Origin of the sequence: Polynucleobacter sp. AP-Sving-400A-A2 (genome assembly GCF_018688155.1) — a bacterium.
Classification (GTDB): Bacteria; Pseudomonadota; Gammaproteobacteria; order Burkholderiales; family Burkholderiaceae; genus Polynucleobacter.
In genome coordinates this window covers 1,426,314-1,481,841 of sequence record NZ_CP061312.1, presented here as the reverse complement: position 1 = coordinate 1,481,841, position 55,528 = coordinate 1,426,314, and the positions used below count along the sequence as shown (strand labels likewise).

The 55,528-nt window shown below is 46.5% G+C and carries 61 protein-coding genes, 2 tRNA genes and 1 pseudogene (2 of these 64 only partly in view); 40 read left to right on the top strand and 24 right to left on the bottom strand.

The window, feature by feature from the left end:
- The 6 genes in view from rnc to nagZ are tightly spaced (at most 44 nt apart) and all read left to right on the top strand, a layout consistent with a single transcriptional unit that may run on beyond the window.
- Nucleotides 1-198 carry the 3' portion of a ribonuclease III gene (rnc, locus tag C2758_RS07810; RefSeq protein WP_215327674.1) on the top strand. Its footprint begins 594 nt before the window's first position, so only the last 198 of its 792 coding nucleotides appear in the window; the start codon falls outside the window, past its left edge; the stop codon is at nt 196-198.
- A gap of 44 nt (nt 199-242) precedes the next feature.
- Nucleotides 243-1,136, top strand: a complete 894-nt coding sequence (gene era / locus C2758_RS07805) for a GTPase Era (RefSeq protein WP_251369291.1) — start codon at nt 243-245, stop codon at nt 1,134-1,136.
- Between the two features lie 6 nt (nt 1,137-1,142).
- Entirely contained in the window at nt 1,143-1,877 is a 735-nt protein-coding gene (gene recO / locus C2758_RS07800) for a DNA repair protein RecO (protein WP_215327672.1), read from the top strand.
- A gap of 12 nt (nt 1,878-1,889) precedes the next feature.
- The gene (gene pdxJ / locus C2758_RS07795; RefSeq protein WP_215327671.1) at nt 1,890-2,633 is read left to right on the top strand and encodes a pyridoxine 5'-phosphate synthase; all 744 of its coding nucleotides are present in this window, start codon (nt 1,890-1,892) and stop codon (nt 2,631-2,633) included.
- Nucleotides 2,634-2,648: 15 nt separating this feature from the next.
- A complete protein-coding gene (gene acpS / locus C2758_RS07790) occupies nt 2,649-3,041 on the top strand; it encodes a holo-ACP synthase (RefSeq protein WP_215327670.1) in 393 nt (130 codons plus the stop codon).
- Nucleotides 3,042-3,081: 40 nt separating this feature from the next.
- Nucleotides 3,082-4,170 carry a beta-N-acetylhexosaminidase gene (gene nagZ, locus C2758_RS07785; RefSeq protein WP_215327669.1) on the top strand — a complete coding sequence of 363 codons (1,089 nt, stop codon included), beginning with the start codon at nt 3,082-3,084 and terminating at the stop codon, nt 4,168-4,170.
- A gap of 49 nt (nt 4,171-4,219) precedes the next feature.
- Here the strand turns inward: nagZ and efp are convergent, their stop codons facing one another.
- Complete coding sequence (gene efp, locus C2758_RS07780; protein ID WP_215304765.1) at nt 4,220-4,780, bottom strand: elongation factor P; 561 nt, start codon at nt 4,778-4,780, stop codon at nt 4,220-4,222.
- Between the two features lie 87 nt (nt 4,781-4,867).
- Nucleotides 4,868-5,947 (bottom strand): elongation factor P maturation arginine rhamnosyltransferase EarP, encoded by a 1,080-nt coding sequence (earP, locus tag C2758_RS07775; protein WP_215327668.1) that lies wholly within the window; start codon nt 5,945-5,947, stop codon nt 4,868-4,870.
- On the opposite strand from earP, the gene uvrC reads away from it, so the two are divergent.
- The 5 genes from uvrC (at nt 5,946) to C2758_RS07750 (ending at nt 9,307) form a co-directional block, all read left to right on the top strand.
- Nucleotides 5,946-7,886, top strand: a complete 1,941-nt coding sequence (gene uvrC, locus C2758_RS07770; protein ID WP_215327667.1) for an excinuclease ABC subunit UvrC — start codon at nt 5,946-5,948, stop codon at nt 7,884-7,886. The genes earP and uvrC overlap by 2 nt on opposite strands.
- Before the next feature lie 36 nt (nt 7,887-7,922).
- Nucleotides 7,923-8,498, top strand: coding sequence for a CDP-diacylglycerol--glycerol-3-phosphate 3-phosphatidyltransferase (pgsA, locus tag C2758_RS07765; protein WP_215327666.1), 576 nt, complete (start codon nt 7,923-7,925; stop codon nt 8,496-8,498).
- 117 nt (nt 8,499-8,615) lie between these two features.
- A tRNA-Gly gene (locus C2758_RS07760) sits at nt 8,616-8,691 on the top strand.
- Between the two features lie 50 nt (nt 8,692-8,741).
- A tRNA-Cys gene (locus tag C2758_RS07755) sits at nt 8,742-8,815 on the top strand.
- 30 nt (nt 8,816-8,845) lie between these two features.
- Complete coding sequence (locus C2758_RS07750) at nt 8,846-9,307, top strand: hypothetical protein (protein WP_215327665.1); 462 nt, start codon at nt 8,846-8,848, stop codon at nt 9,305-9,307.
- 67 nt (nt 9,308-9,374) lie between these two features.
- Here the strand turns inward: C2758_RS07750 and lexA are convergent, their stop codons facing one another.
- Nucleotides 9,375-10,094 carry a transcriptional repressor LexA gene (lexA, locus tag C2758_RS07745; RefSeq protein ID WP_215327664.1) on the bottom strand — a complete coding sequence of 240 codons (720 nt, stop codon included), beginning with the start codon at nt 10,092-10,094 and terminating at the stop codon, nt 9,375-9,377.
- A 61-nt stretch (nt 10,095-10,155) separates the two neighbouring features.
- Here lexA and C2758_RS07740 point away from each other — a divergent pair, with 61 nt between their 5' ends.
- The 6 genes from C2758_RS07740 (at nt 10,156) to dnaB (ending at nt 15,379) form a co-directional block, all read left to right on the top strand.
- Complete coding sequence (locus C2758_RS07740; RefSeq protein ID WP_215327663.1) at nt 10,156-11,232, top strand: asparaginase domain-containing protein; 1,077 nt, start codon at nt 10,156-10,158, stop codon at nt 11,230-11,232.
- Between the two features lie 133 nt (nt 11,233-11,365).
- Complete coding sequence (rpsF, locus tag C2758_RS07735) at nt 11,366-11,740, top strand: 30S ribosomal protein S6 (protein ID WP_015421573.1); 375 nt, start codon at nt 11,366-11,368, stop codon at nt 11,738-11,740.
- Between the two features lie 59 nt (nt 11,741-11,799).
- Nucleotides 11,800-12,093 (top strand): primosomal replication protein N, encoded by a 294-nt coding sequence (gene priB / locus C2758_RS07730; RefSeq protein ID WP_215308021.1) that lies wholly within the window; start codon nt 11,800-11,802, stop codon nt 12,091-12,093.
- A 13-nt stretch (nt 12,094-12,106) separates the two neighbouring features.
- Nucleotides 12,107-12,379 carry a 30S ribosomal protein S18 gene (rpsR, locus tag C2758_RS07725; RefSeq protein WP_011902267.1) on the top strand — a complete coding sequence of 91 codons (273 nt, stop codon included), beginning with the start codon at nt 12,107-12,109 and terminating at the stop codon, nt 12,377-12,379.
- Nucleotides 12,380-12,392: 13 nt separating this feature from the next.
- Nucleotides 12,393-12,845 (top strand): 50S ribosomal protein L9, encoded by a 453-nt coding sequence (gene rplI, locus C2758_RS07720; protein WP_215327662.1) that lies wholly within the window; start codon nt 12,393-12,395, stop codon nt 12,843-12,845.
- A gap of 38 nt (nt 12,846-12,883) precedes the next feature.
- Nucleotides 12,884-15,379 (top strand): replicative DNA helicase, encoded by a 2,496-nt coding sequence (dnaB, locus tag C2758_RS07715; RefSeq protein ID WP_371817693.1) that lies wholly within the window; start codon nt 12,884-12,886, stop codon nt 15,377-15,379.
- Between the two features lie 94 nt (nt 15,380-15,473).
- Here the strand turns inward: dnaB and C2758_RS07710 are convergent, their stop codons facing one another.
- The 11 genes from C2758_RS07710 to C2758_RS07660 all read right to left on the bottom strand — a co-directional run bounded on the left by C2758_RS07710 (nt 15,474) and on the right by C2758_RS07660 (nt 25,957).
- The gene (locus tag C2758_RS07710; RefSeq protein ID WP_215327661.1) at nt 15,474-15,740 is read right to left on the bottom strand and encodes a hypothetical protein; all 267 of its coding nucleotides are present in this window, start codon (nt 15,738-15,740) and stop codon (nt 15,474-15,476) included.
- 113 nt (nt 15,741-15,853) lie between these two features.
- On the bottom strand, nt 15,854-16,384 hold the full coding sequence (locus tag C2758_RS07705; protein ID WP_215327660.1) for a C40 family peptidase: 531 nt from the start codon (nt 16,382-16,384) through the stop codon (nt 15,854-15,856).
- Nucleotides 16,365-18,041 (bottom strand): PhoH family protein, encoded by a 1,677-nt coding sequence (locus C2758_RS07700; protein ID WP_215327659.1) that lies wholly within the window; start codon nt 18,039-18,041, stop codon nt 16,365-16,367. Before C2758_RS07700 ends, C2758_RS07705 begins: the two co-directional genes overlap by 20 nt.
- 234 nt (nt 18,042-18,275) lie before the next feature.
- Nucleotides 18,276-18,743 (bottom strand): peroxiredoxin, encoded by a 468-nt coding sequence (locus tag C2758_RS07695; protein ID WP_215327658.1) that lies wholly within the window; start codon nt 18,741-18,743, stop codon nt 18,276-18,278.
- Between the two features lie 48 nt (nt 18,744-18,791).
- On the bottom strand, nt 18,792-19,709 hold the full coding sequence (locus tag C2758_RS07690; protein WP_215327657.1) for a polysaccharide deacetylase family protein: 918 nt from the start codon (nt 19,707-19,709) through the stop codon (nt 18,792-18,794).
- A gap of 22 nt (nt 19,710-19,731) precedes the next feature.
- Nucleotides 19,732-20,778, bottom strand: a complete 1,047-nt coding sequence (locus C2758_RS07685; RefSeq protein WP_215327656.1) for a bifunctional UDP-4-keto-pentose/UDP-xylose synthase — start codon at nt 20,776-20,778, stop codon at nt 19,732-19,734.
- 45 nt (nt 20,779-20,823) lie between these two features.
- Nucleotides 20,824-21,693 carry a formyltransferase gene (locus tag C2758_RS07680; protein ID WP_215327655.1) on the bottom strand — a complete coding sequence of 290 codons (870 nt, stop codon included), beginning with the start codon at nt 21,691-21,693 and terminating at the stop codon, nt 20,824-20,826.
- On the bottom strand, nt 21,694-22,665 hold the full coding sequence (locus tag C2758_RS07675; protein ID WP_215327654.1) for a glycosyltransferase: 972 nt from the start codon (nt 22,663-22,665) through the stop codon (nt 21,694-21,696).
- A gap of 31 nt (nt 22,666-22,696) precedes the next feature.
- Entirely contained in the window at nt 22,697-23,869 is a 1,173-nt protein-coding gene (locus tag C2758_RS07670; protein WP_215327653.1) for a DegT/DnrJ/EryC1/StrS aminotransferase family protein, read from the bottom strand.
- A gap of 16 nt (nt 23,870-23,885) precedes the next feature.
- Complete coding sequence (locus tag C2758_RS07665) at nt 23,886-25,580, bottom strand: glycosyltransferase family 39 protein (RefSeq protein WP_215327652.1); 1,695 nt, start codon at nt 25,578-25,580, stop codon at nt 23,886-23,888.
- Nucleotides 25,580-25,957: an Mth938-like domain-containing protein gene (locus tag C2758_RS07660; protein ID WP_215327651.1), complete on the bottom strand. Its 378-nt coding sequence runs from the start codon at nt 25,955-25,957 to the stop codon at nt 25,580-25,582. Before C2758_RS07660 ends, C2758_RS07665 begins: the two co-directional genes overlap by 1 nt.
- A gap of 79 nt (nt 25,958-26,036) precedes the next feature.
- Here C2758_RS07660 and C2758_RS07655 point away from each other — a divergent pair, with 79 nt between their 5' ends.
- The 6 genes from C2758_RS07655 to moaE are packed head-to-tail and all read left to right on the top strand — an operon-like array spanning nt 26,037 to nt 32,062.
- A complete protein-coding gene (locus C2758_RS07655) occupies nt 26,037-27,305 on the top strand; it encodes a pyridoxal phosphate-dependent aminotransferase (RefSeq protein ID WP_215327650.1) in 1,269 nt (422 codons plus the stop codon).
- Nucleotides 27,302-28,612, top strand: coding sequence for a homoserine dehydrogenase (locus tag C2758_RS07650; protein WP_215327649.1), 1,311 nt, complete (start codon nt 27,302-27,304; stop codon nt 28,610-28,612). The genes C2758_RS07655 and C2758_RS07650 overlap by 4 nt, the downstream gene beginning before the upstream one ends.
- A 9-nt stretch (nt 28,613-28,621) precedes the next feature.
- Nucleotides 28,622-30,064, top strand: a complete 1,443-nt coding sequence (gene thrC / locus C2758_RS07645; RefSeq protein WP_215327648.1) for a threonine synthase — start codon at nt 28,622-28,624, stop codon at nt 30,062-30,064.
- A 32-nt stretch (nt 30,065-30,096) separates the two neighbouring features.
- Nucleotides 30,097-31,326, top strand: a complete 1,230-nt coding sequence (gene glp, locus C2758_RS07640) for a gephyrin-like molybdotransferase Glp (protein ID WP_215330198.1) — start codon at nt 30,097-30,099, stop codon at nt 31,324-31,326.
- An 18-nt stretch (nt 31,327-31,344) separates the two neighbouring features.
- Nucleotides 31,345-31,602, top strand: coding sequence for a molybdopterin converting factor subunit 1 (gene moaD / locus C2758_RS07635; protein ID WP_215327647.1), 258 nt, complete (start codon nt 31,345-31,347; stop codon nt 31,600-31,602).
- A gap of 1 nt (nt 31,603) precedes the next feature.
- Nucleotides 31,604-32,062, top strand: coding sequence for a molybdopterin synthase catalytic subunit MoaE (gene moaE, locus C2758_RS07630; RefSeq protein WP_215327646.1), 459 nt, complete (start codon nt 31,604-31,606; stop codon nt 32,060-32,062).
- Nucleotides 32,063-32,069: 7 nt separating this feature from the next.
- Here moaE and C2758_RS07625 read toward each other — a convergent pair whose 3' ends face one another.
- Both C2758_RS07625 and C2758_RS07620 read right to left on the bottom strand, forming a co-directional pair.
- The gene (locus C2758_RS07625; RefSeq protein WP_215327645.1) at nt 32,070-33,059 is read right to left on the bottom strand and encodes an NAD(P)/FAD-dependent oxidoreductase; all 990 of its coding nucleotides are present in this window, start codon (nt 33,057-33,059) and stop codon (nt 32,070-32,072) included.
- Complete coding sequence (locus C2758_RS07620; RefSeq protein ID WP_215327644.1) at nt 33,056-33,679, bottom strand: alpha-ketoglutarate-dependent dioxygenase AlkB; 624 nt, start codon at nt 33,677-33,679, stop codon at nt 33,056-33,058. Before C2758_RS07620 ends, C2758_RS07625 begins: the two co-directional genes overlap by 4 nt.
- A 91-nt stretch (nt 33,680-33,770) precedes the next feature.
- On the opposite strand from C2758_RS07620, the gene C2758_RS07615 reads away from it, so the two are divergent.
- Nucleotides 33,771-33,959 (top strand): hypothetical protein, encoded by a 189-nt coding sequence (locus C2758_RS07615; RefSeq protein WP_215327643.1) that lies wholly within the window; start codon nt 33,771-33,773, stop codon nt 33,957-33,959.
- On the opposite strand, the gene C2758_RS07610 is transcribed toward C2758_RS07615, so the two are convergent.
- Together C2758_RS07610 and C2758_RS07605 are read right to left on the bottom strand one after the other, a co-directional pair.
- Nucleotides 33,952-34,821, bottom strand: a complete 870-nt coding sequence (locus C2758_RS07610; RefSeq protein ID WP_215327642.1) for an oxygenase MpaB family protein — start codon at nt 34,819-34,821, stop codon at nt 33,952-33,954. The two genes, C2758_RS07615 and C2758_RS07610, sit on opposite strands and share 8 nt — an antisense overlap.
- 4 nt (nt 34,822-34,825) lie before the next feature.
- The gene (locus C2758_RS07605; RefSeq protein WP_215327641.1) at nt 34,826-35,473 is read right to left on the bottom strand and encodes an LON peptidase substrate-binding domain-containing protein; all 648 of its coding nucleotides are present in this window, start codon (nt 35,471-35,473) and stop codon (nt 34,826-34,828) included.
- Between the two features lie 112 nt (nt 35,474-35,585).
- Here C2758_RS07605 and C2758_RS07600 point away from each other — a divergent pair, with 112 nt between their 5' ends.
- The 5 genes from C2758_RS07600 (at nt 35,586) to C2758_RS07580 (ending at nt 38,771) form a co-directional block, all read left to right on the top strand.
- Nucleotides 35,586-35,738 (top strand): hypothetical protein, encoded by a 153-nt coding sequence (locus C2758_RS07600; RefSeq protein ID WP_215304710.1) that lies wholly within the window; start codon nt 35,586-35,588, stop codon nt 35,736-35,738.
- Nucleotides 35,739-35,779: 41 nt separating this feature from the next.
- Nucleotides 35,780-36,193, top strand: coding sequence for a DUF2244 domain-containing protein (locus tag C2758_RS07595; protein ID WP_251369174.1), 414 nt, complete (start codon nt 35,780-35,782; stop codon nt 36,191-36,193).
- Between the two features lie 99 nt (nt 36,194-36,292).
- On the top strand, nt 36,293-36,877 hold the full coding sequence (locus C2758_RS07590) for an Rrf2 family transcriptional regulator (protein WP_215327639.1): 585 nt from the start codon (nt 36,293-36,295) through the stop codon (nt 36,875-36,877).
- Nucleotides 36,874-37,347, top strand: a complete 474-nt coding sequence (locus C2758_RS07585; RefSeq protein WP_215327638.1) for a tetratricopeptide repeat protein — start codon at nt 36,874-36,876, stop codon at nt 37,345-37,347. Before C2758_RS07590 ends, C2758_RS07585 begins: the two co-directional genes overlap by 4 nt.
- A 14-nt stretch (nt 37,348-37,361) precedes the next feature.
- Nucleotides 37,362-38,771: an exonuclease domain-containing protein gene (locus C2758_RS07580; RefSeq protein WP_215327637.1), complete on the top strand. Its 1,410-nt coding sequence runs from the start codon at nt 37,362-37,364 to the stop codon at nt 38,769-38,771.
- Between the two features lie 15 nt (nt 38,772-38,786).
- On the opposite strand, the gene C2758_RS07575 is transcribed toward C2758_RS07580, so the two are convergent.
- The gene (locus tag C2758_RS07575) at nt 38,787-39,029 is read right to left on the bottom strand and encodes a GIY-YIG nuclease family protein (RefSeq protein ID WP_215307100.1); all 243 of its coding nucleotides are present in this window, start codon (nt 39,027-39,029) and stop codon (nt 38,787-38,789) included.
- A 116-nt stretch (nt 39,030-39,145) separates the two neighbouring features.
- Here C2758_RS07575 and clpB point away from each other — a divergent pair, with 116 nt between their 5' ends.
- The 5 genes from clpB to C2758_RS07550 all read left to right on the top strand — a co-directional run bounded on the left by clpB (nt 39,146) and on the right by C2758_RS07550 (nt 46,076).
- Nucleotides 39,146-41,740 (top strand): ATP-dependent chaperone ClpB, encoded by a 2,595-nt coding sequence (gene clpB, locus C2758_RS07570; protein WP_215327636.1) that lies wholly within the window; start codon nt 39,146-39,148, stop codon nt 41,738-41,740.
- Nucleotides 41,741-41,789: 49 nt separating this feature from the next.
- Nucleotides 41,790-43,028, top strand: coding sequence for an MFS transporter (locus C2758_RS07565; protein WP_215327635.1), 1,239 nt, complete (start codon nt 41,790-41,792; stop codon nt 43,026-43,028).
- A 282-nt stretch (nt 43,029-43,310) separates the two neighbouring features.
- Nucleotides 43,311-44,609 carry an isocitrate lyase gene (aceA, locus tag C2758_RS07560; protein WP_215327634.1) on the top strand — a complete coding sequence of 433 codons (1,299 nt, stop codon included), beginning with the start codon at nt 43,311-43,313 and terminating at the stop codon, nt 44,607-44,609.
- Nucleotides 44,610-44,722: 113 nt separating this feature from the next.
- Nucleotides 44,723-45,163: an HIT family protein gene (locus C2758_RS07555; RefSeq protein WP_215327633.1), complete on the top strand. Its 441-nt coding sequence runs from the start codon at nt 44,723-44,725 to the stop codon at nt 45,161-45,163.
- Nucleotides 45,164-45,200: 37 nt separating this feature from the next.
- Entirely contained in the window at nt 45,201-46,076 is an 876-nt protein-coding gene (locus C2758_RS07550) for a DMT family transporter (protein WP_215327632.1), read from the top strand.
- Here the strand turns inward: C2758_RS07550 and C2758_RS07545 are convergent.
- The 5 genes and pseudogenes from C2758_RS07545 to C2758_RS07525 all read right to left on the bottom strand — a co-directional run bounded on the left by C2758_RS07545 (nt 46,073) and on the right by C2758_RS07525 (nt 50,434).
- Nucleotides 46,073-46,498, bottom strand: coding sequence for a DUF1841 family protein (locus C2758_RS07545; RefSeq protein ID WP_215330197.1), 426 nt, complete (start codon nt 46,496-46,498; stop codon nt 46,073-46,075). The genes C2758_RS07550 and C2758_RS07545 overlap by 4 nt on opposite strands.
- Nucleotides 46,491-47,147, bottom strand: a complete 657-nt coding sequence (gene nth, locus C2758_RS07540) for an endonuclease III (RefSeq protein WP_215330196.1) — start codon at nt 47,145-47,147, stop codon at nt 46,491-46,493. Before nth ends, C2758_RS07545 begins: the two co-directional genes overlap by 8 nt.
- 2 nt (nt 47,148-47,149) lie before the next feature.
- Nucleotides 47,150-47,833, bottom strand: a pseudogene (gene rsxB / locus C2758_RS07535) (electron transport complex subunit RsxB); the annotation flags it as partial.
- Nucleotides 47,834-47,893: 60 nt separating this feature from the next.
- Entirely contained in the window at nt 47,894-49,192 is a 1,299-nt protein-coding gene (locus C2758_RS07530) for a polyhydroxyalkanoate depolymerase (RefSeq protein WP_215327631.1), read from the bottom strand.
- Between the two features lie 42 nt (nt 49,193-49,234).
- Nucleotides 49,235-50,434: an amino acid aminotransferase gene (locus C2758_RS07525; protein WP_215327630.1), complete on the bottom strand. Its 1,200-nt coding sequence runs from the start codon at nt 50,432-50,434 to the stop codon at nt 49,235-49,237.
- A 149-nt stretch (nt 50,435-50,583) separates the two neighbouring features.
- On the opposite strand from C2758_RS07525, the gene uvrB reads away from it, so the two are divergent.
- From uvrB to hscB, 6 genes are all read left to right on the top strand, one after another.
- The gene (gene uvrB / locus C2758_RS07520) at nt 50,584-52,737 is read left to right on the top strand and encodes an excinuclease ABC subunit UvrB (RefSeq protein ID WP_371817718.1); all 2,154 of its coding nucleotides are present in this window, start codon (nt 50,584-50,586) and stop codon (nt 52,735-52,737) included.
- A 117-nt stretch (nt 52,738-52,854) separates the two neighbouring features.
- Nucleotides 52,855-53,424, top strand: a complete 570-nt coding sequence (locus C2758_RS07515; protein ID WP_215327629.1) for a Fe-S cluster assembly transcription factor — start codon at nt 52,855-52,857, stop codon at nt 53,422-53,424.
- 43 nt (nt 53,425-53,467) lie between these two features.
- Nucleotides 53,468-54,727 (top strand): IscS subfamily cysteine desulfurase, encoded by a 1,260-nt coding sequence (locus C2758_RS07510; RefSeq protein ID WP_371817692.1) that lies wholly within the window; start codon nt 53,468-53,470, stop codon nt 54,725-54,727.
- A 64-nt stretch (nt 54,728-54,791) separates the two neighbouring features.
- Entirely contained in the window at nt 54,792-55,178 is a 387-nt protein-coding gene (gene iscU / locus C2758_RS07505) for a Fe-S cluster assembly scaffold IscU (RefSeq protein ID WP_215304672.1), read from the top strand.
- A 19-nt stretch (nt 55,179-55,197) separates the two neighbouring features.
- Entirely contained in the window at nt 55,198-55,521 is a 324-nt protein-coding gene (gene iscA, locus C2758_RS07500; RefSeq protein WP_046330505.1) for an iron-sulfur cluster assembly protein IscA, read from the top strand.
- Nucleotides 55,487-55,528 carry the beginning of a Fe-S protein assembly co-chaperone HscB gene (hscB, locus tag C2758_RS07495; RefSeq protein ID WP_215327628.1) on the top strand. It continues 498 nt past the right edge of the window, so 42 of the gene's 540 nt are visible here — the first part of the coding sequence; it begins with the start codon at nt 55,487-55,489; the stop codon falls past the right edge of the window. Before iscA ends, hscB begins: the two co-directional genes overlap by 35 nt.

Below are 55,528 nucleotides of genomic sequence, written 5' to 3'. Positions count from 1 at the left end.
AACCTGAAGGTTGCTGTGAAAGGTGAAGGTGCCTCACGACGCGCAGCAGAGCAAGCAGCAGCAAAGCTAGCACTCATCGCAGCACTGAAGGCCTTGCCGCAGGCGCTGGGTAAACCCAAAAAGACTCGGTCGGCTAAAAAGAAGGCAGCAAAAAAAGTGGCCACTGAAGAGCAGTTAAATCTTAAGCTGAAGGGCTAATCGTGTTTAGATGTGGCACCATTGCCATCGTTGGCCGTCCCAATATGGGCAAATCGACTCTCTTGAATGCTTTGGTTGGGCAGAAGATCAGCATTACCTCGCGTAAAGCACAAACTACACGCCATCGTATTTTAGGTGTTCAGAATCGCGAAGAAGCTCAATTCATTTTTATCGATACACCGGGCTTTCAGACTCGTCTGATGAATACTCTCAATAAGGCGCTAAATCGTACTGTAACAACGGCTTTACAAGATGTGAATGTGGCTTGCTTTGTAGTCGAAGCTGGCTATTTTGGCGAGGATGATAAGAAGGTTTTGAAATTACTGCCTACTGACTTACCCGTTGTCCTTGTTTTAAATAAATTAGATCTATTTAATAGTCGCTTTCAGACTCCCTCTGAGCGTGATCAGGCCTTACTTAATTTCATGAAAGAAATGAGCCAGCCTTGGTATGAGTTAGGTGGTCATGAAGATCAGAAGTGTGAGTTTGCTGAAATCGTCCCGATGAGCGCCAAGAGCCCAGGGGATATTGAAAGATTATTAGACGTACTGGAGGGTTACTTACCTGAAGCTCCCGCAGTTTACGATGGCGACACTATTACCGATCGCAGTGAGCGCTTCTTGGCTGCTGAGATCCTGCGTGAGAAGGTTTTCCGCTTCACTGGTGAGGAGTTGCCTTATACCAGCACTGTAGTCATTGATCAGTTCAAGATGGATGGCAAGATGCGCCGTATCGCAGCAACGATTTTGGTTGATCGCGATAGCCATAAGGCGATGATTATTGGCGCCAAGGGCGAGCGACTCAAGAAGATCTCCACCGATGCACGCATTGATATGGAAAAGCTCTTTGATGGCAAAGTCTTCCTAGAGACTTGGGTTAAGGTCAAACGTGGCTGGGCAGATGATCGTGCTGAATTACGGGCTCAGGGACTAGAGTAAGTAGCTATGGCCTCCATTCGTGTTGCTGACGAACCTGCTTTTGTATTACACAGCATTCCTTATAAGGAAACTAGCTTAATTCTGGATGTGTTTACTCGGCAATATGGCCGTATGGCACTGATTGCCAAAGGTGCTAAGCGTCCACATTCGGTATTACGACCAGTCTTACAGCGTTTTCAACCGCTATTGGTTTCTTGGAGCGGCAAGTCCGAGCTGCGTACTTTAACGAAGTCAGAGTGGGTCGGTGGCACGCCATCCTTAGTGGGCGATGCCTTGCTCTGTGGCTTCTATCTCAATGAGTTACTAGTCAAGTTTCTGGCTCGTGAAGACGACTATGAAAGACTCTACGACCATTACACCGATACGATCTCCGCTTTATCAAATCTTGAATTTCAATCCAAGGGCTTAGAGGAAATCTTGCGCCCATTTGAGTTAACGCTCTTGCAAGAGACCGGCTATGCAGCAGCGCTAGACCGCTGTGTTGAAACCAATAGTGCCCCCATCTCAAATGAGCAGTACGTCTATCAGCCAGAACGTGGTGTCAGGCCTGCTCAAGGAGATGACCCAGGTCACTGGCCTGTCTTGAGCGGTAAATCCCTGCTAGCTATCGCAGCGGGAGACTTTTCTGATTCAGAAACGCTTTCTGAGAGTAAGCAGTTAATGCGCTTTTTATTGGGCTTACATCTCCAAGATCAAGTACTGACCACTCGTCAGATTTTGATTGATCTAAAGAAAATCTAGTAACCTACCAGTATGAGTAATCCCAATACCCTTGAGTTAGGCATTAATATCGATCACGTCGCTACTCTACGTAATGCACGTGGCACGGTCTACCCCGATCCATTAAAGGCTGCCCGCTTGGCCGAAGAGGCTGGCGCTGATTTAATTACCTTACACTTACGCGAAGATCGCCGCCATATTAAAGATGCCGATTTGATGGCGCTTCGCCCTTTGATTCAGACGCGTATGAACCTAGAGTGCGCCGTTACTCCCGAGATGATTAATATCGCCTGTCAGGTTCAGCCACAGGATGTTTGTCTTGTTCCTGAAAAGCGTGAGGAGGTTACTACTGAAGGCGGTTTAGATGTCATAGGTCACTTTGAGGTGGTGAAGGCGGCAACTACACAATTAAAAGCTGCCGGCATACGGGTTTCACTTTTCATTGATCCTGAAGAGCGGCAAATCCAGGCGGCTAAAGATGTAGGTGCCACAGTAGTCGAATTGCATACTGGTCGTTACGCAGATCTGGCTGGTGATCAACAGAAGCAAGAGCTCGAGCGCATCAGAAAAGCAGCCCAGTTTGGAAAAAGCATTGGTATGCGAGTCAATGCAGGCCATGGTTTGCACGAGGGCAATGTAATTCCAGTTGCTGCTATTGCCGAGCTCTCTGAGCTCAATATTGGACACGCCATTGTTGCTGAAGCGCTCTTTAAGGGTTGGCAAAAAGCAATTACGGACATGAAAGCTCTGATGGCTCAGGGCAGGGCTAAGGCTTAAAAGATTCAATATCAAATGATCATTGGCATCGGCACAGACATCTTGCAAATCGAGCGGCTTCAAGCTGCTTACGATCGCACCAATGGTCGTCTGGCTGAAAAGATCCTAGGGCCAGATGAGATGCTGGTTTTTAAACATCGCTTAGCCAGAAATCACAAACGGGGTATTGCTTTTTTGGCAACACGCTTTGCTGCAAAAGAAGCATTCTCCAAAGCCATTGGCCTAGGTATGAGAATGCCAATGACCTGGAGATCTCTACAAACCCTGAATGAGCCTAGCGGCAAACCAGTGACATCGTATTTGGGTGCACTCGCACTATTTATGCAGGATAAAAACTGGGAAGCTCAGGTCACCGTTAGTGATGAGCAAGACATGGCCATTGCCCACGTTATCGTAGTTCAAAAATAAAAACACTCTCAAAAGTACATAAAAAAATTTCGAGGAATGCATGACTAAGTCGACTATGAAACCAGGCCCAGTTACTTTAGATGTTGTTGGTTTCGAGTTAAATGGAGAGGATCGTCGTCGCATCTTGCACCCCCTTACCGGTGGTGTGATTTTATTTGGCAGAAACTTTGCTGATCGCAAGCAGCTCACGAAGCTGACTTCAGAAATTAAAAAGATTCGCTCCGATGTATTGATCTCAATTGATCATGAGGGTGGACGTGTACAGCGCTGCAGGACCGATGGCTTTACTCATTTGCCTGCTATGCGCAAGCTTGGTGAGCTTTGGGGAGCTAAAAATAAATCAACAGTTAAATCAAAACATGCTGCTGAATCAGCTGCCATCGCTATGGCTGCAACTACCGCCTGTGGATATATCCTGGCTGCCGAGTTAAGAGCTTGCGGCGTGGACTTTAGTTTTACTCCTGTTCTGGATTTAGACTTTGGTCGCAGTAGTGTAATCGGCGATCGTGCCTTTAGTCGTGATCCACAAATTACCTTTGCATTGGCTAAGAGTTTGAACGAAGGTCTACGACTAGCGGGTATGGCGAATTGCGGAAAGCATTTTCCGGGTCATGGCTGGGCAGAGGCGGATTCTCATGTGGCCATTCCGGTTGATGAGCGTCCACTTGAGAACATTCTGAATGACGATGCTAAGCCTTATGAGTGGTTGGATCTGAGCTTGACTGCAGTAATGCCGGCGCATGTGATTTATCCAAAAGTAGATAAAAATCCAGCAGGATTCTCTAAGGTTTGGCTGCATTCCATTTTGCGTCAAGAGTTGGGCTTTGAAGGTGTGATCTTTAGCGATGACCTTTCAATGGAGGGCGCTAGTGTCGCTGGTTCTGTGGTGAAGGGCGCCGATATGGCGCTTGAAGCAGGCTGCGATGCAGTGTTGATTTGTAATCGTCCCGACCTTGCAGATCAATTGCTCAGTCAGTTGAAAGTTTCTAAAACAAAACAAGCTGAATCTGCAACCCGTTTAAATCGCTTGATGCCAACTGCCATAGCTCCTACCTGGGATGAATTGCAAGGCGAAGCGCAATACCATCATGCCAAAGGCTTGCTGCAGCAGTTAAAGCTCATTGCCTAGGTAATAAAAAAGCCCGGCGTACCGGGCTTTTACTTATCGAGCGATCTAATTAGTTAGCGCGGCTACGATATTCACCAGTACGAGTATCGATCTCGATCTTGTCGCCAGTGTTACAGAACAATGGCACTTGCAATTCATAGCCAGTAGCCAATTTTGCATTCTTCAATACTTTGCCTGAGCTGGTATCGCCTTTAACTGCTGGCTCTGTATAAATGATTTCACGAACCAAAGAGTTTGGCATAGCTACTGAGAGTGCTTTGCCTTCGTAGAACACCACTTCACAAGGCATGCTTTCTTCTAGGTAATGCAATGCATCGCCCATGAATTCGGCTTCCACTTCATATTGGTTGTACTCGGTATCCATAAACACATACATTGGATCTGCGAAGTAAGAATAGGTGCAATCTTTTTTATCCAAGATCACCACATCAAACTTGTCATCTGCTTTAAATACGCCTTCATTAGGCGCACCAGTTAACAAGTTCTTGAATTTCATTTTCACAACAGAGGAGTTTCGGCCTGAGCGGCTGTATTCTGCTTTTAAAACGACCATGGCATCAGTGCCGATCATTACTACGTTACCAACGCGGAGTTCTTGTGCTGTTTTCATCTTGCTATTCCTGGGTGCAGAGCTGATTTTCTGCGGTTTTTATCAAAAACAAGATTGTAACCGCCCGCTGGCGTATTTAGCCCAAGATCAGGCTACAAAGCTCATTAGACGGGCGGCTAGGCCACCATCGGCTTGTTTTTCAAGTAAATCTGCTCGCCAAGCCTTGGAATGGATGTTCCAGTCGTCAATGGAATGATGCCACTTGCTAGGCATTGCCCAAGTCATTGCGGCAATGACGGCTTGTTTAAGCTCTTGCGATGCGTCTTCAAGATAGAGATCTAAAAATGCAGCCAACTTGGTTTCGTGCGCGCGATCTTGTTGCGGGTAAATATGCCAAATGAAGGGTTTGCCAGCCAACTGTGCTCGGACAAAAGAATCCTCACCACGAACAATATTGAAGTCGCATTGAGAGAGGACCCAATCGTATTCATCTTGAGAAACAAAGGGGATGGAGATGGGTTGAATGGATTCAGGGAGAACAAGTGCTTTGCTTGGATGACCTGAGCTGAACTGCAATTGCTCAAGTTGGCCATGAGTCAGCACAATGTCGAAGTTCTCATCCAATGTTGCTAGATCTTCTAACCATTTGAGGAGCGGCACACCTGAGTAGCAAAAAACACTGATACGTTTTGCATTAGGTCGTAATAATTTCCAGTTTTTCCTGAGGCTCCCGGGAATCAATTGCTTAGTTAGCAATGACTCCTGAGGAATTGGATCCGTCAAAATACCGCCCGCATTTGTCTGGAAGCCAGGAAAGAAAAAGTATTTCGGAATACCGTGCGCCTGCGGGGATGCTTTCTGATGAAAGTCCACAATCCAGGGCTCTGCAGTTAAATACTCCAGATTAATGATGATGGGTTTTTTGGAGGCAATCAGTAAACCAGCAAGATAACGCTCTGGAAGATCGCACCCAAATGCCTCAATCACCACATCTGGAGTCTCAACTGGGTGACGGCTATTGTGATGACTTGCTTCCCAGGGTTGGACGTCGATAAGACGCTTGATTTCTGGGTCAACCCCAGAAGCGAGTAAATTAAGGGTTGGTAGATCGTCACAGAAAATGCGCACGTCTTGGCCATGAAGACTTGTTAAGCTTCTTGCTAGGCGCCAGCAAACACCGGCATCACCATAGTTGTCTACGATTTGACAGAAAATATCCCAACGCATGAGCAATTCGCTTTTTGAAACCCTTCAGCAGGATGTTAAACGGCTACCCGGATTGCCGGGGGTGTATCGCTTCTTTGATGAGGCGGGACATATTTTGTATGTCGGAAAAGCGCGCAACCTCAAAAAGCGGGTATCTAGTTACTTCCAGCGAACTCAGCTTTCACCACGGATAGAGCTGATGGTGGGAAAAATCGCCCGCTACGAAACTACAGTAACACGCTCAGAAACCGAAGCCTTAATTTTAGAGAACAATTTAATTAAGGAGTTAGCTCCGCCATTTAATATTCTCTTCCGAGATGATAAGTCCTATCCCTATGTGATGTTGACGGGACACCAGTTTCCACGCCTAGCCTCTTATCGAGGAAAAACGGATAAGCGCAATCACTACTTTGGACCATTTCCTAATTCATGGGCAGTACGTAATAGCGTGCAGATTTTGCAGAAAGTCTTCCGTCTGAGAACCTGTGAAGACTCTGTTTTTAAAAACCGGAGCCGTCCTTGTTTATTGCATCAAATTCATCGCTGCAGCGCCCCTTGTGTTCGTCGTCTGAACGCAGATCAATATGGGCAGGACGTAGCCCAGGCTACCCGGTTTTTAGAGGGTGACCATAGTCGCGTGCTCTCTGAGCTTGAAAAAAAGATGCATGCTTACAGTGATGCTATGGAATTTGAAATGGCTGCAGTACTAAGGGATCGCATTGCCGATCTTTCTAGTGTCTTGCAACAGCAGTCCATGGATACTGTTGCCGATGGTGAGGGTGATGTCGACGTCATCGCTGTCGCTCAAATGGAGGGTGTAGTTTGTGTCAATTTGGCAATGATTCGGGGTGGTCGCCATTTAGGTGATCGGGCCTATTTCCCGAAAGGCTTGCGCTCAACGTCTGGAGAACTTCCTCCACCCGCTGAAATTCTGGAGGCCTTCATTGCCCAGCATTACTTGGAGGAGAAGTCAGGCGATGGCGAGGCGACGACTAATTTAATTCCACCCGTACTGATTCTGAATCACTCCTTGAGAAAGTTGGTGGATGATATCGCGGTATCAGAAGAAAGTACTGAAGATGGTGTCGAGCAAGAAATTCCAGAAGGTTTGCATGATTTACTCAATGCTCAGGCTGGTAAGCGCATTACTTTCCTTCACCAACCACAAGGTCAGAGACGACATTGGTTGGCGATGGCTGAGGGTAATGCCAAGATTGCGATAGCGAAGCGTTTGGTCGAGACTGGTGGACAACTAGCGAGAGCAAGAGCACTGGCTGATGTTTTGGTTTTGGAATTAGAGAGTCTTGAGCAGTTGCGTATTGAGTGTTTTGACATTAGCCATACCTCTGGTGAGGCTACGCAAGCATCTTGTGTGGTGTACTCCAAAAATGCGATGCAGCCTAGTGAATATCGCCGTTTTAATATTAATGACATTACACCGGGTGATGATTACGCGGCAATGCGTCAGGTCTTACAGCGCCGCTATGCAAACTTCCAAGAACTTCCTGTCGAGAAGATGCCGCAAGTGATTTTGATTGACGGTGGCAAAGGTCAGGTTGAGATGGCAAGACAAGTTCTCTCTGAATTTGGTATGGATATCAGCTTGATTGTTGGTGTTGCTAAAGGGGAAGGGCGTAAGGTAGGTCTTGAGACGCTCATTTTTGCGGACGGACGGAAATCGCTTGAACTCGGCATCGATAGTGCAGCTTTGTTATTGGTAGCGCAAATTCGGGATGAGGCGCATCGCTTTGCCATTACGGGCATGCGCGCAAAGCGTGCAAAAGCAAGGACAGTTTCTCAGTTGGAAGAGATTGAGGGTATAGGGGCGAAACGCCGTCAAAAATTACTAGCCCGTTTTGGGGGTTTGCGTGGTGTTTCTAATGCCACTATCGAAGAGCTCTCCAGTGTTGAGGGAATATCCACTGCATTGGCAGAGCAAATCTATAGGCAGCTCCATTGATTGCCCAGCACGCTCGCATTAGTTTATGCTTGAGCTATGCCATTTAATTTACCCATTGCCCTGACCTGGTTGCGTGTTGCCGCCATTCCGCTGGTCGTTGCAGTGTTCTATTTGCCTGATAGCTGGCTAACTCCTTTTGAAAAGAATCTCACTGCCACAGTAATTTTTATTTTTGCAGCAGTTACTGACTGGTTGGATGGTTACTTAGCTCGCAAAATGAAACAAGAGTCGGCGTTCGGTCAATTCTTAGACCCGGTAGCAGATAAGTTGATTGTTGCTGCTGCATTGTTGGTTCTCCTCAGTATGGACCGTGTACAGGTTTGGGTTGCCCTCATCATTATTGGGCGTGAAATTACTATCTCAGCACTAAGAGAGTGGATGGCGCTCTTGGGTGCCGGGAAAAGTGTTGCTGTGCATATGGTCGGCAAACTCAAGACCACAGCCCAACTTGTAGCGATTCCATTTTTATTGTTGAACGACACCATATTTGGTTGGCTCAATTGTGCACAAGTTGGTACTTGGTTAATCTGGATTGCATCCTTTTTGACACTTTGGTCCATGTTCTATTACATGAAAAAGGCTTTGCCTCAGCTAGTTGATAAAGTCGAGTAATATCCACAAACCTATGGCTGATAAGGGTCTGCTGTAAGCATCAGCCCCGTGAGCAGATAGTCTTCTTGGTAATTAATGCGCTCCCTCCAATTGTTTGCTAAACTGTTGCCCTGTTACGCGGGAATAGCTCAGCTGGTAGAGCGATACCTTGCCAAGGTATAGGTCGGGAGTTCGAACCTCCTTTCCCGCTCCAAGTTCGATGGGAAGCCCTAAAAAAGCTTCCCATTTTTGATTCAAGCATATGGCGCGTTGGCCGAGTGGTTAGGCAGGAGCCTGCAAAGCTTCGTACGGGGGTTCGATTCCCTCACGCGCCTCCAGTAATGTAGATTGATTACCAGGGCAAGAAGATGATCCAACTTAAAAAAGTTCAGCAACTTTCATTAGCTTTTTCGCTATCTATGCTGCTAGCAGCCTGCGCCTCTTCTGGCGACTCTCCAACAGGTACGCCTAGTGAAGTTCAGGAAATTCAATCGCAACTTTTAGGTGATATGCCATTGCCTGCAGCATCAAAAATTATTGGCTCTGATTCACTGATTATTGGTCGCGGCGATAACTGGGTAGGGCGTGTAGTTTTATCTGGCGTGCAAACTCCAACGGATATTTATGCATTCTTCCAAGCTGAATATCCAAGGGCTGGTTGGACCACTGTGAGTGCCGTGAAATCAAAAACCAGTATTTTGGTTTTCACCAAAGGTGATCGCACCTCAACAGTAGAGTTAAATGATGGTCCATTCACGGGGCCAAAAACGATCATTACCATTACTGCATCTCCGAAGAACGCAAACGTAGTTGCGCCAACTAAGAAATAAAAATAGCTACATCGGCGATCAATAGCAAAAGGCCTCTAACGAGGCCTTTTGCTTAAGAGGTCGGGGCTTATAGTCCGCCAGCCCTAATGAGCCCAACTGCTTGTCCTTCAACTGCAAAGTTTGGTTGATGTTTATCTACCAAAATATTTTTGAAGTCTGGGTTCTCGGCTTGTAACTCAATCACCATGCCATCCGCAGTTTTCTTTTGGTTCCAACGTTTTACTGTAACTTCATCATCCAAGCGCGCAACTACGATATCGCCGTTACGAACCTCAGAAGTTTTTCGTACCGCAAGATAGTCACCATCCAGAATGCCAGCATCGCGCATGCTCATACCAACCACCTTTAGTAAGTAGTCGGCACCTTTGCTAAACAAGCTGGGATCAATTGGTACTTGTTTTTCAATGTGCTCAACAGCCATGATTGGAGAGCCTGCAGCAACACGACCAATGAGTGGCAGTGTGAGTTGCTGAAGCGCGCCAGAAGGCAATGACATCTGACGATATTTATTGGGATTGTGTGTTTGATTAAATCGTTGCGGAATACGAATGCCGCGGGACGTTCCCGGTGTCAGTTCGATATACCCTTTTTTTGCTAATGCGCGTAAGTGCTCTTCAGCAGCATTGGCAGAAGCAAAGCCCAGTTGCGTCGCAATTTCAGCGCGCGTAGGAGGCGAACCACTTTCATCGATGGCCTTGGTAATCAATTCCAAAATCTCACTTTGACGTGAGGTGAGTTTGGGGAGGGCAGTCAGCTCCTCTGGAAAATCGACTGTATTTATATCCATACTGGGATTGTATACAGCACTTTTTTAATATTCAAGTAATTTGGAGGCGGATAATAGAGAAATGAGCTCAAACCACAGCATTTCTGAAAATACTCCCCATCTTCTAGTTTTGGGGATGGGTGGCACTATTGCTGGCCTCGCTCCCAATCCAAAAGAAACACCCCTTCAATACGAAGCTGGCCAAGTTGGGGTGGACGTTTTAGTGGCACAGGTTCAGTCAGTGGTGCCTAAGGGCATCAAGCTGGTTTCACGCCAGCTAGCCAACATCAATAGCCGCAACCTGACGGATGCCCACCTCACTAGCTTGGGGCTTGCTGTCAGAGAGGCCCTATTAGATGTTGCTGTAAGTGGAATTGTGATTACCCACGGCACTGATACGATTGAGGAAACGGGCTTATTTCTGCAGGTAACGTGTGGAAAGTTAGCACAGACTCAGTCTAAGAGAGTTATTTTGACTGGGGCCATGCTCCCGAGTAATGCACCTGGAGCAGATGGACCCTCTAATCTCTTGGATGCCTTGCGCTGGGCTTCCACACCCATTGATAACTGTCCTGGTGGTATTTACGCAGTGATGGACGGGCGTGGATGTATGGCAATTGATTTGGCGAAGCGCCACGCTACAGCCCTTAATGCACCATTACAGAATTCCCCATCAAGTTCAGTGAGCCTAATTAATCCCTCTTGGCTATCTGGGGTGAGGGCTATTCAAGCAGCCTGGAATGAAGATTTACCTATTCCCCAGGAGGGCGAGTGGCCTTGGGTGGAAATCCTGACTAGTCATGCGGGGGCTCGTTCTGAGACTATCACGCATTGGCTTGGTAGCGCCGTCCAGGGCTTTGTACTTGCTGGTTCGGGGCAGGGCGGCTTTCATGATGACTGGGTTAAACCTTTGGATCAGGCGATGGTTCAGGGTATTGCTTTGGTCAGGACGACTAGAACGGGTGCCGGGGCTACTTTGCACAACATTCCCGAGGCAGACGCGCCCGGATGCTGTGCTTCGGGGGCCCTGACTGCACCTAGAGCCAGAATTGCCCTTCAATTGGCTCTAAATGCCGCAAAGCAGGCAAATAAGGCAGGTAAACCCCTGACTTGGCAGGATTTTTTTGCTAGAATAGCGAACTTACCTGAAATTCAGTGAGGACTTAAAAGCTGTAAATATGTGTAGTTAGTTTTACCTACAATTTGTTACTACCTTGTCACACTGGCGCTAACTTTAAAACCATCGGAAGTTAGCAAGACGCCCAGGTGACTTTATCCTTAAGGAGTGTTAGATGCGTCATTATGAAATCGTCTTTATCGTCCACCCGGACCAAAGCGAGCAAGTGCCTGCGATGATCGATCGCTACAAAGCGACATTAGCTGCTGCTGGCGGCAAAATTCATCGTATGGAAGATTGGGGTCGTCGTCAGATGGCTTATATGATCGACAAACTTGCTAAAGCCCATTACGTTTGCATGAATATTGAGTGCGACCAGAAAACTCTGGACGAGCTCGAGCACGCATTCAAATTTAACGATGCTGTTTTGCGTCACCTCATCATCAAGACGAAGAAAGCTGAAACTGAGCCTTCCATCATGATGAAAGAAGTGCAACGTGAAGAAGCGCGCAAATCAGCTCAATCCGACGCTCCTGTAGCAGCGGCTTAAGTTAGTAATTTGAAGAGGAATACACAGACTAGAAAACGTATCAGAGTGACGGAGCGGCGTTGAATCATTTCACCCTAACTGCATTCTTGGTATCTAAAGACGCGATTCGATTTACACCAGCAGGAATACCGGTGATGCATTGTCAGCTAGAACATAGCGGCGAAGTAAATGAGGTAGGAGTGGCCAGGAAAATTCAGATGAGTGTTGAAGCCATAGCAATTGGTCCGATACAAAAGGGCTTAGAGCAAATGGATTTAGGAGCCGAGGCAGTGTTTGAGGGATTCTTAGCACCCAAGACTCTACGTAATCAAAGACTTGTTTTCCATATCACCCATATTCAATTGAAAAATTAAAGAGGAAATCATCATGGCGTTTGGAAAGAAACCCGATTTCAAAAAGAAACCAGCTCAGAACCCATTGTTCAAGCGTAAGCGTTATTGCCGTTTCACTGTTGCTGGCGTAGAGCAGATTGACTACAAAGACGTAGATACATTGAAGGACTTTATTGGCGAAAACGCTAAGATCACTCCTGCACGTTTGACAGGCACAAAAGCGAAGTATCAGCGTCAGTTAGACACTGCTATCAAGCGTGCTCGTTACTTGGCTTTGTTGCCATTCTCCGATCAACACAAGAAATAATTGGGAGCCCTCAATGCAAATCATTCTTTTAGAAAAAGTAATTAACCTGGGCAACCTCGGTGACATCGTTCGTGTTAAAGACGGTTACGCTCGTAATTTCCTAATCCCACAACGCAAAGCTCGTCGTGCAACTGAAACAGCCATCGCTGACTTTGAAGTACGTCGCGCTGAGTTGGAGAAGTTGGCTGCTGAGAAGTTGGCTGCCGCTGAAGCGGTTGGCGCAAAGCTCAAGGACTTGGTTCTTGAAATCGGTCAAAAAGCAGGCGTTGACGGTCGTTTGTTTGGTTCTGTAACAAACCATGACATTGCTGATGCTTTGAAAGGCAAGGGCTTTGTAATTGAAAAAGCTTCTGTACGTATGCCTACTGGTCCGTTAAAGATGGTTGGTGATCACCCTGTAGCGGTTGCTGTTCATACCGATGTAGTGGCTGACATCACTATCCGTGTAGTTGGCGAGCAAGCGTAAGTTTTAGATCTTCGGTTTTTTATTAAATCGCTAGCCTCATGGCTGAATCCCGCTCACGTTCCCTTATGTCGAATCCCGGCATGATGGGTTCTGGGGATGCAGCTTTGCAGGCTTTAAAAGTACCACCGCATTCTGTAGAAGCCGAGCAATCTTTGCTCGGCGGTTTACTGATCGATAACACAGCCTGGGATCGCCTGGGTGGCGTGTTAACTGATAAAGACTTCTATCGTCCTGAACATGCTCTGATTTATAAGGTCATTCAGCGTTTAGTTGGCGACAATCATCCTGCTGACGTCATTACTGTTCATGAGGCTGTTAAGTCCGAACAGGGTGGTGACTTAGTTGGGATTGATTACCTTAATTCATTAGCGCAAAGCACTCCAAGTGCAGCGAACATTAAAGGCTATGCCGACATTGTTCGTGATCGCAGCATTCTGCGTCGCTTAATTGAAGTCTCTGACAATATTGTGAACTCTGCATTTGTTCCAGAAGGTCGTTCTGTAAGAACGCTCTTGGATGAGGCAGAGTCACGCATTCTACAAATTGGTGAAGAAGGTAGTCGCAAAGCCGATTACCTCGAGATCGAACCATTACTGAAAACCGTTGTCGCTCGTATTGATGAGCTTTATAACCGTCAAGGTGGCAGTGACATCACCGGAATTGCAACTGGCTTCATTGATCTAGATAAACAAACCAGCGGCCTACAAAAAGGCGACTTGGTGATTGTTGCTGGAAGACCTTCGATGGGTAAAGCGCAGCCACTGGATGCTAAAGTAAAAACAGTTGACGGATGGAAATTGATGGGCGACTTACGTTTTGGTGATCGCCTTGCTTCTGTGGATGGTCAACATTCCATGGTAACCGGAGTCTATCCGCAAGGCACTAAACAGATTTACAAAGTCACATTCTCTGATGGTCGTGAAGCTGAGTGCTGTGATGAGCATCTGTGGCGTGTCATGTATCGCGATTGGGGTGCGCCCAAAGTCATTAATACTGTGCGTTTAATGGAAATGCTTTCTTGTGTTCGCTACAAGAACCGGCTGTGGATAGATCCTGTTTCTGGAGATTTCGGCCACTCAAATACATTGCCAATAAACCCTTGGGTTTTAGGTGCTTTGCTTGGTGACGGAACTTTAGCCCTATCTCATAAGAGCGTTTCATTCTCGACTAAGTCTCCCGAGCTGATTGAGCGCATGAATGCCTTAGCTGGCTATGAGATGGAGTTGGTTCATGCCAGCGCATATGACTGGAGATTGGTCTCCAAATCTAGAATCGCCGCTAATGGCCAACGTCAGTCTGTGCCAACAAATTACTTCCGCTCTGCCCTGCAAGATATAGGCGTTCTCGGTTGCAGAAGTTTTGATAAATACATTCCCGCTACCTATCTTGAAGCCAACAAGACTTCCCGTCTCGCGCTGTTTCAGGGTTTGATGGACACGAATGGTTGGATTGAGAAGTGGGGCTCTATTCGTTTTTGTACTGCAAGTAAGCAACTATCAGAAGATGTAGCTTCTTTGGCTAGATCATTAGGCGGCTTTTGCTCAATCGCTCAAAAACAGTCAAGCTACACTTACAAAGGCCAGAAGAAGCAGGGTCGTTTGGCTTACGTTTTAAATATGAGTTTTGCTCCTGGCTTCCAGGCATTTACTTTGCCTGAAAAGAAGGAAAGACTCAGATCAACGTGGGATCGCCAACGAAGACTTACCTTTAAAAGTATCGAGCCATCCAGAGTGACTGAGGCTCAATGCATCTCGGTTAGTCACCCAGACAGAACCTATGTAACTAATGATTACGTAGTGACCCACAATACTGCATTTGCGCTCAATATCGCCGAGAACGTTGCATTGGCTGAGGGCTTGCCAGTCGTTATCTTCTCAATGGAGATGTCGGGTGAGCAATTAGCAGCTCGTTTGCTGGGTTCAGTAGGACGCGTTGACCAAAGTCGTATGCGTACCGGTAAGCTGCAAGATGACGAGTGGCCACGTGTTACTGATGCCATTGCCCGCCTTAGTAATACCCAAATTTTGATTGATGAGACAGGTGCCTTATCAAGCTTGGAGCTACGTGCCCGTGCGCGTCGTATTGCCCGTAATTTTGGTGGAACACTTGGCCTCGTTGTGATTGATTACTTGCAGTTAATGAGTGGCTCTGGTTCTGAGAATCGTGCGACTGAGATTTCAGAGATCTCACGTTCTCTCAAATCGCTCGCAAAAGAATTGCAGTGCCCAGTGGTTGCCCTATCACAGTTAAATCGTGGCCTTGAGCAACGCCCTAACAAGCGCCCAATCATGTCAGACTTGCGAGAGTCAGGCGCGATCGAGCAAGATGCCGACTTAATTATGTTTATCTACCGTGATGAGGTATATCACCCAGATACGACCCAAGACAAAGGCATGGCAGAGATCATTATCGGCAAACAGCGTAACGGGCCAATCGGTACTGTGCGCTTAAGCTGGCAAGGTCCTTATACCAAGTTTGATAACTTGGCGATGGGATCAGTTGGCTACTCCTCTGGTGGGTATGAGCCGTTCTAATTCTTAAGAAAAAAACTGAAGCCAATAAGTAATAACAGATAAGAATAAAAAAAGCCTCGCATTGCGAGGCTTCTTAACTTGATCCGAAAGGTATTTATTTACCGCCTTCACACTTCTTAATGGATGCAGTTTTAGCAGCGCCATATAGCGGCTTGCCGTCTTTGCTTACTGCTTTAGCTTCGCAATCATTGGGCTTGGCATCACCCATACATTTCTTAATAGATGCGTCTTTAGCTGCGCCGTAGAGTGGCTTACCTTCTTTGCTGACTGCTTTGGCTTCACAGGCTGCTTGATCTGCAAAAGCAAAAGATGGAATTGCAAAGCTGAATGCAATGCTTAAAGCGATGATGATTTTCTTCATACGAGCCACTCCCAAATGAGTAATCTAAAGAACCAATTGTTCTGCTTGCTAATGTAAACAATATTTAGGATTTTGGGAATACGGTGTGATGCTATCAGCTGCAAGGCTAATGATTAAGGTGTTAATCTTCTAGCCTCAGTAAACCTTGCTGCCCAATAGGGAGCAGTAATGTACTCTAAGCGTACAGTTCCACCAGCGCTTGGGGCATGCACAAATCTGCCTTGACCGACATAAATGCCTGCATGCGAGTACTTTGTGCCAGTAGTATTGAAGAACACCAGGTCGCCAGGTGCAGGTGGGCCATTATCTACACTTTGACCTCGATTGCTCATCTCCTGAACAGTCCTTGGTAGCTTGATGTTCGCAGACTTGTTGTAGACATAAGCAATTAAGCCACTGCAATCAAACCCCCCGTTGGGATTATTGCCACCATAGCGATAGGGTACGCCCACCAAACCTATTGCGGCAATCGAGATATCTTCAGTACCCACGCTAGTATCTTGTTTGAATTGGGTAACTTTAGCCGCATTATTCTTTGAGCCAAAACTGCTGCAACCCGACAGTATTGCTAGGGTGCAAATAAAAATGCCGCACCCTATCAGAGTGCGGCATGAGAGAGTTTGATTAGAGTGCGTCAGCAGCATGATCCGCAAGACGGGAGCGCTCACCGCGAGCCAGGGTCACATGTCCACCATGACGCCAGCCTTTGAAGCGATCCACCACATAAGTTAGGCCTGAAGAGCCTTCAGTTAAGTAAGGTGTGTCGATCTGAGCAATATTACCTAAACAAATAATCTTGGTTCCTGGGCCTGCACGAGTCACCAAGGTTTTCATTTGCTTTGGAGTTAAATTCTGCGCTTCATCAATAATCACAAACTTGCTGACAAAAGTTCTGCCGCGCATGAAGTTCATACTCTTTACTTTAATGCGTGAACGAATCAATTCTTGTGTGGCAGCACGACCCCATTCACCAGCGCTGCCGTCTTCGTTACGTTGTAGCACCTCAAGGTTGTCGTCAAATGCACCCATCCAAGGCTGCATCTTCTCTTCTTCAGTACCCGGTAAAAAGCCAATATCTTCACCTACAGGAACAGTAGCTCGGGTGATGATGATCTCGTTATAGCGCTTACTATCTAGCACTTGCTCCAGGCCGGCAGCTAAGGCCAGCAAGGTTTTACCGGTACCCGCTTGACCTAATAATGTTACAAAATCTACGTCAGGATTCATGAGCAGATTCATGGCAAAGTTCTGCTCGCGATTGCGTGCGGTCACACTCCATACATTATTTTTCTGATGAGAGAAGTCTCTCAGGGTTTGTAGGAGGGCGGTCTTGCCGTTGATCTCTTTGACTTGTGCGTAGAAGGGTGTTGAGCCATCGGGGTTTTCTTGATAGACAAACTGATTTACTAACATGCCGAGAACTGAAGGGCCGGTTACGCGATAAAACATTGTTCCAGATTTACCGTCAGCCCAGCTCTCCATGTCTTTGCCATGCTTTGGCCAAAAGTCTGCTGGTAATGCCATGACTCCGGAATACATTAAGTCGCGATCTTCTAAGACCTGGTCGTTGAAGTAATCTTCAGCAGGCAAACCCAGAGCGCGCGCCTTAATGCGCATATTGATATCTTTAGATACCAGAACAACTTCCTGACCTTTACGTGTCTTTTGTAGCTCGCTTACTACTGCCAAGATGAGGTTATCGCCCTTACCTTCAGGCAAGCCCTCTGGTAGTGCTTGGGTAGTGAGCTTTGTCTGGAAAAAAAGTCGACCAGATACGTCTTGATTGCCAAGCTTACTAAGGGGAATACCATCGTCTAATGTGCCGCTGGTACCGGCTACTAATTGATCTAAGGAGCGGCTTACTGTACGGGCGTTACGAGCAACCTCCGTCATGCCCTTCTTATGGTTATCCAGCTCCTCAAGAGTAGTCATCGGCAAGAAGAGATCATGCTCGGAGAAGCGAAACAGAGAGCTTGGATCATGCATCAATACATTGGTATCTAAGACGAATAGACTCGGAGGACCCGTACGATTAATGCGCTTTGGTTTTTCGGGAACATTCGCTATCTTGTTATCACTACGCCCACTACGCACAACTACTGGAGTGTGATCACTTTTGATTTTCTCGAGCACTACTTCAGCATCAGAAAGATCTTCCTCTACATCTGCTGCCCAATCTGGCGCATGGCTTTCCATCACAACAGTTTTTGCTGGCGCAGGACGTTTCTTTAAATCCGGGGTGTCCTTACTATTAACTTTTACTTGGCCAGCAATTTGAGTTGGGATTGGGGGCAATGGCATGCAGACTCTCCTAAAAGAAAAAACCGTCAAGCGGGTTGCATTGACGGCTCATAACGAAACTGGGTGTAAAGCAAACTGTAAAACAGCGGGGGTTGTTTACCAAGCCTGCTCTTAAGTATTCAGGCTGATGAGTCAAACGGATTGTGAGACTTTCCCGTCGTTTACGGTGCATAAGAGCTACTTTACCCCAAATTTACGGCTTTGCAAGTGCCCCAGATTAAATTAATTTAAAAATTATTTGGTTGCTTGAGCTGCTTGTAATACCTCTGTCACATGTCCGGGAATCTTAAGGCCACGCCACTCTTTAACTAGCTTGCCCGAAGAGTCAAACAGGAAGGTGCTGCGTTCGACGCCACGAACTTGCTTGCCATACATGTTCTTCATTTTCATGACGCCAAAAAGCTGACATAGGGTTTCTTCGGTGTCGGCAACGAGTTCGAATGGCAGCTCTAGTTTGCTTCGGAAATTATCGTGAGATTTGAGGCTATCTCGAGATACACCAACGATCAAAGTATTGGCTTTGGTGAAGGCATCAATGTTGTCCCGAAACTCACCAGACTCGGCGGTGCAACCCGGAGTCATATCTTTTGGATAAAAGTAGACAACCAATTTTTTGCCTTTGGCTGAGTCTGGGGTAAAGGTCAATCCTGATGTTGCCGGGATTGCACATTGGGGCATTGATTTACCAATTTCTACTGTCATGATAGGACTCTCTTATTGAACTTGATGTATTACGTATTCTGACGCTACTTAAACTGCTTGCAAAATGAGTTCGCCACTTCGGTTGGGGATTTCCCCCCAGGAGACTGGCTGTACAGCTATTTTATCCAGTTGCTTGGTGGCTGCCCAGGATTGATGCAGCTCCCCCATAGTAACTAGGTCGTGACCTTGGTTTAGCCACCCAATTAGCAATTGCTCAAAGGCGGGTAAAAGCTTTTGACCTTCTAGCTCTGCATGCAGAGTAAATACCTGGTCATTTGGATTGCTTTGGGTGATCTCTAGGAGCTTCTTTACAGCAGCAAATTCATCGGCATCATCAATTCCAATCAGCTCATCAAAAGTTGGTAAGGTAGTTGGATATTGAACATGTTTTGCTTTGCCAGAAGGCAAGTCAAAACGATAAGGCATCAAGTTAGGTTCAGCCCTGCCATCGGAAGAATATTGAATACCCCATTGGTCAAGTTGCTCAAAGGCTGCCTCATTCATTTGCCAGCCAGCAGCGCCATAAGTGACTGGTGAGTGACCAAAGATCTCTACAAAACGATCCCAGCTTTTTTGCATCTGTGCTTTAGTCCATTGGGCATCGCGATGACGCACAGCATCTTGCCAAGCTACGTGATCCCAAGTGTGAATGCCAGTCTCATGACCAGCCGCATCTATGGCGCGCATTTCAGCGGCAGCTTGTTTGCCAATATCCGGACCAGGAAGAAGAACACCGTAGAGCAAAGTCTTAATTCCGTAGTGTTCAACAACGGAGGTGCGACTCACTTTCTTAAGAAAGCCTGGCCTAAAGACCCGCTTGAGTGCCCAGCCAGTGTGGTCAGGGCCTAGGCTAAATAGGAAGGTGGCTTTCAGGCCAAAGCGCTCAAGCGTACGCGCTAGGTTGGGGACGCCTTCTTTGGTCCCGCGCAGAGTATCAACATCTACCTTGAGTGCAATCTTGGCCATGAAGCTCTAAATGTACTTTCGCTTATTCTTTGTCAACTAAATGACGTGCGTTTTCTACATCATGGCGATAGGCTTCGAAAATATTCTTCAGCGCATCACTCATATTAATAGTCGGCTTCCAGCCTAATTCAGTCATCGTGTTATCAATTGCAGGTACACGGTTCTGAACATCCTGATAGCCTTCGCCGTAGTAAGCGCCAGAAGTAGTTTCTACAATCTTTACTTCATTCGCCATCTTTGCATATTCTGGAATGCTACGGGCGATATCCAGCATCTGATTGGCGAGCTCACGAATAGAGTGATTATTCTTTGGATTACCAATGTTGTAGATCTTGCCGTCAGCAATGCCATCTTTATTGTCGATGATGCGCATCAAGGCGTCGATACCATCATCAATATAAGTAAAGGCACGTTTTTGCGCGCCACCATCAACTACGTTGATGGGTTCGCCGCGAACGATATGACCTAAGAACTGAGTAACTACACGGGAAGAGCCTTCTTTTGGTGTGTAGATACTATCAAGTCCAGGGCCAATCCAGTTAAATGGACGAAAGAGGGTGAAGCGCAAACCTTCCATGCCATAACCCCAGATTACGCGATCCATCAATTGTTTAGAGCAGGCATAGATCCAGCGTGGCTTGTTGATTGGGCCGTAAACCATATTGGATTTGGCCGGATCAAACTCACTATCTTCACACATGCCATAAACCTCGGATGTGGATGGGAAGACCAAATGCTTTTTGTATTTAACTGCTGAGCGCACGATTGGTAAGTTAGCTTCGAAGTCGAGCTCAAATACTTTTAATGGCTGCTGAACATATGTTGCTGGCGTCGCAATCGCTACTAAGGGTAGGATGACATCACATTTACGGATATGGTATTCAACCCATTCTTTATTAATGGTGATGTCACCTTCAAAAAAATGCATGCGAGGATGACTCACTAAATCACCAAGACGATCATTTTGCATATCCATGCCATAGACATGCCAATCAGTTGTCTCTAGGATGCGCTTTGAAAGGTGATGGCCAATAAAGCCATTTACGCCAAGAATGAGTACTTTTTTCATCTTTACTGCCTCGTTTTTAATCTAAAGAGTGCTACTTGTAATTTGTTAGCTATTTGCTGGGAACCAGTCCAGTATCGCTACCGCTTTTTGGTCACCACAAACGCCGAATACCTGATTATCAACCACTTGGATGCCGGGAGCCTGAAGATCTAGCTCTCTCGGAAATGGGCCTTCTAGGCTGGTCCGAGCCACAATTCTGCGCTGACCTTGCCAGTCTGTAAAAGCGCCTGGATAAGGGGGTGCAACGGCTCTGACGAGGTTATGAACCTGCTGAGCAGTCTGATGCCACAGAATTTGTCCATCGGCAGGCTTGCGGCCCCCAAAATAGCTTCCCTGAGCCAGATTATTGGGTTTTCTAGGGATGCGGCCTTGAATAAGCTCGGGTAGAGCCTGGTTGATTACCGTGATGGCTGCCCGGCTGACTTTGCCAAAGACATCGGTGGCAGTTTCGTTGGGTCCAATCGAAACGGCTGACTGTCCCACAATGTCACCCGCATCCGGCTTAACTTCCATCATGTGCAATGTTGCGCCTGTTTCTGTTGCACCCTGCAAGATAGCCCAATTAACAGGTGCCCGCCCACGGAACTTTGGCAGCAATGAGCCGTGCATATTCAAGGCACCAATCTTGGCGCAGGCCAAGAGTTCTGCCGGAATCATGTGGCGGTAGTAAAAGGAAAAAAGGTAATCAGGTGTTAGTTTTTGAAGTTGCGGTATGAGCTCCATCAGCTGATTCGCATTTGGAGTGATGTAAGGAATCTGTTGATCCTCACACAGTTTCGAAACGCTCCCGAACCAAATATTCTCATTGGGATCATCTTGATGGGTAACTACTAGATCAATCTGAATGCCTGCACCCAGTAATGCCTTAAGGCAGTTAACGCCAACATCATGATAAGCAAAGACGACTGCGTGCAATTATTTTTTCTCTAAGACAGTTTGCACAACATAGCGTGGACGCTCGCGAACTTGTTGGTAGATGCGGCCGATGTACTCACCGAGTAGACCAAGACCAAATAGCATCACGCCAATCAGGAAGAAGGTGAGAGCGAAGAGGGTGAACACCCCTTCAACCTCAGCGCCGAGCACAAAGCGGCGAACCAGAAGGTAGATAAACAGACTGCCCGCAGCCATTGCCAGCAACATGCCCAGGATCGAGAAAATCTGCAAAGGCATGACGGAAAAGCCGGTCACTAAGTCAAAGTTCAAGCGAATGAGTTGATAGAGGCTGTATTTTGACTCACCAGCAAAACGCTCTTCATGTTTGACGGTAATTTCAGTTGGGTTGGATGCGAATGTATAAGCCAGTGCCGGAATAAAGGTGTTGCTTTCATCGCACTGACGTACGAGATCAACAATACGTCGGCTATAGCCACGCAGCATGCATCCTTGATCAGTCATCGTAATACGAGTAATTTTTTGGCGCAAATGATTCATTGCACGTGAAGCAAATTTTCTGAAGAAGCTATCGCGACGATTGGCGCGAATAGTGCCAACGTAGTCATGACCTTTTAGTAATTCATTTACCAATGCATCGATTTCTTCCGGGGGATTCTGCAAGTCAGCATCGAGGGTGATGATGTATTCGCCGCGGGAGTATTCAAAGCCAGCCATGATCGCCATATGCTGACCAAAGTTGCTATGAAATAACACCGCACGTGTGACATCAGGGCGCAGTTCAACTTGCTTTGCCAAGATGCCGGCGGATCGATCCTTGCTGCCATCATTCACAAACACCACTTCATAAGCAATGTTGCGCTTACTGGCCATGACATCTAGCGCAGGATAAAGGCGATCAAAGAGGGCTTGCAGGCCGTCTTCCTCGTTATAAACGGGAATGACAATGCTGAGCGTTGGATTGCAGGCTTGGGTAGCTAAATTTGCAGTCATGCTGCAATTTTGCCTGATTCCGTTCTCTGCCCTAGTTTTTACGATGTTTCTTCAGAATTCCAGTCAAACCCTTGGCTATACGGCCAATATCTTCATCTGCCATGCCTGGAAAAAGGGGGAGAGTCAAAATAGAGCGGCCAATACGCCTTGCCACGGGAGTCGCTTCTACTTGATACCCCAGCTTTTGATAAAGCGTAAATCCAGTAATCAAAGGGTAGTGAACGCCAGTACCAATACCCAGATCTTTGAGTTCAGACATCACCTGCGCGCGATCCACATTTAATTGCTCAAGCGGCAGCACAACTTGAAACATGTGCCAGTTACTGTCGGTGAAGTTCTCCACGGGCAGTTCTAGATTGAGATTTTCTAAGCCGTGAGATTTCATTTCACTTCGAATCGCATCAAAGTACATTCTGGCCAAAGCACCTCTGCGCGCCTGAAACGCTGGCAACTGCTTGAGTTGATGCAGACCAATGACTGCATTCACATCAGTCAAATTATCTTTGCCACCCAGTACATCCACATCCATTCCATCCATGCCTTGGCGTGTGAGACCTTGAAGGCGAAACTTCTCTGCGAGCTTTGCTTCATCAGTATTGTTAAAAACAAGACAGCCGCCTTCAACAGTGGATAAGTTTTTGTTTGCCTGAAAACTAAAACTCACAAGGTCACCAATACTCCCAATCTTTTGACCTTTCCACTGCGACCCAAATGCTTGCGCTGCATCTTCAATCACACGTAGCTTGTATTGCTTAGCCAAGCCATATAGTTGATCCATATTTACAGGTAGCCCAGCTAAATAGACTGGCATGATGGCTCGAGTCTTTGGCGTAATGGCTGCAGCTATTTGGTTTAAATCAATGTTACGTGTAATGGGGTCAATATCTACAAATACGGGTGTTGCACCCACACTCAGAATCACATTCGAAGTGGCCACCCAAGAAATCGGTGTAGTGATGACTTCATCGCCAGGACCAATATCAGCAACCTGCAGGGCTATTTTCATTGTGGCTGTGCCGTTAGCAAAGCAACGTACAGGGCGACCGCCAAAATAGTCACTCAAGGTGGCCTCGAACTCAGCTAACTTGGGACCTGAGGTAACCCAACCAGAACGCAAAACCTCGGCAACCGCATCAATTGTTTCTTGATTGAAGTGTGGGCGCGTAAAAGGAATGAAGGGAGGGGTGTTTTCAGTAGTTGACATGGCGAACCTTAAAAACTTATTGGGCGGAGCTACTTTGTGAATCTGGGTGTTTAACTATCACGCGCCGAGAATCTCTGCCCACTTCTTGCATGGGGACATTGAGTTTCTGCAGCTCGATGTATTGCTCTGGAACCATCAAGGCATAAGCAGTTTGATCTTCTTTCCAGCGTTCGATAAACGCATCTAAGGTAGGTAGCCACAACTCAGGTTCTTGCTGGGCGCCAAACTTCAACTCATCTAAAAATTCCACCATTGTCATAGTTCTGCCGAGATAGAACGGCACTGTGTGATCTAGAATTCTGACGGAATAAAAGTTCACTTTTTCCGGAATGCCTAGTTTCACTTTCTCGACTAGATCAATACCTGATACAGCACGTCCCAGAGTTTCATGGCCCGTTCCGGCAATGATCGCGCAGAGAAAAAAGCCGCAAGCAAAGCTGGTAATGCTACTTAGGCCATTACGTTTGCTTTGCAGGAGCGTCAGGAGGCTAAATGTAATTAGGGCAATCAGCGCGGCAATTATCCAATAGAGGTATTGCGCATAAGACTCGATTTCATCAGGCCTGGCTTGTTTGTCGACTTCGCCTAAAAAGAAAAAGCCAATACCACCCAAGATTGCAAAAAAGAGCGCTTGTAATTTCCAAGGCAATGCGAGTGAGTTGCTTAAACCCAGATTGCGATCTAAGCGGTGACCAACAAGCAATGCTAGCGCTGGAAAGACGGGGATGATGTATCCGGGTAATTTCGATTGGGATACGCTAAAAAATCCCATGATGACTGCAAACCAACAGGTAAGTAACCATCCGCTAGAGAACTCTCGATTACGCTCTCGCCAGGCCTGAGCAAGCGCTTCAGGAGTTTGCGCAATCCATGGCAAAAAGCCAATTAGTAAAAGTGGTATGAAGTAATAAATCGGACCAGTGCGGCTATGGGCTGTTTGCGTAAATCGTTGTAGGTGTTCATGAATAAAAAAGAACTCCAGAAACTCAGGATTGCGTTGGGCCACCAGGACAAACCATGGCGCAGTGATCGCTAAAAATAAAATTGTGCCGCTAATGATGTGCAGTCGTTTCCAGATTTTCCAGTCCCACGCAGTAATCGAATAAACAGCAAATACCATGCCGGGGATCGCAAGCCCAATAACACCTTTGGATAGGGTCGCTAAGGCCATGAAGGCCCAGCAGGCCCACATCCACCCTCTGGTATCACTCGAGTTACGAGAGGTTTGTGCCAACAAAAGACTACATAGTGCTGCAACCAAAAATGCCGACAATCCCATGTCGAGTGAGTTGATGTGTCCACCAATCACCCACATTGGGCTCGAGGCTAAAGCGATGGCAGCTAAGCAGCCTGCTCGCGGGCTGTAGATGCGTGCACCAGTGAATCCAATAAATACGATTGTTAGAAATCCAGTAAGCGCAGTCCATAAGCGCGCTTGCCAATCACCAATGCCAAAAAGACTAAAGGCCGTAGCGGTAGCCCAAATTTGTAAAGGGGGTTTTTCAAAATACTTATAACCGTTGTAGCGTGGGGTTACCCAATCTCCGGTGACGAGCATTTCACGGGCAATCTCGGCATAACGTCCCTCATCTGATGGAATGAGGTGACGGTAATTTAAGGTGCCAAACCAAAGCAAGGCATAGATCAAGACCAGAACCAAAATAGTTGCTGGGTTGAGGGCGCTTGACTGCCGAATTTGGCCAAACTGCATTAGACGGCTTCCACAATCAGGGCGAGCAGGACTTGACGGCCCTCGCCCACAAGAATGTTGTAGGTGCGACAAGCCGCCTGAGAATCCATTACTTCAAAGCCGATCTTGGCCTCTATAAGGGTCTTTAGTAACTCAGGCTTTGGGAAGCGCTGGCGTTTGCCGGTGCCAATAATGATTAATTCAGGCTTAAGGGAAGCCATTTGAGCGAAATCTGATGAACTCAGCTCTTCAAAGGACTTGATTGCCCATTCCAAGATTTCACCGTCAGAACTCAGTAAAACCGCGTGACTGTAAGGGATCTTATTGATCTCGATGTAGCCATCGCCGTAACCGGTGATTGTATTGGCTCCGGAATGGGGGTCAGATTGAAGCTTCACATGGACTCTCTGTCATAATTGTGATGATTATAGCTAGCTGTTTTTTCCTAGATTTCAAGAACTTATCCTTTAATTTATTGTGAAACCGATCCTAAAGTCCGAAAAACTCAATCACGTCTGTTATGACATTCGTGGACCCGTGCTGGAACTCGCGCAGCGCATGGAGGAAGAGGGCCACAAAATCATCAAACTCAACATCGGCAATGTGGGTGTTTTTGGCTTTGATCCTCCAGAAGAGATTCAGTTGGACATGATCCGTAATTTGGGTAATGCCTCAGCGTACTCCGATTCCAAAGGAATTTTTGCCGCTCGTAAAGCCATCATGCAATATTGCCAGGAAAAGGGTATCCAGGGAGTTAGTTTGGATGACATCTATACCGGTAATGGGGTTTCTGAATTAATTGTTCTTGCAATGAATGCATTGCTTAACAACGGTGATGAAGTATTGGTACCAGCCCCAGATTACCCCTTATGGACTGCTGCAGTGAGTCTATCTGGCGGCACCCCAATTCATTACTTGTGTGATGAGTCTAAAGAGTGGGCGCCAGATTTGGCCGATCTGCGTAAAAAGATTACACCGCGCACTAAAGCGATTGTAGTAATCAACCCGAATAATCCAACAGGCGCTATTTATTCCAAAGAAGTGTTGACAGAGTTAACTTCAATTGCGCGTGAGCATGACTTAATTTTGTTCGCTGACGAGATTTACGACAAGATGCTATACGACCAAGAGAAGCATGTCTCTTTGGCATCCCTGTCAACTGATGTAGTTACTATCACCTTCAATGGTTTATCCAAAAACTATCGCTCTTGCGGCTACCGTGCTGGCTGGATGGTAGTTTCTGGGGATAAAGAGATGATTCGCGATTACATCGAGGGTCTCAATATGTTGTCCTCAATGCGCCTGTGCGCCAACGTGCCAGGCCAGTATGCTATTCAGACAGCTCTGGGCGGCTATCAAAGTATTAATGACCTGGTGGCTGAAGGTGGCCGCTTGGCGAAACAGCGCGACCTCGCCTGGAAACTCATTACTGAAATCCCAGGTGTGACTTGCGTGAAGCCAAAATCTGCTTTGTACTTATTTCCAAAACTCGATTCCGAGATGTACCCGATTGAAGATGATCAGCAATTTGTTGCCGACCTTCTCAAGGAAGAAAAAGTATTGTTGGTACAAGGCTCTGGTTTTAATTGGATCAAGTCAGATCACTTCCGCGTAGTGTTCCTACCTCATGAAGATGTGCTGAAAGAGGCTATTGGTCGTCTTGCACGCTTCCTAGAGCGTTATCGTCAAAAACATAGTCGTAAAGTAAATAATTCGACTAATTCAATAGCAGCAAAGGCATCATGAAACCGATTCAAGTTGGTCTATTAGGTATTGGCACTGTAGGTGGTGGTGTATTTACTGTTCTCGAACGCAACCAAGATGAAATTACCCGTCGTGCTGGTCGCGGTATTCGTATTAATACGGTTGCCGATCTCAATGTAGAGCGTGCTAAAGAGCTAGTAAAAGACCGTGCACAAGTTGTGAGTGATGCACGTGCTGTGATTAACAACCCTGAGATTGATATCGTTGTTGAATTGATCGGTGGTTACGGCATTGCTAAAGATTTAGTGCTCGAGGCCATTGCTGCTGGTAAACATGTAGTTACAGCCAATAAGGCTTTGATCGCGGTGCATGGCAATGAGATTTTTAAAGCTGCCCACGAAAAGGGTGTGATGGTCGCCTTTGAAGCGGCTGTTGCTGGCGGCATTCCAATTATTAAAGCGCTGCGTGAAGGTTTAACTGCAAACCGCATCGAATGGATCGCTGGCATCATCAACGGCACAACCAATTTTATTCTTTCTGAGATGCGCGACAAAGGCTTAGACTTTGCGACGGTCTTGAAAGAAGCCCAGCGTTTGGGCTATGCAGAGGCAGATCCGACATTTGATATTGAAGGTGTAGATGCCGCCCATAAAGCAACCATCATGAGCGCAATTGCATTTGGTATTCCAATGCAGTTTGACAAGGCGCACATTGAAGGCATTACTAAGTTAGATGCTATCGACATTAAATATGCCGAGCAGTTGGGTTATCGCATCAAGTTGCTCGGTATTGCTAAGAAGACAAGTACTGGCGTTGAGTTGCGTGTGCACCCAACCTTGATTCCGACTAAGCGTTTAATTGCAAACGTGGAAGGCGCCATGAATGCCGTTCAGGTATTTGGTGATGCTGTAGGTACTACGCTGTACTACGGTAAAGGGGCAGGCTCAGAGCCAACTGCCTCTGCTGTGATTGCAGACTTAGTAGACATCACACGTTTATTGGGTGCAAGCCCAGAGAGCCGGGTTCCTTACTTAGCGTTTCAGCCAGATGCAGTGCGTGACATCACTGTATTACCCATGGGTGAAATTACCACCAGTTACTACTTACGTTTGCGCGTAGCGGATCAAGCTGGAGTGTTAGCAGATATTACTAAGATCTTGGCAGCTCACAGCATCTCGATCGATGCTCTCTTGCAAAAAGAAGCTGACGAAGGCGAAAGTCAAACCGACTTGGTCGCGCTCACCCATGAGACCAAAGAAAAGCATATGCTCGCAGCAATTGGGGAAATTCAGAATCTGAAAACTGTTGCTGGTGAAGTAGTGAAGATCCGCTTAGAAAATCTGTCCTAATACAAATACATGCGTTACCAATCCACCCGGGGTAATAGCCCACAGCAATCCTTTTTAGAAATTCTGCTTGGCGGATTAGCGCCAGACGGCGGCTTATATCTGCCGACAGAGTACCCGCAAGTCACTAAAGCGCAGTTAGACGCTTGGCGTGGCCTGCCCTATGCCGATCTCGCTTATGAGGTCTTAAGTCTTTATTGCGACGACATTCCTGAGGTAGATCTGCGTACTCTATTGCGTAAGACTTACACGGAGCAGGTCTACTGCAATGGCCGCAAGGAAGATAACGCTAAAGACATCACGCCATTGCATTGGTTGGGTGAAGAGCAAGGCACACGTATTGGTTTGCTTAGTTTGTCTAATGGACCCACATTGGCATTTAAAGATATGGCGATGCAGTTCCTAGGCAATCTCTTTGAATACGCCTTAAAAAAGAATGGTCAAAAACTCAATATTTTGGGCGCGACATCCGGAGATACTGGAAGTGCTGCTGAATACGCAATGCGTGGCAAAGAAGGTGTAAAGGTATTTATGCTTTCACCACGCGGCAAGATGAGCTCGTTCCAGTCTGCCCAAATGTATTCTCTGCAAGATCCTAATATCTTTAACTTAGCAGTTGCTGGTGTGTTTGACGATTGCCAAGATATTGTTAAAGCGGTGAGTAACGACCATAGGTTTAAAGCGAATCACCAAATTGGTACCGTCAACTCCATCAACTGGGGTCGTGTTGTTGCTCAGGTGGTCTATTACTTCCAGGGTTATTTGCTGGCTACAAAATCTAGCGATGAAAAAGTGTCATTCACTGTGCCCTCCGGCAACTTTGGCAATATCTGTGCTGGCCATATTGCCCGCATGATGGGTTTGCCAATTGCGCATTTGATTGCTGCCACGAATGAGAATGATGTTCTCGACGAGTTCTTCCGCACCGGCGTCTATCGGGCACGTAAGTCTGCTGAAACTCTGCATACCTCTAGTCCGTCTATGGATATTTCTAAGGCGAGCAACTTTGAGCGCTTTGTATTTGATTTCATGGGCAAGGACGGCAAAGCTACTGCAGCTATGTTCAAACAAGTTGATCAAGCTGGTGGCTTTGATATTTCTAAAGACGCTGTCTTTAAAGACCTTGCGCAGTACGGATTTCAATCTGGCCGCAGTAACCATGACAATCGCCTAGAAACGATTCGTAATGTTGATGCGCAGTATGGCGTGATGATTGATACACATACAGCAGATGGTGTGAAGGTTGCACGCGAACACTTGCAGGCAGGCATTCCAATGATTGTGTTGGAAACTGCTTTGCCTATTAAGTTTGAAGAAACGATTGAAATAGCATTGGGGCGTCCAGCAGAATGCCCACCAGCATTTAAAGACATCAAGTCAAAGCCACAGCGCGTTGAAAATATCGATGCCGATGTCGATCAAGTCAAAAACTTCATTACTGCCCACACCAACTAAATCAGAAATCAATTGCCATGACTAAGCCTCCGATGTTGACTGCTCAGCAGGCTTTAGATCACTTACTTTCTCACGCAATACCCGTGCACGAAACTGAAACACTTGCGATGCAAGTTGCTCTAGGCCGTGTACTTGCAGAGAATGTTAAGAGTCTCGTAGATGTACCTCCACTCGATAACACCTCAATGGATGGTTATGCAGTGCGCACAGCGGATACCAGCTCTCCAGGTCAAACACTCACAATTGCACAACGCATTCCGGCGGGATCCATGGGAACTCAGCTTGAGCCAGGCACTGCTGCCAGAATCTTTACTGGTGCCCCAGTCCCTCCAGGCGCTGATGCCGTTGTCATGCAAGAGGATTGCTCTATTTCAGAGGGGGCAAGTAAGCAAGTCCAAGTCAATATCGCACCAACATCAGGTCAATGGATTCGTCGCAGAGGTGAAGATCTGACTGCTGGCAAAGTAGCGCTTACGGCAGGCACTTATCTCCGACCTCAGGAGCTTGGAGTTGCAGCCTCTGCTGGCTTAACGCATTTGACTGTAAAGCGTAAAGTGAGAGTTGCTGCATTTTTCACTGGTGATGAGTTGTCCCTGCCAGGTGAGCCACTCAAGCCGGGTGGCATCTATAACTCTAATCGCGACACACTATTAGCGTGCATTAAATCTTTAGGCTGCGATGCCACAGACTTTGGAATTGTTCCTGATAGTCTTGAGGCCACGAAGGAAACTCTTCGTAAGGCTAGCAAAGACCATGACTTAATCATTACATCAGGCGGCGTCTCCGTTGGCGAGGAAGACCACATTAAACCCGCAGTAACTGCTGAAGGTAGATTAGACCTTTGGCAGATTGCGATGAAGCCTGGCAAGCCATTAGCTTTTGGCGCTGTGCGCAAATCAGATAGTTCAAAAGGTAATGCGGAAACCTGGTTTATTGGTTTACCTGGCAACCCAGTATCGAGTTTTGTGACTTTCCTATTATTTGTTCGCCCATTTATTCTTAAGTTACAAGGGCGAGATGCAGGCTTGCCGCAGTCTTACCCTATGCGCGCTGACTTTGATTGGCTTAAGGCCGATCGTCGTAACGAGTTTCTGAGGGTCAAGATCAATACGCAGGGTGGATTGGATCTATTCTCCAATCAAAGCTCTGGGGTACTTACTAGCGCCTCTTGGGGGGATGGCTTAGTAGATTGTCCGCCGGGCCAAGCATTAAAAGCTGGCGATATGGTGAAGTACATTCCATTTAGTGCACTTCTTTCCTAGTCGTATTACGATTCTGTTATGAAACTCGAATTACGATTCTTTGCTTCTTTAAGGGAGGGTCTTGGACTTTCTGGCGAGAGTATTAATGCTCCATCAGAAGTAAAAACCATTGCCGACTTAAGAGGCCACCTTGTTCAGCGAGGTAATCCTTGGGCTGAAGTATTGGCAAGCGGCAAAGTGATTCGTTGCGCCTTAAATCAAGAGATGGTAAATGACTCCACTCCTCTAGTTGAGGGGGCCGAGGTGGCTTTCTTTCCTCCGGTTACTGGCGGCTAAGATGCAGAATGATTTCATCCGCATTCAAGAGGCTGACTTCGATCTAACAACCGAGGTGAAGGCTCTGCGTAAGAATGACCCTCGAGTGGGTGCAGTGGTGACTTTTCTAGGCACAGTCCGAGATATGAATGACGGTAGTCAAGTTCAGGGTATGACTCTGGAGCACTATCCTGGCATGACAGAAAAATCCCTAGAAGAAATCATCATACAAGCGAGAAGCCGCTGGGATCTTTATAAGACCCTAGTGATTCATCGAGTAGGACCACTGTTACCTGAGGATCAAATTGTTCTAGTGGCAGTTACCAGTGCCCATAGAGGTGAAGCATTTGCTGCTTGTGAGTTCATCATGGACTATCTAAAAACAGCGGCACCATTTTGGAAAAAAGAAGAAACGCCCGAAGGTAGCAAATGGGTGGACGCTCGCGTGACTGACGATACTGCAATGGCACGCTGGAATTAATTTAGTTTTATATCTGCTTGAGTGCTAAAGCTAGATTAAAGCCGCTGAGCCAGGCGCCCTCGACTCTGCCGCCATTGAGCCAGTCTCCACAAAGCCCTAAGCCAACATTAGGCAGTGATAAAAATCCAATGCTATTTTCTAGACCCCCACTGGCATAGCGCCAGCGGTGCATGCTGATTTCAGCATCCTCGCAGTTAAAACCATGTGCTGTCAGGCACTGCAGCATTTGGTCTTGAGCATCCTCTTTACTTAACTCAACATTTTCCTGGCTCCAGTCAGGTTTGCCATGGATCGTCCACGTACTTCCCTGACGCATTGGCTTTGATTCATTTTGACAAATCCAGCTAATGATTTCCTCATTAATGAAAGCGGCATCAAAATCTACATTGAGCTGATGCGGAAAATTTGCCATCATGGTCCAGCATGCCTTCATCTGTGCTGAGTCAGCGATATCAGCGGCTTCACTATTCAGATGCTTAAGTAGGGCGCTTGCCTGAGGAGCGGGTATAGCCAACACAACATAATCGTAGAGCGTGGTAATTTCATTTGCTTCACTGCATTGCAGATGCCATTTGCCATCCATTCGTTCCAGCTGGGAAATGGTTCTTTCATATTGAATGGAGAGATCCTTAGCAAGATGCTTACCTGGTGAATTCATATAAGGAGTGCCAACATAGCGAATATCTTGTGAGTGACTTACACGCCATGCCTTGGCTTCGTAAACTCTGAGTTTGGGCTTCCAGATCGCAGCTGTGCCGGCCTGCATCCAACTTTGTACCTCCTCAATAAAACGAGGATCTCTAGCAGTAAAGTACTGTGCGCCATGATCGGCAGACCATTCTTGTGTGCGCCGCGTACTCATGCGCCCGCTAGGACCACGACTCTTTTCAAAAACATCTATGGATATACCGTGCGACTGAAGCTCTCTTGCACAAGCAAGGCCTGCAATTCCTGCTCCAATGACCGCTACCTGATTAATTGCTTTACTGCTGCTCATATTCTAGGAAGTATTTTTCGAAAGGTGAGATTAATTCGAGGATTCGTGACTGCCTTAGTTTTGAGAAGACTGTGATGCCAGTAATCTTGAACAGGGGCGTGCATGATGAGAAGGCTACCGTGCTCAAGAAAGACGGGTACTGTCGTTTTATCCTGCTTGTGACGAAATGCAAATTTACGTCGAGCCCCCAGGCTGATTGATGCGATAGGGCTTGTGCCATCCAACTCTTTTTCATTATCACTATGCCAGCCCATACCTTCATTGCCATTGTGATACAGATTGAGTAAGCAAGAGTTATAGCTAAAGCCGGTCACGGCTTCAAGTTGATGCTTGATTTGAAGTAACTCTTCCGTCCAGGCCTGAGGAATTTTTTCGATACCCGAGTAGGTATAACGGCATTCGGGATCCCCCACCCAGGCAACTTTTCTCGCGGTTGTTACTAACTTACCAAACATATTGATCTGATCTGTTTTCCAAATAAGGGAGTGCAGCAGGCTTTCAAAAAAATGATCAGATTCATCTGCTTTGTAAAAATGACTGAAGTATTCAGCTCGACCATCCCTTTCCAATAGGCAGATTGGGTCAGGCGATTCTGGGGGGTCGAATAAGGGACTTTGCATTTTTTACTTATAAAGCTAGGGTTGCACGTTATTTCAATAAAAACCCTAGAATAGACTGCATTATGAATTGTTCAGGACTAAGAGGTTGATTATGAAAGCACCCGATAAACGTTGCTGCGGCTCAGGGGTTTGCATTATTAATGAAGCAGGAGAATGCTGGTGTGGCCAAGTATGGGATGGCGAGAAAATGAGTGCGCCACCGCTGATGGCAGCAAAAAGCCAGCCCACCGATTCTGAGTCTACAGGTTCTAAACCTGAATCCCAGGACCCGCTTATTTAGTTGATCCGTAAACTCTACGGAGCGAGTGAGCCGCTACACCATCTTTTAGCGCCTCCCTTACAGGAATTGCCATTACTCGAATAGCTGATTGCACTGCCATGCGCTCTAGTCGGCTTGGCAGAGGTCGTTGAATAATCGGATATGCCCAATCGGGCAAATTCAGAAAGCCAGCCCGACTGATCATTCTTACGAAAGGTTTAGCGCTGAGGTTACTGGGAAAGTTATCCAGCATTCCAATGATGCTTTTAGCCCTTTCCCCATAGTGAAGTTGGGGGATATATTGTCTGATGACTTGTTCCGTACCAGCATAGGTGTCTGGTAGATCGATCGCTCCCAATCTTTCCCCGAGCATTTTCATTTCTGTAAAGTACTGATCTTTTTGCTTTGTGCTCAAAGCTTCACTGCGGTATGGCTCGTAGGAGCACATAAAACTGCGAGTTTCTGTTAAGTGAACCCATGCGAGTAGTTCGGGATCATCCGCCCTATAGGGTTGATTGAATTCATCAAACCCAGTGACCTTTTGATGAATTTGATTAACGCGATTGATAGCCTTATCCGCCATGTCCTGCGAGCCATAGGTAGTTGCGGCAATGAAGAACGCCGTTCTTCCTAGCCTGCCTTTCAAGTCTTGTCTAAAGCTGGAATGATCCCACACGCCAGCGAGCGCTTTTGGGTGAAGAGCTTGCAGTACTAGCGAGCTAATGCCACCGATCATCATAGAAATGAAATCCGCATGCACCTTCCATGCGATAGACTCCGGGCCAAACAAACCTCTATCACCAGCGGGTTCCAGAAATGCGACAGGTGGACCGCCACCGCCCACCATTTCTCGAATTGACCGACGAATGAGCTCCTCAATCATTTGCTTAATGAATCACGATATTGCTTAAACCATCATCCTCAATGATTTCGGAAATTAAATCGAGTCGGATTCTGGGATTGCTTTGAGCGAGTAAGTGGTTCTTCTGAGCCGGGGGGAGTGGTAAGAGCTCAGCCAATCGGTTGGATACCCAGCCACAATCATCCTGGTTCATCGGCATTTTGAACGCATCTTCACCCAGCAAATCCTCCCTTTTGATGACAGAAATAATCTCATTCAAAAGCGTGGCTACCTTTTCATGTTCTTTTGCTAGTGGTATCTCTGGGTCGGCATCGATCAGCTCAACTTGACCCATCCAGAGGCCATCAGTCTCTTGTTTGATATTTAGAACTTTAAAACGTTGCGTTCCATAGGACTTAGTCATGTAAAGCGCAGGCTGAATCGCATCAAACTCTTCTAATTTCGCCAGTGTGCCAATATTTGAAAAGTTGGCCACTGCGTCGGCATTCGATTCAATTGGCTTGTTATCGAGAATGCTGATAACCCCAAAAGGCGTATCTTCACGTAGGCAACGCTTCATCATATCTAGGTAGCGCGCTTCAAAGATTTTGAGAGCAATTACTCCGCCTGGAAAGAGAGTAGTGCCCAAGGGGAAAAGTGGGATCCAGCGGGCCGTCAAAGAGGATGTTGTCATGCGCTTAATTTAAAGGATTTATGTTTAGTTTGCTGAGTAGTCAAAATGGCGCCGTGTTCAGCAGTAAACCTGAATTTCGGCCAAAATAGGTGGTATTCACAGGAGAGTAAACATGATTCAAAAATTACGGGTTAAGCTCGCACGCTGGATTTTGGGTAAGCATTGTCCTTGCTACCAAATGGGTTACCACTCCATGGTTGATTTTCAGCAGCGCAGTGCGGATCAGCTGGAAAAGGCTAAACAAGCGCAATCTACTAAGCACTAGTCAGCAAGCCTTACCCCTATTCGATAATGAAAATCTGGAAGATGAGGCGAAATTGTGCATTGACTCCCAGTCAATTGCTCAAGTTCTATATCGCTCTAGTTTGCCTTTCCTTAACTGTAGCCACTGGTTTTTTATTGGTTGGCGTAAAAGTTATTCTCATCTTCACTACAATAGAGTTGACTGCGGTTACCGTCGGTTTTTTGGTTTACTGTCGGCATGCCTTAGATTTTGAGGAAATAGAAATCAGCGGTACCCGTTTGTTGGTCAGGAAATTCATTGCCTACAAAGAGTCAGTAACTGAATTTAATACACACTGGGTCAGACTCTCGCACCCAGAGGGGCAACAAAAGGTATTTTTTATTGAGCAGACGGATCAGCGGGTTGAGGTTGGCCAGTTTCTGAGGCGTGAGCAATTTCAAGGTCTGATCGCTGAGCTACGACCTTACCTAGGTTGACTACAACCATAAGTTCAAAAGGGTTAAAGATTGGCACTCTGCAGAAATATGGATTCAACTCGATACTTTATCTAATTCAACATATTTGCTAAATCCCCCATGAACGTTAATACAGCAGTAAAAGCCGCTCTCAATACCTTGGTTGATATTGCATCCCACTCCAATGGCGTTCAGCCGGTTACTGGCTTAGAGCTGGCTCAGCGCCAAAAATTGTCGGTGAGCAGAATAGAGCTCTTACTGAGCGCATTGCGCGCAGCGGGAATCGTGAAGGGTACTAAGGGCCGCAACGGGGGTTACACGCTGTTGCAGGATCCCCGCATGATCACTATCAAAGATGTGGTCCTAGCGATGAATTACATTAAAAAGCGCAAAGTTGAGGCCTGCGATATTGCCAGTGAGCTATATCAGTCTTTGGAGGCTTACATGCTCAGCTGCATGGCTAATGTGAACCTCTCTGATGCCATCAAGGATTATGTGCCGCGATTTAGCGAAGCTAAAACCGCTCCCGAGCGTCAGGCTTTTGTTTACCCCGATTTCAGAGTTGAGAAGCCCTCCAAAGGTGAAGTACAGAGAGTAATCAAGGCACCATTTAAGAAGGTGGAGGATGTACCTCTGGGGCCAAACTCCATTTTTAGTTTTGGTGACTACCTTCACAAAGCAGGGCAACAACAAGGATCTTTATGAGGCAGTTATTGGGATCGAATTTCGCTAGCAAACTATTGGCATCTATCTTGTTGGCATCAGCACCATGGGTAGTTTCCTTGGCTGCTGATAGCGCCCCAACAAAAGCTGACCCAGTTTGGCTAACGGATACACGCGCTAGCATCAAATCCAATAATTATGAGCAAGCATTAAAGCAATTGCAGTCTGCAAATGAAGTTAACTCTGCAGACTGGAATAACCTGATGGGATATAGCTTGCGTAAAAAGCAGCCGCCAGATTTGGCTGCATCTGAAAAGTATTACCAGGCAGCATTGAAGATCGATCCAAGCCATAGATCAGCTTTGGAGTACTACGGCGAGCTGCTTTTGATGAAGAAAGACTTGCCTGGAGCAGAGGCGATGTTGGCAAGACTTGATAAGGCCTGCCGCTTTGGTTGCGAAGAGTACAGTGACCTCAAAGAGAGTATTGCTAAGTATCAAGGTAAAAAGTAATTCCTCATTCCCTCATGTCATCAAGTGCTTATGAGTATCCTCCATTAGCATTTGTTGATATTGAGACTACGGGCTCAAATTTCGAGCGCGATCGTATTACGGAAGTTGGCATCAAATCGCTGATTCATGATCAGATAGAGATTTGGGAAAGCCTGATTAATCCCCAGACATTTATTCCGCAGAATATCCAAAGTTTGACGGGCATTAGACCTGAGATGGTTCGTCAGCAGCCCGCCTTTGAGGGCTTGGCGACTGAGATCGCTGGTGAGCTCGAGGGTAAGATTTTTGTAGCCCACAATGCCCGTTTTGATTATGGATTTTTGAAGGCATCGTTTAAGCGGGTGGGTATCGACTTTAAGCCTAAAGTTCTTTGTACCGTAAAGCTCTCCCGTTTACTCTTTCCCGATCAGGCAAGGCACAATCTTGACACCATCATTAGTGCCCATCGCCTTAAAATTAGCGCACGGCACCGTGCATTGGGTGACGCTGATTTGTTGCTTCAGTTTTGGCGCGTTTGTGAAGAAAAGCTGGGGCGTGAAGCGCTTCTCAAGGCGGTCAATCAACTGATTGGCAATCCAAGTTTGCCGCCCAATATTGATAAAGCACTGATAGATTCGATTCCGGAAAAGCCGGGTTGCTATATTTTTTATGGTGAGAATCAAATCCCACTGTATATCGGCAAAAGTATTTCTCTACGCAGTAGGGTGATGGGTCATTTTCAAGGGGCGCTCACTCAGCGTAAGGAAATGAAGCTCTCGATGCAAGTCAGGGATATCGATTGGATTGAGACTAGCGGAGAGTTGGGCGCATTAATTTTAGAATCCCGACTCATTAAAGAGCGCATGCCCAGCATGAATATTAAATTGCGCCGCTCAAAGGATCTCTGTGCCTGGAAATTGGAGCTTGCTGAGGATGGTGTACTCACTCCGCATCTAGTAGGTCATCGCGAATTAGATCCTGGCATTCAAGAAAACTTGTTTGGCTTGTTTTATAGCAAGCGAGAGGCTAATGCTTATCTCAAAGCAATTGCGAAAAAATATCGTCTCTGTGAGGCGCTGCTCGGTCTGGAAAAACGGATTGAAGGCAAGGCATGCTTTGGTTATCAAGTAAAGCAATGCGGTGGTGCCTGTATTGGTGGTTCTCCTATCGACTTGCATAATCTTCAACTCAAAACTGCTCTGGAATTATTTCAGGTGCAAGTCTGGCCATATCCTGGGCCGGTGGCAGTAAAAGAGGCGGGCCACATGCACGTAGTGGATCGTTGGCGTTATTTAGGTACGGCGATTAACGAAGAAGAGCTTTATGAGTTGGCTGACTCAGGAGAAGCTGAGTTTGATCTGGATATTTATAAGATCTTGAAAAAGGCGCTGGCTGGAAGCTTTAAGAGTCAGGTGATCCCTTTGGCAATCAAAGATACTGCCTAAATGGCCACTAAAAGCCTAGGCTTTAAAAAATCCCAGCTTTTCTGATCTTGCTAGCTTCTTCAATCTAGCCTCAGCTTTAGACGCCTCAGATCGATCCGGGTGCTCTTGGCTTGCTAAAAGGACGACTGGTCTGCGAGCCCTTGTATAACGAGCTCCTTCCCCTGAATTATGGGCTGCTAAACGATGTTCTAGGCGGTTGGTAATGCCAGCGTAATAGCTGCCATCAGAGCATTCTAAGAGGTAAACAAGCCAGGTCAAAATAGGGATTAATTCGCTTAAAAAGAGGTCTAACGGACTTGAAATTATCAATAATGCCCCTATATTCTATAGATAGATATATGTAAAAAATAGCTGTAGTAAATAGGAATTAAAAAATGAGAATAGATAAATTAACTACGAAGTTTCAAGAAGCGCTCAGTGAGGCGCAAAGTCTTGCTTTGGCAAAAGATAATCAATATATCGAGCCTGCCCATTTACTGCTAGCGATGCTACGCGACTCAGATGGTAGTGCTAAGAGTTTATTAACACGCGCTGGCGTGAACGTACCGGGTCTTGAAAAGGCAACTGAGAAACTCATCGCCAACCTCCCAGAAGTGCAGGGCACCAGTGGTGAGGTTCAGGTGGGCCGCGATTTAAGTAATTGGCTCAACTTATGTGAAAAAGAAGCCAATAAGCGCAATGATCAATTTATTGCTGGTGAATTATTTTTGTTAGTGGTGGCCGATGATAAAGGTGAGCTCGGTAAGATGGCTCGTGAGAATGGTTTAAATCGTAAATCGTTAGAAGCGGCTATTGATTTAGTGCGCGGAGGAGAGTCAGTGAATAGTGCGGATGCTGAAGGTCAACGTGAGGCCTTAAAGAAATACACCATTGATTTGACGGAGCGTGCTCGTATGGGCAAGCTCGATCCTGTGATTGGTCGTGATGATGAGATTCGTCGCACCATTCAGATTTTGCAACGTCGCGGTAAGAACAACCCGGTCCTCATTGGTGAGCCAGGTGTTGGTAAGACGGCGATTGTTGAGGGTTTGGCCCAGCGTATCGTCAATGGAGAAGTTCCTGAAACCCTCAAGAACAAGCGCGTCCTCGTATTGGATATGGCTTTGTTATTAGCAGGTGCTAAGTATCGTGGTGAATTCGAAGAGCGACTCAAGGCTGTTCTGAGTGATGTGGCCAAGGACGAAGGTCAAACCATCATCTTCATTGATGAGATACATACGATGGTGGGTGCAGGTAAGGGTGATGGCGCAATGGATGCTGGCAATATGCTTAAGCCTGCTCTGGCGCGTGGTGAGTTACATTGCATCGGCGCAACCACTCTAGATGAATACCGCAAGTATATTGAGAAGGATGCTGCACTCGAGCGCCGCTTTCAAAAAGTGATGGTGGAAGAACCTAGCGTAGAGGCGACTATTGCTATCTTGCGCGGTTTGCAAGAACGTTACGAGCTGCACCATGGTATTGAGATCACTGACCCAGCCATCGTGGCGGCAGCAGAGTTATCGCATCGCTATATTACCGATCGTTTCTTGCCAGATAAAGCTATCGACCTCATTGATGAGGCCGGCTCACGCATTCGGATGGAAATTGATTCCAAGCCAGAGGTCATGGATAAGCTAGAGCGTCGTCTGATTCAGCTCAAGATTGAGCGTGAAGCGGTTAAGAAAGAAAAAGATGAAGCATCGCAAAAACGTCTTGGCTTGATTGAGGATGAGATCAAGCGCTTGGGTGCTGAGTATGCTGATCTTGAGGAAATCTGGAAAGCGGAAAAGGGTGCCGTATTAGGTGCAGCTCATCTCAAAGAGGAGATCGAAAAAGTTCGCGCAGATATCAATAAGTTACAGCGTGAGGGAAAGCTAGAGCAAGTTGCAGAATTGCAATATGGCAAATTACCTGAGCTTGAAGCCAAACTCAAATCCGCTGCCGCTGCTGAAGCAAAGGGTGATAAAGATGGCGTAGTCAAGAACAAACTCTTACGTACCCAAGTTGGAGCAGAAGAAATCGCTGAAGTAGTTTCTCGTGCTACAGGCATTCCAGTATCGAAGATGATGCAGGGTGAACGCGATAAGTTACTCAAGATGGAGGAGTTGTTACATCAGCGCGTAGTTGGCCAAGAGGAGGCTATTCGTGCGGTATCTGATGCTATTCGTCGCTCCCGCGCAGGTCTTTCTGAAGAGAATCGCCCTTATGGCTCATTCTTATTCTTAGGGCCTACTGGTGTGGGTAAGACTGAGCTTTGTAAAGCCTTGGCTGGTTTCTTATTTGATAGTGAAGAGCACCTCATTCGTATTGATATGAGCGAGTTTATGGAGAAGCATAGTGTTGCCCGTTTAATCGGTGCGCCTCCGGGCTATGTAGGCTACGAAGAGGGTGGTTACCTTACTGAGCAAGTGCGTCGTCATCCATATAGCGTCATCTTGTTTGATGAGATTGAAAAAGCGCATCCGGATGTCTTCAATGTGCTCTTGCAAGTATTGGACGATGGCCGCTTAACGGATGGTCAAGGTCGTACCGTAGACTTTAAGAACACCGTGATTGTGATGACAAGCAATATTGGCTCACATCTCATTCAGTCGATGGTGGGTAAGAAGCAGTTAGAGATTAAAGAGGCGGTATTTGAAGAGTTAAAGAGTCATTTCCGCCCTGAGTTCTTAAACCGGATTGATGAGATCGTAGTTTTCCATGGTTTAGATAAAGGCAATATCGCCAATATCGCAAAGATCTTACTCAAGAACTTGTCAGATCGTTTGGCCAAGATCGATATGCAGATGGACGTGAGTGATGCTGCTTTAAGCAAGATTGCGGAAGTCGGTTTTGATCCTGTATTTGGAGCGAGACCTTTAAAGCGTGCAATTCAGCAATATATCGAGAATCCAGTTTCCAAGATGATCTTGGAAGGCAAGTTTGGCCCTAAGGACACTGTTCCAGTGGGCGTTGATAAGAACGGCGATTTCAGCTTTAGCAAGTAATCCCATCAAAAAATCTGCAGGAATAGGCTTGCACCAGTAAACTCGGTACATGATTGACGCTCTAAAAAATAGGCGCGCCAGTGATGTCCGGGTTGTTGGTCTCATTAGCCTCGCTCACGGTAGCTCCCATTTCTTTCATTTAATTCTGCCACCCATGTTCCCATGGTTGAAAGCGGAGTTCGGCTTTAACTATGCTGAACTGGGCTTGCTCATGACTATTTTCTTTGTAGTCTCTTGCATTGTTCAGGCGGCATCTGGATTTTTAGTAGACCGTATTGGGTCTCGCCCTGTCTTATTTGCTGGCGTCGCTTTACTTGCGTTGGCTGCACTCACTTACTCACAAAGTAATGGCTACGCTATGTTAGTTCTAGGTGCGGTGATTGCGGGATGTGGCAATGGCGTTTTCCATCCAGTGGATTACACGCTGATTAATCACAAAATTTCACCACCAAATTTGCCTTACGCTTATTCCATTCATGGGGTAACGGGCTATATCGGCTGGGCTGCTGCTCCAGCATTCATGGTGGCTATAACCACTATTGCAGATTGGCGTATTGCGTTTTTTTCTGCCGCAGTACTAGAGGTACTTATTCTGTTAACTCTCTGGGTCAGTCGCGCTCGTTTAGTAGATGATGTCCAGGCCAGGCGGGATGAATCAGAGGCTAGTCATATTGCGAACAATCCCGGTGGCGCACCCATGAGCACTTTTGGTTTCCTGAAGCTGCCTGTTGTTTGGCTTTGCTGGATTTTCTTTTTCTTTAGCATGGCTGCCACTACCGGCTTGCAATCATTTGCCCCAACTGCGCTTTTTAAAATCTATGACATTGCCGTGAGTTCTGGTAATTATTATTTAACACTCATGTCCTTGGGTGGCGCTGGGGGAATGTTACTAGGTGGCTATTTGGCCACCAAATTAAAAGTGCCTGAGCGCATCATTACGATTTGCTTCACTGTGAACATCGTCATGGGCCTTCTAATGGCTACGGGTTTGGTGCCTGTAGAGTTAATCATCATTGCTTTCATTGTGATTGGGCTTGGCTTAGGAATAGCGGCACCATCCCGTGACTTGATGATTCGCTCTGCAACACCCTCTAGCTCATCGGGTAGGGTGTACGGTATTGTTTATTCAGGTATTGATTTGGGCGCCGCCCTAAGCCCTCTAATCTTTGGAATCTTCTTGGATGTGGGCTTGCCAAAGCTCTTATTTATTGGCGTGGCCCTTCTCCAACTCATGATTATTTTGACTGGGTTTAAGGTTGCGAGCATCAGCACTCCCAAAGCTAGCTGATAGACTCATTGCTTTTCACAATGTGAAAAGTCATTCCCATACGCAAAATGCAGTGCAATATTTCAAGTTGGGCATTATTTCGTTGCCTGAATTTATATTTCATAATATAAAAAATTAGTTTTAAGTAATTGAATTTATTGAACTAATTATTTTCAATCATTACTGAAATAGTGCTTGCATGCTTTCTCAAGGTACTTAAACTCTTATATAAGACATAAGACTTCATTGTCTGTACTGAGTGTCTCAATATTCGATGTATTCGTTTAACTAAGGGAGAAAAACATGGCAGATCGCAAAGCAGAAATCGCAGCTCTACAAAAAGACTGGGATACCAATCCACGCTGGCAAGGCATTACTCGTGGTTACACGGCTGAAGACGTTGTCCGTCTTCGTGGCTCATTAAAGATTGAGCACACTTTAGCTAAGCATGGCGCAGAGCGTCTCTGGGAGCTGGTGAATAACGAAGCGTACGTTAACTGTTTAGGTGCTCTGACTGGTGGTCAGGCAATGCAACAGGTTAAGGCTGGTGTGCAAGCAATTTACTTATCAGGTTGGCAAGTTGCTGCTGACGGTAACTCTTCTGCAGCGATGTATCCAGACCAATCCTTATATCCAGTAGATTCAGTTCCGAAGATGGTTGAGCGTATTAATAACTCATTCCAACGTGCTGATGAAATCCAAACATCTAAGGGCATTAATAAAGGCGATGCGGGTTATGTCGAGTATTTCGCTCCCATCGTTGCTGATGCTGAAGCAGGCTTCGGCGGTGTATTGAATGCATTCGAACTTAGTAAAGCACTGATCAAGCAGGGTGCAGCTGGCGTTCACTTCGAAGATCAATTATCTTCCGTTAAGAAGTGCGGTCACCTGGGAGGCAAAGTGTTATTGCCTACGGCTGAGTCAGTACAGAAATTGATTTCTGCCCGTTTGGCTGCTGACGTAATGGGGGTTTCAACCATCATCTTGGCTCGTACTGATGCTGAAGCTGCCGATCTGTTGACATCGGATTACGATGCAAATGACAAACCATTCTTGACAGGTGAGCGCACTCCAGAAGGCTTTTACAAAACACGTAAGGGCTTGGATCAAGCGATCTCCCGTGGTTTGGCATATGCCGCTTACGCTGATATGGTGTGGTGTGAAACCGGTACACCAGACTTAGATTTTGCTCGTAAGTTTGCCGAAGCAATTCGTGCGAAGTTCCCAGGCAAGATGTTGGCCTACAACTGCTCACCCTCTTTCAATTGGAAGAAGAACTTGGATGACGCAACGATTGCGAAGTTCCAGCGTGAATTAGGTGCAATGGGTTACAAGTATCAATTTATTACCCTCGCTGGCATTCATTCGATGTGGTACAACATGTTCGACTTAGCTCAGGACTACATGAAGCGTGGCATGACTGCCTACATTGAGAAGGTACAAGAGCCAGAATTCGCTGCTCGTGATCGTGGTTACACATTCGTATCGCATCAGCAGGAAGTAGGTACTGGTTACTTCGATGATGTTACTACTGTGATTCAAGGAGGTAAGTCTTCAGTAACTGCATTGACCGGCTCTACGGAAGAAGAGCAGTTCCACTAAGCAATCTCTAAGTAATTAGTAATAGGGCAGTAAAAGAATCCACCCTTACTGTCGCGGCATCTAAATTACCCCACAAAGGTGACTTAGATGCCGTTTTCGTTTACATTCTTCCCATGACTAATTGCGCACTCTGTAAAGAAGAGCTTAAGCCTGAAGAGGGCCAGTTGATTTGGCGTGGGGATGATTGCCGAGCCATCCTGGTGAATGATCCTGATTTGCCTGGTTTTTGCCGTGTGATCTGGAATCACCATGTCGCTGAAATGACAGATCTGACCCCTGGTGAGCGCGAGCATCTCATGACCTTAGTGTTTGCTGTAGAAGAGGCGATAAGGCATGTGATGTGTCCAGATAAGGTCAATATTGCAGCCTTAGGCAATATGGTTCCCCACATACATTGGCATGTCATCCCGAGGTATCAAGACGATGCTTTCTTTCCAGGCTCTGTGTGGTCAAAAAGGGTGCAAGAATTACCTCTCACTACACTAGTGGAACGTCAGCAGCTTGCCAGTCAATTACCCGCAGCAATTAAAGCTGCCATCGCCACACTGTCTTAAAAATTGTTCAGTAGCGTTTTTTCTCCCAAGGGTGATAGTGAATAAAGAAACTAAGGGAATGCTCATTGGCTTTATTGGCATTCTTGTTTTTAGCCTAACCTTGCCGGTAAGCAAAATTACCGTTCAAAGCTTCAATCCTTACTTCATTGCATTTGGTAGGGCTTCTTTAGCCGGCTTAGTTGCTTTAAGCTATCTTTTGTATAAGCAAGTGCCACTCCCCAGTAAAACTGACTTAGTAAAGTTTGCTGTGATTGCACTGGGTGTAGTTTTTGGATTTCCAATTTTTACTACCTTAGCCATGAAAGAGGGATCATCCTCTCATGGTGCCGTCATTTTGGGGATGATGCCCTTAGCGACTACAGTGATCGGAGTTATCCGCTTTAAGGAGCGTCCTTCTATCGGTTTTTGGCTTGTATCCATCTTGGGCGCTGCACTGGTAATGATGTACGCTCTACTTAAAAGTTCTGGAAGCTTTACCTATGTAGATATTTTGTTGGTACTGGGTGGCATATGTGCTTGCGTAGGGTATGTAGAGGGCGGGGAGTTATCCCGAAAGATGAATCCGCGGGTAGTAATTTCTTGGGCGCTAGTGATTTCATTGCCGATTAATATCGTGGCAACGTACTTCACATTTTCTTCATCATATTGGGGTGCTGACGTAGTAGCTTGGACAAGCTTTGTGTACCTCAGTATATTTCCGATGTACTTAGGCTTTTTCTTTTGGTACGAAGGTCTAGCTATCGGTGGAATCGCTAGGGTCAGTCAAGTGCAATTGATTCAGCCTTTTTGTACGCTGTTGGCCTCCAGTTTTTTCTTAGATGATCGCATTACCTTAATGAACATGGTCTTTGCTTTTTTGGTTGTCTCTACCGTAATCCTGAGCAAGCGAATGCTCGTGAAGCGCAGTCACTAGATCAGTTTTTGTAGTGCCTCAAGATATTTCTCGGGGCTCAGTGCTTGCCCCTCACGTTGCGCTTCCCACATGACTTGTCCCAAGCACTCCATCATGGCGTGCTGAGCGTCATGTGCAGAACCTTTTTTCTTTGCTAGCTTTTCGGAGACCTCTTTAATGCCTGGCGGTTGATCAATCGAGATTTGCTCGCTAATTGATAGATGCATTGAGAGGTGCAAGAAGGGATTAGTCTCGCCACGTTCAGGTGTGTAGTCTTGGGTAATCGCACCTTCTGGATCTGCCAGGAGGGCATGATATTCCGGGTGCTCCACCATCCAGTCACCAGCAATCGTTTCCATTGGCGTCAGAATATGATCTCCAGTTTTCTTCTCCCAGGTATCACAAAAAAAACGCCTTACTTCTTCGCGGGTGGGATTAAATATTGCCACGAACTTTTCCTTTGCCAGTTTTTTGTTTAAAGCTGCAGAGAGGCTCAACAATACATTGTTCGCATTCAGGCGCTCGGGCTTTGCAGGTATATCTGCCATGCAGGATAAGCCAATGATGCGCATCCATTAAAAACTCTTTGGGGATGCGTTTGAGTAATTGCTCTTCAACTTTCACAACATCTTTGCCAGGTGCCAAACCAGTGCGGTTTGAGACTCTAAAGATATGGGTATCGACGGCCATAGTAGGCTGACCAAAGGCGGTATTGAGAATCACGTTTGCAGTCTTTCTGCCAACGCCTGGTAGTAACTCTAGCTCTTCGCGATTTTGAGGCACTTCGCCACCATGCTTTTCCAGCAGCAGTCGACAAGTCTCTTGAATGTGTTTGCCTTTGGAGTTGAATAAGCCAATGTGCTGAATGAAAGGCTTCACACCTTGCTCACCTAAATCCAGAAGAGCTTGAGGCGTGTTGGCAATCTTAAATAGCTGGCGTGTACCTTTGTTTACTGAAATATCGGTTGCTTGTGCCGATAGTAATACGGCAATGAGCAGCTCAAACGGAGAGCTGTATTCCAATTCAGTTTCTGGATGGGGATTGTTTTCCCTGAGTAGCTCAAAGAAAGCTTGGCGCTTTTGCAGATTCATCATTTCTGTTGCTGAGCTCGCGCGATCGCAGCGGCGATGATGGCCCGCTTTCTTTCTTGCTCTTTTAGGGCAGCTTCAGAATCAGGAATTTCTGCATTCACGGCAACGAGTTTGGTGGCAGCCTTCTTTGTTAGCCGCTCATCATTGTCACGTTGCTCGCGATCCAATCGAACATCACGAGCTGCATATCTCGCACGCGCCGCATCCGCTAACTCTGGAGACCAGGCATCCCAGCCAGTTTTTTGCTCAGTCACATCTATCATGGTGATGCAGTCTACAGGGCAAGGGGGAATGCAGAGGTCACAACCCGTACACCATTCGCTTAAGACCACATGCATCTGCTTAGAGGCTCCCACAATCGCATCTACCGGACAAGCCTGAATACAGAGCGTGCAACCAATACAAGTCTTAGGGTCGATGAATGCAACAGGTCTAGGGCGCTCTAAACCGCATTCAGGATCGATCTGGGGGTGTAGTTCAAACGCATCTTGAGGAAAGGTTAGTGTCAGAATTGTGCTCAGCCGCTTAATACCTTCTACTCCGCCAGGAGGGCAGCGATTGGGTAGGGCCTCACCTGTTGCCATTGCTTCTGCATAAGCTCGGCAATCTGGGTAGCTGCATTTAGTACATTGGGTTTGAGGAAGGATGTCCTCGAGACGATCTGCAAGTTCTTTCGTCTGCTTCATATTCATTGCAATTTTCGCGCCCTAAAACAAGAAGCGCGACTCGAAAGTCGCGCCGCTGATTTATGCGGACTTTGAGCCCTCTAGTTTTGGGGGTCTAGCGCGGGTTTTCTTCTGAACACCTTGGTGCTCGCGAATAAATGATTTAATTTTTGGATACACCTTCTCGCGCCAACGACGACCTGAGAAGATGCCATAGTGACCAGCACCGGTAACTTCGTAATGGTCTTTGGCAGTCTTTGGAATGCCAACACATAGTGCATGTGCTGCGCGAGTTTGTCCGCTACCAGAAATATCGTCTAACTCACCTTCCACTGTGAGAAGGGCAGTCTTTTTAATATCCTGCGGTTTCACTAAGTCGCCCGAGACTGACCAAGTGCCATTTGGCAAAGAATGATCCTGAAATACGGTCTTAATAGTGTCTAAGTAGTACTTCGCATCCATATCTATGACTGCGTTGTACTCATCATAGAAACGAATATGGGATTCGGCATCTTGCTCATCACCACGCACTAGGTTTTGGAAATAATCCCAATGAGACTGCATGTGATTTTGTGGATTCATGGCAATAAAGCCGGAGTGCTGTAAGAAGCCTGGGTAAACCTCACGGCCAGCGCCTGGATAGTTTGGAGGCACCTTATAAATCACATGACTTGCAAACCAGTTATACGACTTTTGATCAGCTAAGTCATTTACTGCGGTAGGTGATTTACGAGCATCGATAGGGCCACCCATCATGATCATCGAGGCAGGTGTTTTTTCACCGGCAGATGCCATTAAGGAAATTGCACCCAATGTTGGAACTGTAGGTTGGCAAACAGAAATCACATGTAAGTTCTCTGCACCAATGGTGCGGATGAAATCTTGTACATAGTGAACATAGTCATCCAAACCAAAGGCGGCCTCATCAGCGGGAACAATACGCGCATCAATCCAGTCAGTGATGTAAACCTTATGATCCTGCAAAAGAGTGCGTACGGTGTCGCGTAGCAGTGTGGAATGATGACCGGATAGCGGGGCTACAACTAAGACTACTGGATCATCCTTCAATTTCTTTATGACATCAAGATCATCAGAGAAGCGTTTGAAGCGAATTAAATTACAAAACGGTTTAGCAGTAATCGTTTTCTCATGGATCGCTACTTCACGGCCATGGGCTATTACGGAGCGAATACCAAACTCGGGTTTATCGTAGTTCTTGCCTAAGCGATAGAGGAGTTCGTAGCTAGCAGCTAAGCGATCGGACCCCGGAATTTTGGATGCTGGATTTGAGGCGTCGATAAATGCCTTTGAGGCTGCGCGAGCCCATGAACTAATGGGTTGCAGTAGCGCTGTTTGAAACTCATGTAGTTGATATAGCATGGTACCTCCTAGTAATTCAGTTTAACTGCTTGTTACACCTATTTAAGCCAATACACGGGCGATTGCTTGAGCTACCTTATCAATATTTTTAGTATTGAGGGCGGCTACACAAATACGGCCTGTAGAGAGGGCATAAATACCATCTTCCTTTTGTAGGCGCTCTACTTGTTCAGCGCTCAAGCCTGAGTAAGAGAACATACCGCGCTGCGCTTCAATAAAAGCAAAGTCTTGCTTTACGCCAGCAGCAGCTAATTTTTCTACGAGACCATGACGCATTGCTTTAATACGATCGCGCATCTGCGCTAATTCATCTTCCCAGAGCTGTCTGAGTTCTGGTGAATTCAAAACGGCAGCGGCAATCGCAGCGCCATGAGTCGGGGGATTGGAATAATTTGTACGAATCACGCGCTTCAATTGAGAGAGTACGCGAGTGGATTCATCCTTACTTTGCGTCACGATAGATAAAGCGCCAACGCGCTCACCATAGAGTGAGAATGATTTGGAAAAAGAGCTCGATACAAAGAAGGACATCCCAGACTCAGCGAACAAACGAACTGCAACACCATCTTGCTCAATGCCAGAGGCAAAGCCTTGGTAAGCTACGTCTAAAAATGGAATGAGATCTTTCGCTTTACAGATATCAATCACTTGACGCCATTGCGCTTCAGTAATGTCAGCACCGGTGGGGTTGTGGCAGCAAGCATGCAGCAATACGGTGGTGTATTTTGGGAACGACTCAAGAGACTTCACCATGCCATCAAAATCTACACCACGGGTTTTGCCATCGAAGTAGGTGTACTCAACTACTTCAAAGCTAGCGGATTCAAAAATGCCGCGGTGGTTTTCCCAAGTGGGGTTGCTAATTGCGCAAGGCGCATTTAAGTTGAGGCGTTTGATGAAGTCAGCACCAACTCGCAATGCACCAGTTCCACCAAGGCACTCTGCAGTAACAATGCGACCATCTTTGATGAGCGACGAGTCAGCGCCGAACAATAAGTTCTGTACTGCGCTGTTATATGGGTTTGGACCTTCGATTGGAATGTAGCTGCGCGGTGAGCGCTTTGCAACAATCGCTTCTTCAGCCTGAATCACTGCTTTCAAAAGAGGCACCTTGCCTTCGTCGGTGTAGTACACGCCAACACCTAGGTTGACCTTGTCTGCACGTTGATCGGCGACATAGGCTTCTGTGAGGCCGAAAATAGGGTCTTTAGGTGCTAGCTGGACTGAAGTAAAAAGGTTCATTTGATGGTCAGAAAGGGTGGATAGGGAGATATTTCAGTTAAATTTGCTTTGAATGGCTGTTTTTGAGGCTGGATTCAACTATTTCTAAATAAAAACGGCAAAATCGACGTTTGTACAAAATTCGCTGTGAACTAAAACTTACAGTTGAAATGATATCTGAGATGCCTCCCAAGTTGCCTAAAACTTCCTCGAATTCCCAAGTTGCCGAAAGCAAGAAAACCTCTGTAGCCGATCCTTTGGGCGAGGTGGGCCATGATTTAGACCCAGCCAAATTCGTTTCATTCCCAGATTCCCCGTTTCATCTCTATCAGCCGTTTCCGCCCGCAGGCGATCAGCCCGCTGCAATCGATGCTTTGGTGGCTGGTATTGAGGATGGCCTGACGTTTCAGACACTGTTGGGGGTTACTGGCTCGGGTAAGACCTTCACCATGGCCAATGTGATTGCCAGGACGGGTCGTCCCGCCATCATTTTTGCTCCAAACAAGACCTTAGCTGCTCAGCTCTATAGTGAGTTTCGGGAATTTTTCCCTAAAAATGCGGTGGAGTACTTTGTTAGTTACTACGATTACTATCAGCCGGAGGCCTATGTTCCGACACGCGATTTGTTTATTGAAAAGGATTCATCAATCAATGAACATATTGAGCAAATGCGATTGTCTGCAACCAAGAGTTTGTTGGAGAGGCGCGATGTCATGATCGTAGCCACTGTATCTGCCATTTACGGTATCGGTAATCCAGGTGACTATCACAGCATGGTGATGACTTTACGCCCTGGTGACAAGATGAGTCAGCGCGATATTTTGATGCGCTTAATCGCCATGCAATACGACCGCAATGAAACCGATTTCAAGCGTGGTGTTTTCCGAGTTCGGGGCGACACGATTGATATCTTTCCAGCTGAGCATAATGAATTAGCGGTGCGCGTTGAACTTTTTGATGATGTGATTGAGAGCTTGCAATTTTTTGATCCGCTCACTGGAAAAATTCGTCAGAAGATTCCGCGCTTTACCGTCTATCCAAGCTCGCACTATGTCACGCCGCGTGACACCGTTCTCAAGGCGATTGAAACTATCAAGGCGGAGTTACGGATTCGCTTGGATGAATTTGTAAAAGATGGTAAGCTAGTTGAAGCGCAGCGCTTAGAGCAACGTACCCGCTTTGATTTAGAGATGCTTAATGAATTGGGCTTCTGCAAGGGCATTGAGAACTACTCGCGCCATCTCTCTGGCGCTATGCCTGGCGAGGCGCCCCCCACCTTAGTGGACTACTTGCCCAATGATGCACTGATGTTCTTAGATGAGAGTCATGTCCTCATCGGTCAGCTTAATGCCATGTACAACGGCGATAAGTCTCGTAAACATACCTTAGTAGAGTTTGGATTCCGCTTACCTTCAGCCATGGATAACCGCCCACTCAAATTTACTGAGTTTGAAACCAAGATGCGTCAAACCGTATTTGTTTCTGCAACACCAGCTGATTACGAAAATACGCACACTGGACAAGTGGTAGAGCAAGTTGCTAGACCGACTGGATTGGTCGATCCAGAAATTGAAGTATTGCCAGCAAGTACACAAGTAGATGATTTGCTGAATCAGATTCATGAGCGGGTCAAAGTCCACGAACGTGTTTTAGTAACGGTATTAACAAAACGCATGGCTGAGCAACTCACGGATTACTTATCCGATAACGGAGTAAAAGTACGCTATGTGCACTCCGATATTGACACGGTGGAGCGCGTCGAGATTCTGCGTGACTTGCGTCTGGGTGTCTTTGATGTATTGGTAGGCATTAATTTATTACGCGAGGGCCTAGATATTCCAGAGGTCTCTTTAGTCGCCATTTTGGATGCAGATAAAGAGGGTTTCTTGCGTTCTGAGCGCAGCTTGATTCAGACCATTGGTCGGGCGGCACGAAACGTCAAAGGTAAGGCGATTTTGTATGCTGATCGAATTACCGATTCCATGAAGCGGGCTATGGGCGAAACGGAGCGTCGCCGCACCAAACAAATTGCTTTCAATAAGGCTAACGGTATTGAGCCGCGGGGCGTTAAAAAGCGTATTAAAGACATCATTGATGGGGTCTATGACGTTAAAGAGAAGCGCTCTGAGATGCAAGTTGAGCAGGAGCGGGCACGCTATGAGGATATGAGCGAGAAGGATTTGGCGAGTGAAATCAAGCGTTTAGAGAAGCAAATGAACTCTGAGGCCAAGAATTTGGAGTTTGAAAAGGCTGCCTCTACCCGCGATAGATTGACCAAGGTGAAGGAAATGGCCTTTGGCGCCCGCTCTCGGGACGCCATTTGAATTGAGGGGTTAATGCCTGAGCAATTTAGTGGGGTATATGGTAAAGTTGAGTGGAATGGTCGGGTATTACCCGCCCGACTGTTAGCTGTCCATAACAATCCATTACCAAGGTGACATATGAGACTTACAACTAAAGGCCGTTTTGCAGTAACCGCAATGATCGATTTAGCCCTGCGTGAGACGCACGGGCCTGTAACTTTGGCCGGAATTAGCCAAAGACAGAAGATTTCCCTCTCTTATTTAGAGCAATTATTCGGCAAGTTACGCCGTTTCAATATCGTTGAAAGTACTCGCGGTCCTGGTGGTGGTTACACCCTAGCCCGCAAATCTGAGGAAATTAGCGTGGCTGACATCATCGTAGCCGTAGATGAGCCACTGGATGCAACTCAATGTGGCGGTAAAGGCAATTGTCATACCGATGAAGAAAGCCAAGGCCATTGCATGACTCATGATCTTTGGTCAAACCTCAATGCCAAGATGGTGGAGTACCTGAGTTCCGTGTCATTACGAGATTTGGTGCACCAACAATCTGGACGTGGGATCGTATTGCATGATTTGCGACCCAAGAAAATCAAGGCTGACAGTGTTAAAGCTGAAAAGCAGGCACCAGCAGTCGCAGCAAAGAAAGAAGACGCCCCAAAGCGCCCTCTTGTGAATTCTGTTTTTAATCTAGCCCGGCAAAGTTAATTTAAGAGATCCATCTCTTTACCCATAAATCGATAAGCAAAAAATGAACGCACCACAAGACATTCCCCAGCAGTCAATACCGATGTTCAGTCCTAAGCATTTCCCAGTTTATATGGACTATTCGTCGACTACGCCGATTGACCCGCGCGTCGTAGATAAGATGTTGCCTTACTTGCGCGAGCAGTTTGGTAATGCCGCATCTCGAAGCCATGCCTACGGTTGGGCTGCAGAGGAGGCGGTTGAGTGGGCGCGTTCAGAAGTAGCCCAGTTAGTGCATGCTGACCCAAGGGAGATTGTATTTACCAGTGGTGCAACTGAGAGTATTAATTTGGCACTGAAGGGTGCGGCGCACTTTTATAAAGATCGCGGTAATCACATCATTACCGTGAAGACAGAGCACAAGGCTACTTTAGATACTTTTCGTGAGCTCGAGCGCGAAGGTTTTGAAGCCACTTACTTGGATGTCCTGCCAAACGGTTTGATTGATTTCGCTCAGCTAGAAGCGGCAATGAAGCCAGGTACTATTTTGTTGTCAGTGATGTATGTCAATAACGAGATTGGCGTGATCCAAGATATTCCAGGTATTGGCGAGTTATGCCGCTCACGTGGTGTGATTTTTCATGTGGATGCTGCGCAAGCTACCGGTAAAGTTGAAATTGATTTAGAGAAAACTAAAGTAGATTTAATGAGCTTTTCTGCTCACAAGTCCTATGGTCCTAAAGGTATCGGCGCCTTGTTTGTGCGTCGTAAGCCCCGTATTCGTATTGAGGCGCAGATTCATGGTGGTGGTCATGAGCGCGGTATGCGTTCTGGCACATTAGCTGTTCATCAAATCGTTGGCTTGGGTGAGGCTTTCCGCATCGCACGCCTTGAGATGGCTTCGGGCAATGCGCGTATTCGTGCTTTGCGCGATCGCTTGCTCAATGGTTTGAAGGATATTGAAGAGGTCTACGTTAACGGCGACATGGATCATCGTGTTCCGCATAACCTGAATATCAGCTTTAACTATGTTGAAGGCGAATCGATGTTGATGGCCTTGAAAGACCTAGCTATCTCTTCTGGTTCTGCATGTACTTCAGCATCCTTAGAGCCATCTTATGTATTGCGCGCCCTTGGTCGCAATGATGAATTAGCACATAGCTCAATTCGTTTTACTTTGGGACGCTTTACTACTGAAGAAGAAGTGGATTTCACAATTAAGTTGGTGAAAGAGAAGATTGCGAAGTTACGCGAACTTTCACCTTTGTGGGAAATGTTTAAGGATGGTATTGATCTCAGCACCATCCAGTGGGCAGCGCACTAAGCAGTACTGAATATATTTAAGCAAGATAAAAGATAAAAGACAAAAGAGATAGCGAGAAAATACCATGGCATATAGCGACAAAGTAATTGATCATTATGAAAATCCCCGCAACGTGGGTTCTTTTGAAAAAGGCGATGACCAAGTAGGTACTGGCATGGTCGGTGCACCCGCGTGCGGTGACGTGATGAAGTTACAGATTCGTGTAAACGATCAGGGCGTGATTGAAGATGCCAAGTTCAAGACCTACGGTTGTGGTTCTGCGATTGCATCCTCATCATTAGTTACTGAGTGGGTTAAAGGCAAAACTTTGGATCAGGCTTTAGAGATCAAGAACTCCTTGATTGCTGCAGAGTTAGCTTTGCCGCCAGTAAAAATTCACTGCTCTATTTTGGCTGAAGATGCCATCAAGGCAGCAGTGGCCGATTACAAAGAAAAGCATCCAGCCCTGTAAAGATAAAGAGGCTTTCATCATGGCAATTACCTTAACCGACAAAGCAGCAAAACATGTTCAGCGCAATTTAGATAAGCGTGGAAAAGGTTGCGGCTTACGCTTAGGTGTTCGCACCACCGGTTGCTCGGGTTTAGCCTATCAACTGGAATACGTGGATGAAGCTGCTCCTGAAGATGCGAAATTTGAATCTAATGGCATCACCATCTTTATTGATCCTAAGAGTTTGGCCTATTTAGATGGCACCGAATTAGACTTTGTACGTGAAGGTTTGAACGAAGGCTTTAAGTTCCAAAACCCGAACGTAAAAGATGAGTGTGGTTGTGGTGAATCCTTCCGCGTCTGATAATTAC

Excerpts from the sequence above, each read along its gene's own strand:
- C2758_RS07695 (WP_215327658.1), bottom strand. The coding sequence starts at position 18,743 with ATGACAGTAGAAATTGGTAAATCAATGCCCCAATGTGCAATCCCGGCA.
- dnaB (WP_371817693.1), top strand. The coding sequence starts at position 12,884 with ATGGCTGAATCCCGCTCACGTTCCCTTATGTCGAATCCCGGCATGATG.
- C2758_RS07600 (WP_215304710.1), top strand. The coding sequence starts at position 35,586 with ATGATTCAAAAATTACGGGTTAAGCTCGCACGCTGGATTTTGGGTAAG.
- C2758_RS07585 (WP_215327638.1), top strand. The coding sequence starts at position 36,874 with ATGAGGCAGTTATTGGGATCGAATTTCGCTAGCAAACTATTGGCATCT.
- rpsR (WP_011902267.1), top strand. The coding sequence starts at position 12,107 with ATGGCGTTTGGAAAGAAACCCGATTTCAAAAAGAAACCAGCTCAGAAC.
- C2758_RS07750 (WP_215327665.1), top strand. The coding sequence starts at position 8,846 with ATGATCCAACTTAAAAAAGTTCAGCAACTTTCATTAGCTTTTTCGCTA.
- C2758_RS07700 (WP_215327659.1), bottom strand. The coding sequence starts at position 18,041 with ATGCCATTGCCCCCAATCCCAACTCAAATTGCTGGCCAAGTAAAAGTT.
- C2758_RS07650 (WP_215327649.1), top strand. The coding sequence starts at position 27,302 with ATGAAACCGATTCAAGTTGGTCTATTAGGTATTGGCACTGTAGGTGGT.
- C2758_RS07615 (WP_215327643.1), top strand. The coding sequence starts at position 33,771 with ATGAAAGCACCCGATAAACGTTGCTGCGGCTCAGGGGTTTGCATTATT.
- lexA (WP_215327664.1), bottom strand. The coding sequence starts at position 10,094 with ATGGATATAAATACAGTCGATTTTCCAGAGGAGCTGACTGCCCTCCCC.
- C2758_RS07555 (WP_215327633.1), top strand. The coding sequence starts at position 44,723 with ATGACTAATTGCGCACTCTGTAAAGAAGAGCTTAAGCCTGAAGAGGGC.
- C2758_RS07690 (WP_215327657.1), bottom strand. The coding sequence starts at position 19,709 with ATGGCCAAGATTGCACTCAAGGTAGATGTTGATACTCTGCGCGGGACC.
- C2758_RS07595 (WP_251369174.1), top strand. The coding sequence starts at position 35,780 with ATGAGGCGAAATTGTGCATTGACTCCCAGTCAATTGCTCAAGTTCTAT.
- C2758_RS07565 (WP_215327635.1), top strand. The coding sequence starts at position 41,790 with ATGATTGACGCTCTAAAAAATAGGCGCGCCAGTGATGTCCGGGTTGTT.
- nagZ (WP_215327669.1), top strand. The coding sequence starts at position 3,082 with ATGACTAAGTCGACTATGAAACCAGGCCCAGTTACTTTAGATGTTGTT.
- uvrB (WP_371817718.1), top strand. The coding sequence starts at position 50,584 with ATGATATCTGAGATGCCTCCCAAGTTGCCTAAAACTTCCTCGAATTCC.
- aceA (WP_215327634.1), top strand. The coding sequence starts at position 43,311 with ATGGCAGATCGCAAAGCAGAAATCGCAGCTCTACAAAAAGACTGGGAT.
- C2758_RS07515 (WP_215327629.1), top strand. The coding sequence starts at position 52,855 with ATGAGACTTACAACTAAAGGCCGTTTTGCAGTAACCGCAATGATCGAT.
- C2758_RS07605 (WP_215327641.1), bottom strand. The coding sequence starts at position 35,473 with ATGACAACATCCTCTTTGACGGCCCGCTGGATCCCACTTTTCCCCTTG.
- recO (WP_215327672.1), top strand. The coding sequence starts at position 1,143 with ATGGCCTCCATTCGTGTTGCTGACGAACCTGCTTTTGTATTACACAGC.
- C2758_RS07610 (WP_215327642.1), bottom strand. The coding sequence starts at position 34,821 with ATGATTGAGGAGCTCATTCGTCGGTCAATTCGAGAAATGGTGGGCGGT.
- C2758_RS07670 (WP_215327653.1), bottom strand. The coding sequence starts at position 23,869 with ATGTCAACTACTGAAAACACCCCTCCCTTCATTCCTTTTACGCGCCCA.
- C2758_RS07675 (WP_215327654.1), bottom strand. The coding sequence starts at position 22,665 with ATGACTGCAAATTTAGCTACCCAAGCCTGCAATCCAACGCTCAGCATT.
- earP (WP_215327668.1), bottom strand. The coding sequence starts at position 5,947 with ATGCGTTGGGATATTTTCTGTCAAATCGTAGACAACTATGGTGATGCC.
- C2758_RS07665 (WP_215327652.1), bottom strand. The coding sequence starts at position 25,580 with ATGCAGTTTGGCCAAATTCGGCAGTCAAGCGCCCTCAACCCAGCAACT.
- C2758_RS07685 (WP_215327656.1), bottom strand. The coding sequence starts at position 20,778 with ATGAAAAAAGTACTCATTCTTGGCGTAAATGGCTTTATTGGCCATCAC.
- iscU (WP_215304672.1), top strand. The coding sequence starts at position 54,792 with ATGGCATATAGCGACAAAGTAATTGATCATTATGAAAATCCCCGCAAC.
- moaE (WP_215327646.1), top strand. The coding sequence starts at position 31,604 with ATGCAGAATGATTTCATCCGCATTCAAGAGGCTGACTTCGATCTAACA.
- nth (WP_215330196.1), bottom strand. The coding sequence starts at position 47,147 with ATGAATCTGCAAAAGCGCCAAGCTTTCTTTGAGCTACTCAGGGAAAAC.
- rpsF (WP_015421573.1), top strand. The coding sequence starts at position 11,366 with ATGCGTCATTATGAAATCGTCTTTATCGTCCACCCGGACCAAAGCGAG.
- thrC (WP_215327648.1), top strand. The coding sequence starts at position 28,622 with ATGCGTTACCAATCCACCCGGGGTAATAGCCCACAGCAATCCTTTTTA.
- moaD (WP_215327647.1), top strand. The coding sequence starts at position 31,345 with ATGAAACTCGAATTACGATTCTTTGCTTCTTTAAGGGAGGGTCTTGGA.
- acpS (WP_215327670.1), top strand. The coding sequence starts at position 2,649 with ATGATCATTGGCATCGGCACAGACATCTTGCAAATCGAGCGGCTTCAA.
- uvrC (WP_215327667.1), top strand. The coding sequence starts at position 5,946 with ATGAGCAATTCGCTTTTTGAAACCCTTCAGCAGGATGTTAAACGGCTA.
- C2758_RS07590 (WP_215327639.1), top strand. The coding sequence starts at position 36,293 with ATGAACGTTAATACAGCAGTAAAAGCCGCTCTCAATACCTTGGTTGAT.
- iscA (WP_046330505.1), top strand. The coding sequence starts at position 55,198 with ATGGCAATTACCTTAACCGACAAAGCAGCAAAACATGTTCAGCGCAAT.
- C2758_RS07530 (WP_215327631.1), bottom strand. The coding sequence starts at position 49,192 with ATGCTATATCAACTACATGAGTTTCAAACAGCGCTACTGCAACCCATT.
- C2758_RS07710 (WP_215327661.1), bottom strand. The coding sequence starts at position 15,740 with ATGAAGAAAATCATCATCGCTTTAAGCATTGCATTCAGCTTTGCAATT.
- C2758_RS07620 (WP_215327644.1), bottom strand. The coding sequence starts at position 33,679 with ATGCAAAGTCCCTTATTCGACCCCCCAGAATCGCCTGACCCAATCTGC.
- C2758_RS07625 (WP_215327645.1), bottom strand. The coding sequence starts at position 33,059 with ATGAGCAGCAGTAAAGCAATTAATCAGGTAGCGGTCATTGGAGCAGGA.
- era (WP_251369291.1), top strand. The coding sequence starts at position 243 with ATGGGCAAATCGACTCTCTTGAATGCTTTGGTTGGGCAGAAGATCAGC.
- pdxJ (WP_215327671.1), top strand. The coding sequence starts at position 1,890 with ATGAGTAATCCCAATACCCTTGAGTTAGGCATTAATATCGATCACGTC.
- C2758_RS07740 (WP_215327663.1), top strand. The coding sequence starts at position 10,156 with ATGAGCTCAAACCACAGCATTTCTGAAAATACTCCCCATCTTCTAGTT.
- C2758_RS07525 (WP_215327630.1), bottom strand. The coding sequence starts at position 50,434 with ATGAACCTTTTTACTTCAGTCCAGCTAGCACCTAAAGACCCTATTTTC.
- glp (WP_215330198.1), top strand. The coding sequence starts at position 30,097 with ATGTTGACTGCTCAGCAGGCTTTAGATCACTTACTTTCTCACGCAATA.
- C2758_RS07705 (WP_215327660.1), bottom strand. The coding sequence starts at position 16,384 with ATGCTGCTGACGCACTCTAATCAAACTCTCTCATGCCGCACTCTGATA.
- pgsA (WP_215327666.1), top strand. The coding sequence starts at position 7,923 with ATGCCATTTAATTTACCCATTGCCCTGACCTGGTTGCGTGTTGCCGCC.
- clpB (WP_215327636.1), top strand. The coding sequence starts at position 39,146 with ATGAGAATAGATAAATTAACTACGAAGTTTCAAGAAGCGCTCAGTGAG.
- rplI (WP_215327662.1), top strand. The coding sequence starts at position 12,393 with ATGCAAATCATTCTTTTAGAAAAAGTAATTAACCTGGGCAACCTCGGT.
- C2758_RS07510 (WP_371817692.1), top strand. The coding sequence starts at position 53,468 with ATGAACGCACCACAAGACATTCCCCAGCAGTCAATACCGATGTTCAGT.
- efp (WP_215304765.1), bottom strand. The coding sequence starts at position 4,780 with ATGAAAACAGCACAAGAACTCCGCGTTGGTAACGTAGTAATGATCGGC.
- C2758_RS07580 (WP_215327637.1), top strand. The coding sequence starts at position 37,362 with ATGTCATCAAGTGCTTATGAGTATCCTCCATTAGCATTTGTTGATATT.